Raw genomic sequence first — 56,560 nt, forward strand, 5'->3', positions numbered from 1 at the left:
GTCTCCGATTCGGCACCGGATTCGTTACGCGAACCGGGTATACCGAAATCACGGCCCACGAACGTGAGCTGGGATTTGCCAGCAAATGCAAGGAGACGTGTATGAACGTCATCGCAGCTACCGAATACCTGGCCCGGTCAACGACATTTACCAGCGTCGGTCTGATCGGTTACATCATCATCGGCGGCCTCGCGGGCTGGGCCGCCGGCAAGATCATCAAGGGCGGCGGATTCGGCATCCTGATGAACATCGTGATCGGCATCGTGGGTGCGTTGATCGGCGGCTTCATCCTGAGCTTCTTCGTCGACACTGCGGGCGGAGGCTGGATCTTCACCTTCTTCACCGCGCTGCTCGGCTCGGTGATCCTGCTGTGGCTCGTGGGCATGGTGAAAAAGACCTAGCCGGAACCAACCCGTTGCGGCCGTGGCGGACAGCGGCATGATGGACTGATGCCCTCAACCGCCACGGCCTCAACTATGCGCGCCTGGCGCGTGCGCCGGCCCGGCCCGATGGCCTCCGGGCCGCTCGAGCAAGTCAGCACCGAGGTGCCACGGCCGGCGCCGACGGAGCTGCTGGTCGCCGTCAAGGCCTGCGGCGTCTGCCGCACCGATCTGCACGTCACCGAAGGCGACCTCCCCGTCCACCGCGACCGGGTGATCCCCGGGCACGAGGTGGTAGGGGAGGTCATTCAAGTGGGCTCGGCGGCCGGTGACGGCTTCCGGGTGGGGGACCGGGTGGGCATAGCGTGGCTGCGCCACACGTGCGGCGCGTGCAAGTACTGCCGTCGCGGCAACGAGAACCTGTGCCCCGAGTCGCGCTACACCGGCTGGGACGCCGACGGCGGATACGCCGAATTCACCACGGTCCCAGCCGCTTTCGCACACCATCTACCGAGCGGGTACAGCGACAGCGAACTCGCGCCGTTGTTGTGCGCCGGGATCATCGGATACCGCTCCCTGCTGCGGGCCGAGCTGCCGCCGGGGGGACGGCTGGGGCTGTACGGGTTCGGCGGCAGCGCGCACATCACCGCGCAGGTCGCCCTGGCGCAGGGCGCCGAGGTGCACGTGATGACCCGCGGGGCCGACGCGCGGGAACTGGCGCTGCAGCTGGGCGCCGCGTCGGCTCAAGGCGCCGCCGATCCGCCGCCGGTGCCGCTGGACGCCGCAATCCTGTTCGCCCCGGTCGGTGATCTGGTGCTGCCCGCATTGGAGGCGCTGGACCGTGGCGGCACCCTGGCGGTCGCGGGCATCCACCTGTCCGACATCCCGGTGCTGAACTACCAGCGCCATCTGTTCCAGGAGCGCCAAGTCCGGTCGGTCACGTCGAACACCCGCGCCGACGCGCGCGCCTTCCTCGATTTCGCCGCGCACCACCACATCGAGGTGACCACGCCCGAATACCAGCTGGACCAGGCCGACCAGGCGTTGAGCGATCTCAGCGCCGGCCGCATCGCCGGCGCGGCGGTGCTGCTGGTGTAGCGGGCTCAGGCCGACAGATGCCAGACCAGCGCGGCGGCCAGGGCGCCGAGCCCGTTCAGCGACCAGTGCAGCGCGATCGGCGCGATCAGGCTGCCGCTGCGCCGGCGCAGCCAGCTGAACACGAACCCGGCCGCCGCGGTGGCCGCCACCGCCAAGCCCACCCCGGCCAGCATGCCGGCGATCCCGCCGCCGAACACCCGGGTGAAGCCGACATTGGTGCTGGTCAACCCCAGTGACGTAGCGACGTGCCACAGACCGAACAGCAGCGAACCCCCCAGCGCGACCCCGCGAAACCCCCAGGCCCGGCTCAGCGCGCCGTGCAGCACCCCCCGGAAGGCCAGCTCCTCGGGAATCACGGTCTGCAGCGGGATGATGACCATCGAGGCGATTAGGGCGCCGGACACCGTGGCGTAGCGGTGGTTCATGAACATCGGCCGGGTCGCCGGTAACAGGACGCCGACGGCGATGACCGCGGCCACGACCGCGACGGCCGCCAGCGCGTAACCGAGCCCGGGCTTCCAGTGCTCGCGCCCCAGACCGAGCTCGGCCCAGTCCAGGCCCCGCGATCGCACCAACGCCACCAGCCCGACGGCGGCCGCCGGGACGGTCGCGATGCTGGCCCACGGCGTGGTGAAGTGGGCGACCAGATTGGTGAACACCAGCACCGCGACGACCACGGCGACGTCGAGATGAACCCTGAACCGATGCAGCGCCGCGAGCTGGGACAGCAACGGGTGCGCGTCGGCGCCGGCAGTGGAGTCTTGCATCGCACAATTTTACCGGCACTCCGCGGGTGCAGGGGTCCGGCGACGGCCGCAATGCGGCGGCCGCCGATTTGCCCCCGGCGCTTCCGTGCGGCGGCCCCGGACCGGACCGCGGGCGGACGCCGCCGGCGCCTACGGGCTTTTCCGTGCGCGGTCGGATCCGCCGCCGGGCCGGGATGCGCCGCGTCCGCGAAATCACTGCCGCCGGAACACGCAGGTCAATCGTTTTACCGTGACGTCAGGGGGAACGTTTAGAATCCGGGCTGGTTCTACCGCTGCCGCCGAGGCCGTGGCCAGTAGGCAATTAGGGGACGCAACGAGTTGGATTACGCAGCGTTGCCGCCGGAGGTCAATTCCGGGCGGATGTACGCCGGACCGGGACCGGGCTCGATGTTGGTGGCGGCTCAGGCCTGGGAGGGACTGGCCGGCGAACTGTACTCCACCGCACAGGGTTTCCGGTCGGTGACGCAGGGGCTGTCGTCGTCGTGGCAGGGCCCCTCGTCGGTGGCCATGGCGTCCGCGGCCGCGCCGTACGGCGCGTGGGTGAACGCGGCCGCCGGGCAGGCCCAGCAGACGGCCAGCCAGCTCAGGGCGGCGGTGGGCGCCTACGAGGCGGCGTTCGCCGCGGTGGTGCCACCGCCGGTGATCGCGGCGAACCGGGCGCAGCTGGCGACGCTGGTCGCCACCAACCTGTTGGGGCAGAACACGCCTGCGATCATGGCCAACGAGGCCCGCTATGCCCAGATGTGGGCGCAGGACGCCGCCGTCATGTACGGCTATGCGGCCCACTCCTCGAGCGCCGCCGCACTCAAATCGTTCACCTCGCCGCCGCGGAGCACGAACCCGGCGGGGCCGGCCAATCAGGCGGCGGCCGTGTCGCAGGCCGCGCGCACGCCCGCCGGCGCCACCGCGCAGGAGTTGTCCCGCCTGGTGGCGACGCTGCCCGGCACGCTGCAAAGCCTCGCGTCGGGGGGGCCGTCCGGGCTGGTGACCTCGGCGCAAGCCCTGAACCCGGCGCAGGTCGGCTTGGGCCCGACGCTCGGCACCGTCGGTGACTACCTCAGCTTTTTGAGCGGGTTGTCGTTCATCAGCAGCGGTGTCCTCTACATCGTCGGTCCGCTCACCTCGTGGACCAGATCGGGCGGCGGCGGGTCGTCGTCCTGCGGGCCCTCCTCGGGCGGCGGCTCGGGCAGCGCCGGCTCCTCGCCCGCCGGCACGGGAACCTCGGGCTCGGGCGTCGCCCCGAGCGGTCCGGGCGGCGGCGGGGTCGCGGCCGGGCTGGGCCAGTCGACACCGATCGGCCGCCTGTCGGCGCCACAGAGCTGGACCAAAGCGGCACCGGCGACCAGGACGGTGGCCCAGCGCATGCCCGGCGTCGCCCCCGCCGGCTTCCCGGAGGCCGGGAGCGAAGGGCCGGGCCTGATGCCCGGGGCGCTCGGGCCGGCGGGCCTCACGGCCGCCGCGGCCGGCGGCGGCGGCGCGGCGGGCAGCGGCTGGGCCAGCCAGCGCGGCGCCGCCCAACGCGACGGCGGCGCGGCCGCCCAGTACGGCAACCGCCCCGCGATGCTGCCGCCGCAGGTGGCTCGCCAGGCGGCCCCGCGCCCGGCCGACCAGCCTCAAGGGGTGCCGTACGGCCAACCCGCGGGCGCCGAGAGCCCGGTCACCGAGTCCCTGCGCGAAGAGCTCAGCGCGTTGCGCAAGCAGGTGGCCGACCTGGCGATGGAGCGCGACGTGCTGATGCGCTCGGCCGCGATGTGGGCCCAGCAGGCGGCCGACCTGCTGCCCGACGGGTGAGCGCCTGACGCCGAGGGCCTCCTAGGTCGGGGCCTGCCCGCTTCTGCGCCGCCTGGGCGGGCACCCGTTCCACCGGGTGTGCGCGCGGGTGAACGCGGCCGTTTCCGAGTACCCGAGCCGGCGCGCGGTCTCCTCGACGCTGAGACCGGAGTTCAGCAGTTCGGCGGCCAGGGTCGCGCGGACCTCGTCGAGCAGCGTGCTGTTCTACGCGTCGGCCAACCGCGACCCCGCCAAGTTCGCCGACCCCGACCGGTTCGACATCCACCGGGACACCACCGGGCACCTGGCCTTCGGCCACGGCCTGCACTTCTGCCTGGGGGCGCATCTGGCGCGCCTGGAGACGATCACCGCGGTCGACCACCTGCTCGACGAGGTCGACGGCCTGGAGCTGGCCGGGCCGGTGCGGTGGGGTACGACGCCGTCGCTGCAGGGCCCGGCCTCGGTGCCCGTGCGGCTCAGGCGGAACTAGCGGGCTGAGGCGCCGGCCGCGTTCCGCTCGCTCTACTCCCAGGCCCACCCGGCGATCTCCGGCACGTCCTCCCCGTGCTCGCGCGTGTAGGCGCGGGCGGCCAGACGTGCGTCGGCCATGCGCTGACGGAGCACCGCGGCCCGGCTGGCCAGCCCGTCCACCCGGTCGATGACGTCCATGACCAGATGGAAGCGGTCCAGGTCGTTGAGCATCACCATGTCGAACGGCGTGGTCGTGGTGCCGCGCTCCTTGAAGCCGCGCACATGCAGGTGCGGGTGCACGGCGCGCCGGTAGGTGAGCCGGTGGATCAGCCACGGGTAGCCGTGGTAGGCGAAGATCACCGGCTTGTCGCGGGTGAACAAGGCGTCGAACTCCTTGTCCGGCAACCCATGGGGATGCTCGGATTCCGGCTGCAGGCGCATCAGGTCGACGACGTTGACCACGCGGACCGCCAGGTCGGGCAGTTCCCGGCGCAGGATGTCGACGGCGGCGAGGGTCTCCAGCGTCGGGACGTCTCCGGCGCACGCCAGCACCACGTCGGGCTCGCCGTCCCCGTTGCTCGCCCACGGCCAGATGCCCAGCCCGCGGGTGCAGTGCGCGATCGCCTCGTCCATGCCCAGATAGGTCGGCTCGGGCTGCTTGCCGGCGACGATGACGTTGATGTAGTCGCGGCTGCGCAGGCAGTGGTCGGCCACCGAGAGCAACGTGTTGGCGTCCGGCGGCAGATACACGCGCACCACCTCGGGGCGCTTGTTGGCGACCAGGTCGATGAACCCGGGATCCTGATGCGAGGCGCCGTTGTGGTCCTGCCGCCACACGTGCGAGCTCAGCAGGTAGTTCAGCGACGCGATCGGCCGCCGCCACGGCAGGTCGCGGCTGGTGGACAACCATTTCGAGTGCTGGTTGAACATCGAGTCGACGATGTGCACGAACGCCTCGTAGCAGTTGAACAGCCCGTGTCGGCCGGTCAGCAGATAGCCTTCCAGCCAGCCCTGGCACAGGTGCTCGCTCAGCACCTCCATCACCCGGCCCTGCGGGGAGAGGTGGTCGTCGCCGGGCAGTGTCTCGGCCAGCCAGGCCCGCTCGGTCGTCTCGAACACGGCGCTGAGCCGATTGGACGCGGTCTCGTCCGGCCCCATCAGGCGGAAACGATCCGGGTTGCGACCGATGACGTCGCGCAGATACCCGCCCAGTATCCGGGTGGCCTCGTGACGTTCGGCGGCCGGTTGGGAAAACTCGACCGCGTAGTCGCGGAAGTCCGGCAGGTCGAGATCGCGCAGCAACAGGCCGCCGTTGGCGTGCGGATTGGCGCTCATCCGGCGGTCGCCCCGGGGCGCGAGCGCCCTGAGCTCGGGCCGCAACGCACCGTCGCCGTCGAACAGCTCCTCCGGCCGGTAGCCGCGGAGCCATTCTTCGAGTTGCGCCCGGTGCTCGGGATTGTCGTGGGTGTCGGCGAGCGGGACCTGATGCGAGCGCCAGGTGCCCTCGACCTTGTTGCCGTCGACCACCTTGGGCCCGGTCCAGCCCTTGGGGGTGCGCAGCACGATCATCGGCCACACGGGTCGCTCCAGCTGGTTGCCCCGGCGCGCCCCGGCCTGGATGTCGGCGATGTCGTCGAACGCGTCGTCCAGGGCGGCGGCCAGCTGCCGGTGCACGTCGGCGGGCTCGTCCCCGGCGACGATGATCGGCCGATAGCCGTAGCCGCTGAGCAGCGAAACCAGTTCCGGCGTGGGGATCCGGGCCAGCACGGTCGGATTGGCGATCTTGTAGCCGTTGAGGTGCAGGATCGGCAACACCGCCCCGTCGACCGCCGGGTTGAGGAACTTGTTCGAGTGCCAGCTGGTGGCCAGTGGCCCGGTCTCGGCCTCGCCGTCCCCGATCACGCAGGCGACCACCAGGTCGGGGTTGTCGAAGGCCGCACCGTAGGCGTGCACCAGGCCGTAGCCCAGTTCACCGCCCTCGTGGATGGAGCCCGGCGTCTGGGCGGCGACATGGCTGGGGATTCCGCCCGGAAAGGAGAACTGCCGGAACAGCTTTCGCAGACCTTCGGCGTTCTGGTCGATGCCCGTGTACACCTCGCTGTAGGTGCCTTCCAGGTAGGCGTTGGCCACCAGACCGGGGCCGCCGTGACCGGGCCCGGTGACATAGATGACGTTGGCGTCGCGGTTGCGGATGATCCGGTTCAGGTGCGCGTAGATCAGGTTCAGCCCGGGGGTGGTTCCCCAGTGGCCGAGCAGCCGGGGTTTGACGTGGTGGGCTTCCAGCGGTTCGGTCAGCAGCGGGTTGTCCAGCAGGTAGATCTGCCCGACCGACAGGTAGTTGGCGGCGTGCCAGTACTTGTCGATGAGGGTCAGTTCGTCGTCGGACAGCGATTCGGGTACGGCTGGGGTCATTGCTCCGGTTTCGAGACTCACCCGGCCGATTGTCCACGCCTCAGGTGAACAGTGCCTACTCGTCGCCGCGGGCCCGGGCCTCGTAGGCCCGGCGCCCGGCGACGTCGACGTCGTCGGTGAAGACGTGTTCGCCGCCGAGCACCCGGTTGATGCCCTCGGCCAGCGCGCGGGGCATGAACTTCTGCGACGCGATGATCGCCCCGGCCAGCCTGGTGACCCGCACCCGCGGTTTCGGTGCGGCCACCAGTTCGACGATCGCGTCGGCGATGTCGGCCGGCTCGGCGTTCTTGATCCCTTTGGCACCCGACGTTCCGGCGACGAGTTCGGTGTTGACGAACGTCGGCATCACGACCGAGAACTTCACCCCGGTCCCGCGGTGCTCGATCCGGGCCGCGTCGGTGAAGCCGATCACGGCATGCTTGCTGGCGCAGTAGGTGGCCGCCCCGGCCAGGTAGGTCTCCCCGGCCAGCGATGCGACGTTGATGACATGGCCGCAGCCCCGGGCGGCCATGCGCTGCGCCGCCAGCTTGCTGCCCAGGATCACCCCGTAGACGTTGATGTCGAGGATGCGCCGGGTGACGGCGTCGGGCTCGTCGACGATGCGGCCGAGCGGCATGATGCCGGCGTTGTTGACCAGCACGTCGACCGGGCCGAGCTGGCGCTCGACCTCGTCGAGGAAGTCAGCGAACGAGTGCGGGTCGGTGACGTCGAGCTTGCCGTAGACGTCGAGGCCGAGGTCGGCGCCCGACTCCTTGACCCGCACCTCGTCGACGTCGCCGATCGCCACCCGGGCGCCCAGCTTGTGCAGGGCCGTGGCGGTCGCCAGCCCGATGCCGCGGGCGCCGCCGGTGATCACGACGACCTTGCCGCGAACCTTGATGCCGACGGATGCCGTGTCTGCCATGTGATGAGCACAGCACTGTGGGCCCTTCGGCGCAATCGGCGCTCAGGACGGGGCGGTGGGCGGCCGTTGCCGCAGTATCTGTTCGGCCGTGCGCCGTCCGCTCACCAACGCGCCCTGGATGGAGGCGGTGTCGCGGTGGTCGCCACACCACCACAGCCCCTCGCGGACGCGCACGGGGCGGCGCACGCGCAGCGGCGGCGGCTGAGCCGGTAACGCTTCTTGGACGACGTGTCGTTTCAGCAGCCGCCAGTCGCGCCCGTCGGCGCCGAGGACGTCCGCGGCGTGCCGCCGTGTCGTGCTCTCCTCGGGCGCCGCACCGCCCGCCGTCAGCAGCGCCGACGCACTGATCAGATGGCGTCCGGGCGGGGCATAGCTGGGCGCGGCGGCGCTGATGACGGCGGTGTTGAGCACCGGCCCGGGGGGCCGGGGCCGCCCGTCGACCCAGAGCATCGACAGTGAGCTGGGCGCCTCGTCGGCGGCCCACCAGTCGGTCACCACGCCGTGCATGACCGGCGGCCGCGGGTGACCGGTCAGCGCCGCGGCCGCCACCGGATCGGTCGCCACCACGACGTCGCGGGCGCGTACGACCGCGTCGGGGCCCCGAACCGTCCACCGGCTCCCGTCGTGCTCGACGTGAGTCGCCTTCTGCCCCAGGGTGATCCGGCTCTGCAACGGCGCGGCGAGTTGTTGCGGCAGCGCGCGCATGCCGTCGGCCGGCAGGCCGGGCACCCCCAGCACGAACATGCGGGCCAGCAGCAGGCAGAACGCGTTGGAGGTGGCGCCGGTGTCCTCGAGCACGACACCGGCGAGGAAGCGGTCGACGACCCGGCGCAGTTCACCGCGCGCGCCGCAGCGGTCCAGCCGCTCGCGCACGGTGCCGTCGCCGTGCCCGGATTTGACGGTGTGCGGTCGCAACGCCCCGGCCGCCCAGCGCCCGAGCCCGAACGCTTCGCGGGGCCGGATCATGCCCGAGGCGAGCATCTTCGGTATCCGTGCCGGCTCGCGCAGCGGATGGGCCAGCACCACCGAGTCGCGCTCGCGGCGCACCGCCACCCCGGCGGCGAACGGTCGCAGGCGCAGGGCGTCGAGGTCGACGCAGGCTTGCAGTTCGGGATAGGCCGGGTTGAGCACCTGGAAGCCACGGTCGCACCGGAAGCCGTCGACCACATCGGTGCGGACGCGGCCGCCGACGTCGTCGCCGCCCTCCCACACCCGAACCTCGCGGCCCGCGGCGGCCAGCACGCCGGCACAACGCAACCCGGCCAGGCCCGCGCCGATGACCAGCACCTCGACGTCATCGTCGGTCACCACGTCACCAACCCATCGATCCGGGAACGCCTTTGAACGGACCGGTGATCCAGCTGGTGATCCAGCCCCCGTAGAAATCACCCGGTTGGGGCACGACGACCTCGCCGTTGACGGTGCACCGGTCGACCCGCGACGCCATCACCGCGACCATGCCGGCGATCGACGCGAACGCGGGTGTCGGGCTTGGATAGGTCCACGCCGCCTTCGGGGCGACGGCGTTGCCGCCGACGACGTCGTAGTAGGCGGCCTGGCCCTTCCATTCGCACCACGAGCTGCCCGACGCCAGGCGCAACGCCCCGGCGGTGAACGCGTCGCGGGGAAGGTAGTAGGTCGGCGGGTGGCTCGTTTCGAGCACCCGGAGGGCCCGCGAGGCCGACGCCACCACCTCACCGCCCAGCTCGACGGTGATGGCACCGCTGAAGGGTTCGATCCTGGGCGGCCGGGGGTAATCCCACACATTTTCCCGCTGCGGGGCGTCCCGTTCGCGTTGGCGACTCATGCCCGGCTCCCGGGGCGGGCGATCACGTCGCGGGCCGGCAACACGAACCCCACGGTACGCCGGGCGGACGCGTGCCCGGCTGGATCACCGCAGGCTCAGCCAGACCAGGCTGGCGCCGCCGACCACGGCGCAGTAGATGGCAAACGGCGTCAGCGTGCGGGTCTCGAAGTAGCTGGTGAGGTACCGCACGGCGAAGTAGGCGCTGACGAACGACGCGATGCTGCCGGCCACGACCTGGCCGAAGATGCCCTCGCCCAGGGGCCCGAACAACTCCGGGATCTTGTACAGCCCGGCGGCCAGGATGATCGGCGTCGCCAGCAGGAACGAGAAGCGGGCGGCGTCTTCGTGCGACAGGCCGCGCCACAGCCCGGCCACGATGGTGATGCCCGAGCGGCTGATGCCGGGGAACAGCGCGAGGATCTGGGCGCAGCCGATCAGCACACCGCGGCCCAGCGGCAGGCGACCGAGCCGGTCGTCGACGGCCTCGCCGCCGTGGGCCTGCTCCGCCTCGGCGGCCGGGCCCGCCGGTGCGGGCGCGACGCGGCGCCGCAGCACCTCGCCGGCATAGAGGGCGAAGCCGTTCAGCAGCAGGAACGCCGCCGCCGGGATGGGTTTGCCCAGTGTCGTGCGGAACGTCGATTCCAGCAGCAGCCCGGCCAGCCCCACCGGGATGGTGGCCGCCACCAGCAGCCAGGCCAACCGCTCGCCCGAGGTCTGGATGCGGCGATGCCGTAGCGACGACACCAGTCCGGCCACGATGCGCACCCAGTCCCGCCAGAAGAACACCAGCAGGGCGGCGGCGGTCGCGACGTGCAGACCGACGATGAAGGCCAGATACGGCGACTTCGGGGCGGAGACGTTGAGGTCCTGCGCCCATCGCCCCCCGATCAGGGCGGGGACCAGCACCGAGTGGCCGAGGCTGGATACCGGGAACAACTCGGTGACGCCCTGGAAAGCGCCGACCACCACGGCCTCGAGATAGCTCAAGTGCGCGCTCACGCCTGGGATGCCCCCCATCGGCTCCATCGGAATTGTGTCGACAGGTACGGACGCGCGCACCGGCCTGTGACGTTAGTCGACGCCGCCCGCACCCGGTCCATCGACCGGGGATCGCGACGGCGCATCGAAGCCGGCGACCGGCCCCGACTGTACGGTGTGCAGATGGCCGACGGGTTGCTCGACGCCGTGCGCGTCCTCGACTTGTCCACGGGAGACGCCGACGCGGTGACCCGCCTGTTCGCCGACCTGGGCGCCGACGTCCTCAAGGTCGAGACGCCCGGCGGGAGCCCGGCACGCGAGGCGCTGCCGACGCTGGGCGGTGCCGGCGTGTCGTTCGCGATGCACAACGCCAACAAACGCGGCACGGTGCTGGACCCGTACGACGACGGCGACTGCGACCGCTTCCACGAACTGGTCGCGGCCGCCGACATCGTCGTCGACAGCGGCCCGGAAGGGCTGGCCACCGCGTTCGGGACCTCCGCCGCGCAGTTGGCCGCCCACCACCAGCAGCTGGTCGTGGTCTCGATCACCGACTTCGGGGCCGCGGGCCCGCGGGCGTCGTGGCGGGCCACCGATCCGGTGCTGTACGCGATGGGCGGCTCGCTGTCGCGGTCGGGGCCTCCCACCGGCACCCCCGTGCTGCCGCCGGACGGCATCGCTTCGGCCACCGCCGCCGTGCAGGCCGCCTGGGCCACACTCGTCGCGTACTACAACCGGTTGCGTTGCGGCACAGGAGAATACATCGACTTCTCCCGGTTCGACGCCGTCGTCATGTCGTTGGATCCCCCGTTCGGGGCGCACGGGCAGGCCGCGGCCGGAATCCGTCGCGTGGGGCGCTGGCGCGGGCGTCCCAGGAACCAGGACGCCTACCCGATCCATGCCTGCAAGGACGGCTACGTCCGGTTGTGCGTGATGGCGCCGCGACAGTGGCGCGGCCTGCGGCGCTGGCTGGGGGAGCCGGAGGCCTTCCAGGACCCCCGGTACGACGTGATCGGCGAGCGGTTCGCGGCCTGGCCCCAGATCAGCGTGCTGATCGAGGCGTTGTTCGCCGATCAGACCATGGGAGAGCTGCTGGCCGCCGGCCAGGAGCACGGGGTGCCGATCGCCGCGGTGCTGACGCCGTCGCAGATCCTGGCCTCCGACCATTTCGAGGCGGTCGGCGCGATCACCGACGCCGAGCTGGCCCCCGGCGTGCGCGCCCGGGTGCCGAGCGGCTACTTCGTCGTCGACGGGCAGCGCGCCGGGTTCCGCACGCCCGCACCCGCGGCCGGGCAGGACGAACCGTACTGGCGCGCCAACCCGGCGGTGGTGACGTCGCCGTCCGGCCGGGTCGGCGACTATCCGTTCGCCGGGCTGCGCATCCTCGATCTGGGCGTCATCGTCGCCGGCGGCGAGCTGAGCCGGTTGTTCGGCGACCTGGGCGCCGAGATCGTCAAGATCGAAAGCGCCGACTATCCCGACGGGCTGCGCCAGGCCCGCGCCGGCGAGGCGATGAGCGAGTCGTTCGCCTGGACCCACCGCAACAACCTGGGTCTCGGCCTGGACCTGCGCAGCGCCGAGGGTAACCGGATCTTCCGCCGCCTCGTCGCCGAGGCGGACGCTGTCTTCGCCAACTTCAAGCCGGGAACCCTTGCCGCCCTTGGGTTTTCTTACGAGGAACTGCGCGCCGTGAACCCGCGTGTCATCCTCGCGGAGAGCAGCGCCTACGGCGACAGCGGGCCGTGGAGCGCCCGCCTGGGCTACGGCCCGCTGGTGCGGGCCACCACCGGCGTCACCCGGCTCTGGACACCGGCCGACCCCGACGAAGCGGACGGGACCGCCCGGCACGCCTTCTACGACGCGACGACGATCTTCCCCGACCACGTGGTCGGGCGCGTCACCGCCATCGCGGCGCTGGCGGCGCTGATCCACCGCGACCGGACCGGCGGCGGGGCACGCGTGCACATCTCCCAGGCCGAGGTCGTGGTGAACCAGCTCGACACCCTCTACGTCACCCGGGCCGCGCTGTCCGCGGGCCTGGCCCGAATCCGCGAGGACACCGCCCTGCACGCCGTCTACCCGTGTGCGGGTGACGACGAATGGTGCGTCATCTCGATCCGCGACGACGACGAATGGCGCTGCATAGCTTCGGCTTTCGACCGGCCGCAGTGGGCCGATGACGCGCGCTTCGCCACCGGCGAGGCGCGCCTGGCCAACCGGCGCGAGCTGGTGGAGCTGGTCTCCTCCTGGACCCGCACCCGCACCCCGGCGCGGGTCGCCCAACTGCTGCAGTCGGCCGGGGTCGCCGCCGGACCGATGAACCGCCCCCCGGACCTCCTCGAGGACCAGCAGCTGCGGGACCGGAAACTGTTCGCCGAGATGGTGCATCCGCTCATCGAACGTCGGCTGCCGGCCGAGACCGGCCCGGCCCCGTTCACCCACATTCCGCCGGCCCGCCAGCGCCCCGCGCCGCAGCCCGGGCAGGACACCCGCGCGATCTGCCGGGAGCTACTCGGCATGAGCGACGCGGAGATCGAGCGGCTGATCACCGACGGCGCGCTGTTCGGTCCGGCGTGACGCCGGGCGGGTCATCGGCGGCCGCGGGCGTTCGCCACGCTAGGCCGAAGTTACTGCGGGTTTTGAGGTGGTTTGGTGGCTTGACATGCGGTATTGGGCTGTTTGACATTTTGAATGTAGTCAAAATACTGGTGTGTCGCACCTGGTAAGTGGACCGTGATCAGCTATATTGCTGATTATGTCGCGCGGTCGTGGGAAAGTTCACGTAGTCAAAGTTCGGCGGTCTCATGTGAATAAGCAAGGCCAGCAGCGTGATTACGAATCGGTGTATCTACGCCGCACGTTCCGTGACGGCGCTAAGGTCCGCAACGAGACGGTGGCCAACCTGTCGATGTTGCCCGCAGAGACGATTGCCGCGATCGAGGCTACCTTGAAAGGCCAAACACTGGTGGCGGCGGGCTCGGAGTTCGACACCGTCCGTAGCTTGCCGCATGGGGATGTGGCGGCGGTGGCGGCGATGGCGGCCAAGGTGGGTATGTCCGCCCTGCTGGGTCCGGCATGCCGGTCACGGGATCTGGTGTTGGGGTTGATCATCTCCCGGGTGGTTCGGCCGGCGTCCAAGCTGGACACTGTGTCGTGGTGGGCTGACACCACCTTGGGTGCTGATCTGGGTATCGCTGGCGCGTCCACCGACGAGATCTACGCCGCGATGGACTGGCTGGTCGGGCGCCAAGACGGGATCGAAAAGAAATTGGCCGCCAAACACCTTGACCCGCGCGTCAACCCCTCGAAGATGGCGTTGTTCGACCTGTCGAGCACGTGGATGACCGGCAGCCACTGCGAGCTGGCGGCACGCGGGTATTCCCGGGACGGCAAAAAAGGGTTGCCGCAGATCAACTTCGGGGTGCTCGGTGACCGGGAGGGCCGTCCGGTGGCGGTGCGGGTGTTCCCCGGCAACACCGCTGACCCCACAGCGTTCACCAAGATCGTGGCCGATCTGCAAGACACGTTCAAACTCGATGATCTGGTGATGGTCGGTGATCGGGGCATGATCACCACCGCCCGCATCAACGCCCTGCGTGAACTCAACGAAGCGGGTGCGAGTTTCGGGTGGATCACCGCTTTGCGCAACCCGGCGATCGCCGCGCTGGCCGCCGACCAAGGACCCTTGCAGATGAGCCTGTTCGATCAGCAGGACCTGGTCGAGATCGCTCACCCCGACTATCCCGGTGAACGCCTGATCGCCTGCCGCAACCCGGCATTGGCTGACCAGCGTGCCCGCAAACGTACCCAGCTGTTGGCCGCGACCGAGAAACTGCTAGAACCCCTCACCAAGCGGGTGGCAGCCGGCCGGCTCGCCGGGGCCGCTGACATCGGCAAGGCGGTGGGCAAGGTGTTGGGAAAATACAAGATGGCCAAGCATTTCCACACCACCATCACCGACAGCGGTTTCACCTACCACCGCAACCAACACAACATCGATGCTGAAGCCGCCCTCGATGGCATCTACGTGATCCGCACCAGCGTCGACGCCACGGAACTGACCCCAGCCCAGGTGGTGGAATCCTACAAAAACCTGGCCAACATCGAACGTGACTTCCGCAGCATCAAAACCGACGACCTGCAAGTGCGCCCCATCCGCCACCGGCTGCAAGACCGCGTCAAAGCCCATCTGCTGATCTGCATGCTGGCCCGCTACCTGCTCTGGCACCTGCGTAAAGCCTGGGCGCCACTAACATTCACCGACGAAAACCCGCCGGTCCGGGACAATCCCGTAGCCCCCGCACAGCGCAGCACCGACGCCGCGGCTAAAGCCGCCACCAAACAAGACGCCCACGGCCACCCCTTACGGAGTTTCGCTGGCTTACTCCAACACCTCAAGACTTTGACCCGCAACAGGATCCGCTACCACAACACCGACATCGAGATCGACAAACTCGCCGACCCCACCCCCGAACAACGCCGCGCATTCGACCTCATCGAAGCCACCATCCCCCTCACCATCGCCGCATAGCCAGGTAGACAAACACCACACCACCAAACCCGCCAAAACCCCAGCTCAAACCAGGAAAACCCCTACCAAAGCAGCAGTAACTTCGGGCTAGCCTCGATTTTTCGTGCGGGTGGGGTTCGGGGGTGCTGAGCCATGAAGATCGCTGAGCGATAGCGATTTTGGGCTTGGGGTGTGTTTGGCCGTCCCGTGTCGCCGGGGTGGGCGGGCTTTCCTATGGCCGGTGGGTCTTTCGGGTCGTCGGGGCGGGTTTGCGGTGGTCAGGGGAAGGCGGCGCGGATGCGCTGCCAGGCGGTTGCGATGGCACCGGCCCAGCGCCAGGTGGCGTCGATGCGCAGCCGTAGTTGGCGGGCGCTGCGGGTGATGCGGGCCGCGACGTGTAGGACCCGGTAGCGGAAGGCGGTGATCTCGCAGCGGGCCAGCTGCGGGGCGTCGGTGAATCCGATCAGTTGGGCCCAGGCGACCAGATCGGCGGCGGCCAGGACGATTTCGAGCCAGGCGGCGTTGGACTGGAAATCATGACAGGGCAGGTTGGCCAGGCCGGCGGCTTTGGCTTCGCGGATGCGGTCCTCGACGCGGGCGTGTTGGCGGTGGCGCAGTTCCAGACCGGCCAGCTGCCCGGGAACCATCCCCGGTGGGGTGTCGGTGATGAAGGCGGTCACCCGCATGCCGTCGATGTCGGTGAAGCGCAGCTGCGCCCCGGGGTGTGGGCGTTCTTTGCGCAGCACCAGCCGGGTCCCGGCAGGCCAGGCCGACAGGTTGACCAGGCCGGTGGCCTCGGCCACCCACGCCCCGTCCCGGATCTGCCCATCGGAGTCGATCCCCGGATACCAGCCATCGCCGAGGTTGAGGGTGTCCACGGCGTCCTGGACCCGGGCATCGACGGGAAACCCGAAGGAGAACCCGACCCCGTGATCGCGGCAGGCCTGGGCAAACTTGTGGGTGGCTCCGGCGGAATCTGAGCGCACCACCACCGCCGGCGCGGCCGGGTTCTGCGGGCCGGGACGCCAATCTGCCGGCAGCGAATCCAAAGCCTGCTGAAGGACCGTGATGTGATCGGCGGCGGTGTTGGATCCGGCGTTGCCTTTGCGCAGCAGCCCGGCCAGGGCCTCACCGCCGGCGATCTGCGGGCGGTCCAGAAACGCCAGCAGCGGGTGATGGCCGAACGACTTCTTCCACGTCGGGGCCGCCTGCGCCTTGTTGTCGGAATGGTCGATGACCAGCGTGGCGTCGATGTCGATGTACAGCGGCACACCCGCCGGGGGCGCGGCCCCGGCCGCCCAGGCCGCCGCCCGCGCCGATGCCCGCGCGGTGCGAACCTTCGGCAGGTGCGCGGCATCGATGCGATGGTCAACGAGCCGCCACATCGTCGTTGTCGAGGCCTTGGCCCCGAACGCATGCTCGCGATCTCCACACAACTGGCCGACCCCGTCGATGCAGTCCGCCCCGTCGGCTACCGCCGCGGCAAGATCGGCGAACACCGCACCCGGGGCATAGGTCCACGGCCCCTTGTAAGTATCGGCCAACACCGCCGTGACCTGCGCGGATAACCCGGTCAGATCGGCCAGTTCCCGCAACAGCCCCATCCCGGCGTGCGACACCACCCCGCGACCGTCCGCCGATACTTTCACCCGCCGCGCCACCGCGATACTCTTCACGTGCGAAGTGCCTTCCGCTCGCCATATGGAAACCTAGAGAATTCCCATTATGCGTTGCAGGACAGGCACTTTCGCGCATCAACACCCAGCTACTTCGGCATTCCGCGAAAAATCCGGGCTAGGTTCGGTCTATGACCGTCGACCCCAGGACACCGGTGTTGGTCGGCTACGGCCAGGTCAACCACCGCGACGAGATCGACCCGCAGCGGCGGTCCGTCGAACCGGTGGACCTGATGGCCGCCGCGGCCGGGCAGGCCGCCGAGGCCCGGGTGATCGAGGCGGTGGACTCCATCCGCGTGGTCAACGTGCTGTCGGCCCGCTATCGCGATCCCGGCCTGCTGCTCGGGCAGCGGATCGGCGCCGCGAACTTCACCACCCTGTACAGCCCGATCGGCGGCAACGTACCGCAGACGCTGGTCAACCAGGCCTGCCGGGACATTCAGCGGGGCAGCGCCGGGGTGGTGCTGCTCGCCGGCGCCGAGACCTGGCGCACCAGAACCGGGCTGAAGTCGCAGGGCGGCAGGCTGGTGTGGACGGTGCAGGACGAATCCGTGCCGATGGCGGAGGTCAGCGGCGAGGACGTCCCCATGGCCGGCGAGGCCGAGCTCAGGATCCGGCTCGATCGCCCGTCGTACGTCTACCCGCTGTTCGAGCAGTCGCTGCGCATCGCGGGCGGCGAGTCGATCGAGGACCACGCCGAGCGGATCGGGCGGCTGTGGGCCCGGTTCAACGCCGTCGCGGTCGACAATCCGCACGCCTGGATCCGCACGCCGATGACCGGCGAGGAGATCCGGCAACCCGGCCCGCGGAACCGCATGGTCAGCTGGCCGTACACGAAGCTGCTCAACTCGAACAACATGGTCGACCAGGGGGCCGCGCTGGTGCTGACCTCGGTGGAACAGGCAAGGCGCCTGCAGATCCCCGCCGAACGGTGGGTGTACCCGCACGCCGGCACCGACGCCCACGACACCCCGGCCATCGCCGAGCGCGACGAGCTGCACCGGTCGCCGGCCATCCGGATCGCCGGGGCCCGGGCGCTCGAACTGGCCGGGCTCGGCATCGACGACGTCGACTACGTCGACCTGTACTCGTGTTTCCCCTCGGCGGTCCAGGTCGCGGCGGGCGAACTGGGGTTGAGCATCGACGATCCGTCCCGCCCGCTCACCGTGACCGGCGGGCTGACCTTCGCCGGTGGCCCGTGGAGCAACTACGTCATGCACTCCATCGCCACCGCGGCCGAGCTGCTGGTGGCAAACCCCGGCCGGCGGGCACTGATCACCGCCAACGGCGGCTACCTGACCAAGCACAGCATCGGTGTGTACGGCACCGAACCGCCGGACGAATTTCGTTGGGAGGACGTCCAGGCGGCGGTGGATCGGGAACCGACCCGCAAGGGGTTGGTGGAGTGGGACGGCGTCGGGACCGTCGAGGCGTGGACGACACCGTTCGACCGGGAGGGACGGCCGGAGAAGGCCTTCGTGGCCGTGCGCACACCGGACGGGGCGCGCAGCCTGGCGGTGATCGCCGATCCCGACGCCGCGGCGGCGACCGTGCGTGAGGACATCGGCGGCGCCGAGGTCGCCGTCGCCGCGGACGGCAGCGCCACGCTGCGGTAATTGTCAACAGCATCGCAGCAGGCCAGGGCGCCGCGGATGCGGTAACGGTCGCGTAAGTGACGGCGACGTGCCTATTGTCGAATGTGACGTTGGGAGGGGTGAGCCCGGTGCAGATCCTGGTTACCGACGCCACCGGCGCAGTCGGGCGGCTGGTCGCGCGCCAGCTGCTCGCTGCCGGGCACAGCGTCACCGGTATCGCCGAGCGCCGGCACGCCGCCCTGGACCCGGGGGTGGAGTTCGTGCGAGCCCCGCTGAGCGACCCGGTGTTGCAGGATCTGACCGACGAGGCCGACGCCGTGATCCACCTGGCCCCGGTCGATCCCACCGCACCCGGGAACGCGGACATCGACGGGCTCGCCCGGGTGACCGACGCGGCGGCCCGCTCCGGGGCCCGCCTGCTGTTCGTGTCCCAGGCCGCGGGCCGGCCCGACCTGTACGAGCCGGCCGAGGCGCTGGTGGCCACGAGCTGGGGCCCGACGTTGGTGGTCCGCGCCGCCCCGCCCGTCGGCCGCCAACTCGACTGGACGGTGTGCCGCACCGTGGCCACGCTGCTGCGCGCCAAGGTCTCCACCCAGCCGATCCGGGTGCTGCACATCGAGGATCTGGTGCGTTTCCTGGTGTCGGCGCTGAACACCGACCGGACCGGTGTGGTGGACCTGGCCACCCCGGACACCATCAACGTGGTCACCGCGTGGCGGCTGCTGCGGTCGGTGACCTCGCGGTCGCGTCTGCATCGGCTCCGCGGCTGGCCGCAGCTGGCTCCTGAACTGGATATCTCCGCGGCGCAAGAGGATTGGATGTTCGAGTGCGGCTGGCAGGCGTTCGACACGATCGCCGACACCGCGCGCGGGCTCGTCGGCCGCCGGCTCGACGCCACCGGTGCGCCCGACCACGGGAGCCAATTGCCGCTGCCCGTCGAGGTTTTGCCGCGCCCGCCGGCCGACGAGTTGCCCAGCGCCGCACCGGAGGGCATCGAGGGCGAGTTCGACGACCGGATCGACCTGCGGTTCCCGGTCTTCAGCGCGAGCACTCTCGCCGAGGCACTGCCCGGGCCGCTGACGCCGATCACCTTGGACGTCCAGATGAGCGGCCTGCGCACGGCCGGCCGGGTGCTGGGACAGGTGCTCGCGCTCGGCGGCGTGGTCGGCGACGAGTGGGGGAGCCGGGCCGTCGCGGTGTTCGGTCACCGGCCCTACGTCGGGGTATCGGCCAACGCGCTTGCCGCCGAACAACTTCCGGGCTGGGACCGGGAGGCGGTCGTGCGGCGCACGCTGGCCGGCCGGACCCGGGTGCGCAACCTGCTGCCATTCGGCGAGCCGCAGTTGGCCCGCGGGGCGCTGGGCTCGGTCGCCAAAGCGGTCGTCGCGGCGCGGTCGCTGGCCCTGTTGCGCCACCTCAAGACCGACACGCAGGCCTACAGCGCGGCCGCCGGGGCGGAGCACCTGGACGCGGCGCAGCTGGCCGCACTGCCGGATTCCGCTGTGGTCGTTCGGGTTCCGCTGTTGCGGGACCGCATTCACCAGGGCTGGACCCTGACGGCGCTCTGGCTCATCGACACCGGCGTCACGGCGGCGGCGCTGGAACACACCCAGGCGGGCAGCAGTGTGTCCGGCATAGGCATGATCATGGAAAGCAACCGCATCGCAGCCGAAACCGCCGAACTGGCCGCGGTGCTGCGCGCCGACCCGCCGTTGTGCGCCCTGGCCCGGGAGGGCAACGTCGGCAGCATCCGCGCGTTGTCTCCTTCCACCGCAGCCAAATTCGATGCCGCCCTCGCGCGGATCGGGCACCGCGGGCCCGGCGATGCCGAACTGGCCGGGCGGGTCTTCGGCGACGATCCGGAGATGCTGCTGCGCACCGCCGCCCAGTTCGCCGCCGCCGCGCCGCACGACCCGACGGCATCCTCGGCGACCCTCGCGCAACGCCTCGCCGATGCCGCCCGCGGCTCGCGGGAACTGGCCCACGACACCACGCTGCGATTCACCCACCAGCTTCGGCTGACGTTGCGGGAGTTGGGATCTCGGCGTGTCAACGCCGACCTGCTCGACGTCGCCGACGACGTGTTCTACCTGACCTGCGACGAACTGGTCAGCGTCCCGGCCGACGCCCGGTTGCGGGTCAAACGCCGCCGGGCCGAACGGGACCGGTTGCAGGCCCAGCGCCCGCCGGAGGTCATCGACGGAAAGTGGGCGCCCGTCGATCAGGGCTCGGACTGCACCGACGCCCCGGCGGAGAACGACTGATCGCCTCCCGCTCAGCTCAGACGTCCGCGCAGGGTGAGCGCGTTGCGCACGGCGTGGCCGCCCAGGTCGTTGTTGAAGTACATCCACACGTCGCGGCCGTCGTCGTCCCATTCTGTTAGCTGCGCCGCCCACCGCCGCAACTCCGCTTCCGGATACGAGCCCGCATACATCGCGTCCGGGCTCGGCCCGTGCATCCGCACGTACACCAGATCCGCGGTGGCCCGAGGGATACACGGCAGACCGGCCCCGCTCATCACCACGTAGGCGGCCCGACGGCTTTCCAGCAGCGCGAACACCGCCGGGTCGTTCCAGGTGGGGTGCCGCAACTCGACGGCCACCCGGATCGACGCCGGCATGCCGCGCAGGAAGGCGTCCAGGCGCGCGTCATCGCGCTGCTGTCCGGGATGCAGTTGGACCAGCAGCACGCCGTGGCGGTCACCGAGCAGGTTCCAGCAGCGTTCGAACCGTTCGATCCAGGGTTCCGGCGAGGCCAGCCGGCGGTAGTGAGTGAGCCCGCGGTGCGCCTTGACCGACATGGCGAAGCCCGCGGGCAACTGATCGCGCCACGCCGCGAACGTCGAATCCTTCGGCCACCGATAGAAACTCGCGTTCAGCTCGACGGTGTCGAATACCTCGGCGTAGCGCGTCAACCGGCGTGCGGCCGGCAGGCCGGGAGGGTAGAGCACGTCCACCCAGTGGTTGTAGGACCATCCGGACGTGCCGATCCGAACGGTCACCGCCGGGTCAACCGGTCACCTGCCGGCGCACGTCGTCATCCAGCGACACCCTGACGAGCGCCGCCGCCAGCCGCGAACTGCTCCGCGGCGCAAGGCCTTTGAGCTTGCCGGGCGTGGCGGGCAAACCGAGCCTCTTTGCCGCACCGGTGGCGCGGTCGTCGTAATACGGCTGCACCCACGGCCAGACGTCTTGCACCTCGCGCAGGTAGATGTCGGCGCCGGTGTCGCCGATCCCCTTGAACTTCTTGAGCAGACGCTTTGCCGCGGCGGCGTCGTGCTCGCTGCGCTCGGCGAGCTCGCGCAGGTCACCGGAATAGTCGTCGCGCACCTTCTCGGCCATCTCGGTCAGCCGGGTGGCCGAGCTTTCGTCGTAGCGGGCGTAACTCGCTCTGCCGAACGCGTCGATCATGGTCTGGCGATCCGATGCCAGCACGGCCCGGGGCGTGCGCAGGCCGGCCTTGAACAGTTCCCGTGCGGCGCCCATGGCGATGGACGCATCGATCGGCTTGCTGGCGAGCATGCACAGCACCAAGAGCTGGAACAGCGGCATCGGCTTGTCTTCGAGCTTGATGTCGGCCTCGGCCGCATAGGTGGTCCCGGCGACCCTGAGCAGCCGGCGCGACACTTTCTTCGGCTCGTCCATACCGCGTCGCGTACCCGCACCGTGCCCGGGCAAACGACGCCGGTCATTTGGGCGGCAGGCCGCGCGCGGTCCGCACGCCGGCGCCCTCGACGCGCAGCCAGCCGCGAGTTTCCCGCCCGGCCATCACCATGGGGCCGACATGTGCGCGCCCCGCCAGTTGGTCGGTGTCGCCCGGCGGCACCCGCACCAGCAGCCCACCCTGGCCGCTGACGGCCACGCACATGTTTCCGTCGATCAGGAACGCCAGACCGCCGAACATCCGTTTCTCCTCGATACCGCGCTCGGCGCCGAGGAGTTCGCGGATCCTGTCGGCCAGGTCCTCGTCGTAGGGCATGGGCGGGTCTCAGTCCAGATCGACCCGGATGGTCAGCAGGTCGCTGCCCATCAGGCGCACGACCGCGCTGTTGAGGCGGGGCAGGTTCCCCAGCCGCTGCACCGGGTCGTCGTCGGGTAACAGGTGAGCCGTTCCGTTGCGCCATTCACCGCCGAGGCGCACCCGGACGGCCGGGTTGGCCGTGATGTTGCGGACGTAGTCCGAATGCTCGCCGTGTTCGGAGACCATCCAGAAGCGGTCGTCCTCGACGCGCCCGCCGACGGCGGTGCGCCGGGGCTTTCCCGGTGTGCGGCCGGTCGTCTCGATCATGGTCACCGGCAGCTGCCGGCCCACCGGGTTGACCACCAGCCGCTGCACGCGATGCACGATCTGCCGTTTGAGGTTCACGGCATCATTGAACGCCGGGCGTGACGCTGATGTCACGCCCGGCGGTCGGATCAGGCCGCCTGCGCCGCGATCCCGGTCACCGGTTCGAGCGCCTGCGCGACGATCTCGGCGACGTCGACCATCGGCCGCACGTCCAGGGTTTCGAGCACCTCGGCGGGCACGTCATCGAGGTCCGGCTCGTTGCGCGCCGGGATGAAAACAGTTGACAGGCCGGCGCGTTGGGCGGCGAGCAGCTTCTGCTTCACCCCGCCGATCGGCAGCACCCGTCCGTTCAGGGTGACCTCGCCGGTCATGCCGACGTCGGAGCGGACCTGACGTCCGGTGGCCATCGACACCAGCGCGGTCACCATCGTGACGCCGGCCGACGGGCCGTCCTTGGGCACCGCGCCGGCGGGCACGTGCACGTGGATGCGCCGGTCCAGCGCCGACGGGTCGACGCCCAGCTCGGCGGCGTGCGATCGCACGTAGGACAGCGCGATCTGTGCCGACTCCTTCATCACGTCGCCCAACTGGCCCGTCAGAACCAGCGCGGACTCGCCGGCCTTCTCCGATCCAGTGGCGCCGGCTTCGATGTAGAGGACGTCGCCGCCCAGGCCGGTGACGGCCAGGCCGGTGGCCACACCGGGCACCGCGGTCCGTTCGGCCGACTCGGGGGTGAACCGCGGGCGGCCCAGGTAGTCGACGAGATCCGGCTCGTCCAGGATTTTCCGGTCCTCGGGCCCGCCGTCGGCGATCTTCGTCGCCACCTTGCGCAGCGCCTTGGCCAGCAGCCGCTCGAACTGCCGCACCCCCGGTTCGCGGGTGTAGTCGGCGGCGATCTTGCGCAGCGCGGCGTCGGTGACGGTCACCTCGTCGTCGCTCAGCGCCGCCCGGTCCCGCTGCCGGGGCAGCAGGTAGTCGCGCGCGATGGCCACCTTGTCGTCCTCGGTGTAGCCGTCGATCTCCACCAGCTCCATGCGGTCCAGCAGCGCCGACGGGATGTTCTCGATCACGTTGGCGGTGGCCAGGAACACGACGTCGGATAGGTCCAGGTCCAGGTCCAGGTAGTGGTCGCGGAAGGTGTGGTTCTGCGCCGGGTCGAGGACCTCGAGCAGCGCCGCGCTCGGGTCACCGCGGTAGTCGGAGCCGGCCTTGTCGATCTCGTCCAGCAGCACAACGGGATTCATCGAACCCGCCTCGCCGATCGCGCGCACGATGCGGCCCGGCAAGGCACCCACGTAGGTGCGCCGGTGCCCGCGGATCTCCGCCTCGTCGCGCACCCCGCCCAGGGCGACGCGCACGAACTTGCGGCCCAGCGCCCGCGCGACGCTCTCGCCCAGCGACGTCTTGCCGACGCCGGGCGGACCGGCCAGCACCATCACCGCGCCCGAGCCACGCCCGCCGACGACCTGCAGCCCGCGCTGGGCCCGGCGCGCACGCACGGCCAGGTATTCCACGATGCGGTCCTTGACGTCGTCCAGCCCGTGGTGGTCGGCGTCCAAAACCTCCCGCGCGGCCTTCAGGTCGGTGGAGTCGTCGGTCTTGACGTTCCACGGCAGGTCCAGCACGGTGTCCAGCCAGGTGCGGATCCAGCCGCTCTCCGGGCTCTGGTCGCTGGAGCGTTCCAGCTTGCCGACCTCGCGCAGCGCGGCCTCGCGCACCGTGTCGGGCAGGTCGGCGGCCTCCACCCGGGCCCGGTAGTCGTCCGAAGCGTCCGCCTCGTCCTCGCCCAACTCCTTGCGGATGGCCGCGAGCTGCTGGCGCAGCAGGAACTCCTTCTGCGTCTTCTCCATGCCCTCGCGCACGTCCTCGGCGATCTTGTCGTTGACCTCGACCTCCGCCAGGTGCGTGCTCGTCCAGTCGATCAGGACGCGCAACCGCTCGGCAACGTCCACGGTTTCCAGCAGCTGCCGCTTCTGCGCGGCGCTCAGGTAGGACGCGTAGCCGGAGGTGTCGGCCAGGGCCGAGGGGTCGGTCAGGCCGTTGACGTAGTCGACGATCTCCCAGGCCCCGCGCCGCTGCAGCATGGCCAGCAGCAGCTTGCGATACTCCGCCGCCAGGGCCTTGACCTCGTCGGTGGGCTCAGCCGGGGCGACCTCGGTCACCTCGACCCATACCGCCGGGCCCGGCCCGGAGGCCCCCGCCCCGATCTGGGCGCGGCGCTCACCGCGCACGACGGCGGCGGTGCCGCCGCCGGCGACGCGGCCGACCTGCAGAATCTTGGCGATCACCCCGTACGAGGGGTACCGGTCCTGCAGCCGGGGCGCGATCAGCAGCTGCCCCGACTCGCTGGCCTGGGCGGCGTCGATCGCCGCGCGTGCGGCCTCGTCGAGCGCGATCGGCACCGCCATTCCGGGCAGCACGATCGTGTCGGTGACGAACAGCACCGGAACGGACATGGCGTCGGCCATCGAATCCTCCAAAAGTTGAGTCTGTTACGCTCAACCCCGGTCGGCCGCCGGTTTGTTCCCGGCACGGCCCACTTCGCTCGGCGTGATGCCGCACACCGCAACGTCGAGCAGGGGTGTATACGAGAGGACCGCTGAGCCGCATAATCGGCCTGTGGCACTGTCACGCCCCGCCCTGTCGTCGCTCGATCCGCAAATCCTCGAGTCCGCGGCCAGGGACCTCGCAACCACCGGCGCGATCTCGTTCCTCGTCGGCGAGGACGCCGTCACGTACGCCGTCGACGGGCCGACGATCCGTGTCGACGACGGGCAGCCCACCGGCGACACCGTCGTGCGCCTGTCGCGGCAAGCCTGGGACGACATGGCCGGCCAGGTCCGCACGATCATGAACCTGTTGCTCAGCGACGACCTGGCCTTCGACCGGGGCGGGTTCGAGCAGCTGGCCGACTGGGACCCGGTGCTGCGCTACCTGCACGCCGGCATCCCGCCCTACGATCCGGCGCGAACCGACCTCCAAGGGCGTGACCCGTTCGCCGCTTACACCCTGGACGCCGAGGACGCCGAACTGGCCGCGCAGCTGCGCACGATGGGTTACCTGCACGTCAAGGGCGTCTTCACCGGCGCGGAGATGGAGGCCGCCGACCGCGAGGTCGACCGCCTCGCCGCGGCCGCCCGCCCCGGGGACGACCTGTCGTGGTGGGTCACCGGCGAGGACGGCGACGGCGTCCTGTGCCGCCTGGTGTACGCGACGCTGCGCTCGCCGGTTCTCGCGGCCCTCGAGGGCGACCCGCGGGTGCGCAGGCTGGGCACCCTCCTCGACCCCGCGCTGCGCGCCGCGCCCGACCGGATGGAGGGCAGCGCGGTGCTGCTCAAGGTGCCGGGCAACACCAGCGGGCTGTCCAACATCCCGTGGCACCAGGACTGCGGGATGGGCGGGCACGCCATCATGTGTCCCACGCTCAGCGTCGGAATCCAGCTCACGGGTTCGGATTCCTCGACCGGCAACCTTCAGGTCGTTCCCGGCAGTCACGGTCAGGCGATCCACTACCGGTGGCAGCAGCGGCTCCCGGGGGTGCCGGTCGTGAGCATCGACACCGCCCCCGGCGACGTCACCGTGCACGTCCAGGACCTGATGCACGCCTCGCCGCGGCCGACCGGCGCCGGCGGGCGCCGCACCATGTACGTCGCGCACTACCCGCCGGCGCTGTGGGAGCACGTCGGGCCGGGCCAGGCCTACAACGACCTGGTGCGCAACCGCACCGAACAGGTCGCGCGCCTGCGGTAGCCCTCACGACGCGACGGGCCCCAGCCGCCGCAGTTGCGTCACGTGCCGGGGCGAAAGCTCCTCGAGGCAGGTGACTCCGAGCAGGCGCATCGTGCGCAGCACCCCTTCTTCGAGGATCTGTATCGCGCGGGCCACGCCGGCCTCGCCGCCGGCCATCAGGCCGTAGAGGTAGGCCCGCCCGACCAGGGTGCACCGCGCGCCCAGCGCGATCGCGGCCACGATGTCGGCGCCGGCCATGATGCCGGTGTCCATCAGGATCTCGGTGTCCTTGCCGAATTCGCGTGCCACCGCGGGCAGCAGGTGGAAGGGCACCGGCGCGCGATCCAGTTGCCGGCCACCGTGATTGGACAACACCATGCCGTCGACGCCGCGCTCGACCACGGCGCGCGCGTCGTCGAGCGTCTGGATCCCCTTGACGACGAGCTTGCCCGGCCACCGCGCCTTGATCCACTCCAGGTCGTCGAAGGTGAGGCTGGGGTCGAACATCGTGCTCAGGTACTCACCGACGGTGCCCGGCCAGCGATCCAGCGACGCGAACGCCAGCGGCTCGGTGGTCAACAGGTCGAACCACCATTTCGGGTGCGGCACCGCGTCGAGCACGGTCCGCAGCGTCAGGGTCGGCGGGATCGTCATCCCGTTGCGGTTGTCGCGCAGCCGTGCGCCCGCGGCCGGGACGTCCACGGTGACCAGCAGCGTGTCGAAACCGGCGTCGGCCGCGCGCTGCACCAGCGCCATCGAGCGGTCGCGGTCGCGCCACATGTAGAGCTGAAACCACTTGCGGCCCTGCGGTGCGGCGGCCACCAGATCTTCGATCGCGCAGGTGCCCAGGGTGGACAGCGAAAACGGGATCCCGGCCTCCGCGGCCGCCCGCGCGCCGGCGATCTCGCCCTCGGTGTGCATCAATCGGGTGAACCCCGTCGGCGCGATCCCGAACGGCAGGGCCGCCGGCCGGCCAAGGACATCCCGGGCCGCCGTCACGTTGCTGACGTCCCGCAGGATGGTCGGGTGAAACTCGATGTCGCGGAACGCTTGTCGCGCCCGCTGAATCGACAGCTCCTCCTCGGCGGCGCCGTCGGTGTAGTCGAACGCCGCCTTCGGGGTGCGGCGCGCGGCGAGGCGGCGCAGGTCTTCGATGGTGTAGGCGGCGTCGAGGCGGCGCCTGGTGCGGTCGAACTCGGGCCGCTTGAACTTGATCAGCGGCGCCAGGTCGCGGACCCTGGGCACCCGTCGCTTGACCGCCATGCCTACCAGTGTGCAACCGGCCGCCCGGGCGTGGCGCCGCCCACCCCGACCACCGCGACTACCATGCGCGTCATGAGTGCTACGACCGCGCGGATCGGCACGATGGCGAGCGAGGCGATCGACCTGCTGATCGGCGCGGTCGACCGGATCCCGCCCGAAAGCTGGGACCGGCCGTCCAACATGGCGGGCTGGAGCCTGCGGGAACTGGTCGGCCACGCCACCGGCAGCGCGGCGAAGATCGTCGCCCACCTCGAGGGCGGGGAAGTGAGCCGCGTCCCCTCGGAGCCGGCCGACTGGCTCTGCGAGGACCCGCCGGCGCGGCTGCGCGAGCTGGCGGCCCGGATGCGCGACGCACTGCCGCGCGCCGACTGGGACGCGCCGCGGCCCTCGCCCGAAGGGCAGGTTCCGCTGCACCGGGCGCTGGTCTACCCCGTCTCCGACCTGGCGCTGCACAGCTGGGACGTGGACCGCTCCCAGGGCCGACTCGTGGAATTGCCCGACGACCTGCTGGCCCTGTGCCGCGAGCTGGCCGAGGCGCTGCCCGAGCAGGCGCTGCGCCGCCCGGGCGGGTTCGGCCCGGCCCAGTCGGCGCCGCCGGACGCCACGCCGACCGCGCGGCTCATGGCCTTTCTCGGGCGTTCGGTCGACTGAGAGGGCAGTCTGGCAGCCATGGAATCAGCACCCGACCCCTACAACCTCAAACGCTTCGTTCAGGCGCAAGCACCGGTCTACCGCAGCGTCGTCGAGGAATTGCGCGGTGGGCGCAAACGCACGCACTGGATGTGGTTCGTCTTCCCGCAACTGCGCGGCCTGGGCTCCAGCGAGATGGCGCAGCGCTACGGGATCTCCTCGCTGGGGGAGGCCCGCGCTTACCTGCGGCGCAACCCGCTGGGGGCACGCTTGCGCGAGTGCGCACGACTGGTCAACGGGATCCAGGGCCGTTCGGCCACCGAAATATTCGGTTCGCCCGACGACCTCAAGCTGTGTTCGTCGATGACGCTGTTCGCCGCCGCCACCGACGACAACGAGGAGTTCGTCGCGCTGCTCGACAAGTACTACGACGGCCGGCGGGATCGATCGACGCTGGAACGGCTGGGGTCCGGCTAGGCGCGGCTCAGGATCCGCCACCCGTGTGGCTCGACCACCACCTCGTCGACGACCTCCAGCGGCGGCGCCGACGAGCCCGCCTCCACACGCGCGCGCCCGCCGCCCAGTTCGTCCGCCGCCAGGCTCAGCGGCTCGTCGTCGAGGTTGAGCACGACCAGCAAAGCGTCGTCGCCGCTTCGCGTCTCGTAGATGTAGTGCAGATTGGACAGCCGCACCGCGCTCGTCGATGCCGCGTGCAGCCACGGGTGGCGGCGGCGCAGACCGAGCAGATATTGGTGCAAGCCCCACACCTCGGCGCCGAAGGCATCCAACGGCAATGGGGGAGAGCCGAACTCGGGACGCACCGCGTCGTCCCCGCCGAACCGCTCCTCCTTGACGCCGCGGAAACCCAGCTCGTCGCCGGCGTACACGCTGGGCACGCCGCCGATGGTGAGCAGGACCACCAGCGCGTGGGCCAGGTGCTCGCGCCGCTCGATTTGGCTGGCGATGCGCGTGACGTCGTGGTTGCCGACGAACGTCAGCGGGGCGAAGCGGGCCAGGAACTCGTTGTGCCGCTGCAACGCCCAGTCCAGCTCGAAGAAGTTGCCGTCGTTGAGGCTGCTCCAGATCGCCTTCCACAGCTCGTACTGGGTGGCCGAGTCGAACCCGGCCTCCTCGACCACCGCGGCGTAGTCGCCGTGGATGAGCTCGCCGACGAACCACGCGTCGGGGTAGCGTTCGCGCACGCGTGGCAGCGTTGTGGCCCAGAAGCGTTGTGGCACGGCGTAAGCCGCGTCGAGCCGCCAGCCGTCCGCGCCCCGGCCCAGCCAGTGGGCCATCACGCCGACGGTGTAGTCGACCACCTCGGGGTTGTCGTGGTTGAGGGTGACGAGCCCGGAGTGGCCCTCGAAGGTGTGGAAACGGCCCGGACGGCCGCGGAACCAGCGGGCCGCGGCCTCGTCGTTCTGGGCCTCGCGATACTTCGGGAAGTCCACGCCCACATGGTTGAACACGCCGTCGAGCAGCACCCGCAGCCCACGGCGATGTGCTTCGGCGACAACGTAGTCGAAGTCGGCGTCGTCCCCGAGCCGGGGATCTATGCGGTAATGGTCGGTGGTGTCGTACCCGTGGGTGCGCGAGGCGAAGATCGGCCCCAGCGCCACCCCCGATGCCCCCAGCGCGATGGCGTGGTCGAACCAGTCGACGAGCCGCCGCAGCCGGTGTTGAGCCGGCTGCGGCGGCTCACCTGACGTGGGGTACGCACCGACGAAACCCAGCGGGTAGACCTGCCACCAGATCGCGTGGCCCACCCAGGCGGGTCCCGTCACGAGACCACGATCAGCCGACACCGGCCAGCGTCTCGGTGGCGATGATCGCCTGCGCCACACCGGAGATGATCGCGGCCACCTTCAACGCCTCCTGGATGGCCTCCCGGCCCATTCCCGCCTCACGCAGCGTGTGCTCGTGGGAGGCAACACAGTCCGGGCAGCCGTTGATCGTCGACACCGCGAAGCACCACAGCTCGAAGTTCGCCTTCGCCACGCCGGGATTGGCGATGATGTTCATTCGCAATCCCGCACGCAGGTCGTCGTACTTGCCCTCGAGGAAGCCCCGACCACGGTAGAACACGTTGTTCATGCCCATGATCGAGGCCGCCCCGAGTGCCGCATGGTATGCCTCGGCGGACAAGGTGTCGGCCGCTTCGGCACCGATCTCGGCCAACACCTGGGTGTTCCGGGTCGCCGCGGCGCTGGCCAGCAGCGTGCCCCACAGCTGTTCCTCGTTGAGCTCCGTGCTGCGCGCGATGGAGCCGAGGTTGAGCTTGAGGTCCTTGGCGTACTCGGGCAGCGCGTTCTTGAGGTTTTCGACGCTCATGTCGTCTCCTGACAGACTGTTCGGGGCGGAATCGGGCACCGATCAGGCGGATGCCTTGAGCAGCTCGGCGGCGTTCAGCGTCGGGTCGCCCTTGCGCCAGTTGCAGGCGCACAGCTCGTCGGACTGCAGCGCGTCCAGGACCCGCAGCACTTCCTCGACGTTGCGGCCCACGGATCCCGCGGTCACGGAGACGAACTGGATCTCGTTGTTGGGGTCGACGAGGAACGTGGCCCGGTCGGCCACACCGTCGGCGTTGAGCACTCCGGTCGCCAGGCACAGCTCCCGCTTGATGTCCGAGAGCATCGGGAAGGGCAGCTGCTTGAGGTCCTCGTGCTGCGCGCGCCAGTTGAAGTGCACGAACTCGCTGTCGATCGAGGCCCCGAGCACCTGGGCGTCGCGGTCCGCGAATTCGTCGTTCAGCTTGCCGAACGCCGCGATCTCGGTGGGGCACACGAAGGTGAAGTCCTTCGGCCAGAAGAAGACCACACGCCACTTGCCGGGGTGGTCGTCGCTGCTGATGGTGGTGAAGTAGTCGCCGGGATCCTGGGCATCCACCTTCGACAGGTCACCGGGAATCAGCGCGGTGAGCTGGTAGGTGGGGAACTGGTCGCCGATCGTCAGCAATGACATAACGCTCCTTTGGCTGGGTGTCGCAATGGGGTTTGGGGGTTTTCTGTCTCCATGTTGCCGTCACAGGACTGTGAAGTAAAGGTGATTTTTCACACTATACTGATAAGCATGACCGATAAGAATTATCAGCCGACGATCGCCGGGTTGCGCGCGTTCGTCGCGGTGGCCGAGAAGCGGCACTTCAGCAGCGCCGCGCCCGCGCTGGGCGTGAGCCAGTCGACGTTGTCGCAGGCGCTGGCGGCCCTGGAGAAGGGGCTGGGCACCCAGCTGATCGAACGGTCGACGCGGCGCGTCTTCCTGACCCCGGAGGGCGCGCAGCTGCTCCCGCACGCCCAGTCCGTGGTGCATGCGGTGGACGCGTTCACCGCCGCCGCGGCGGGCACCGCCGACCCCCTGCAGGCCAGTCTGCGCCTGGGGCTGATCCCGACGGTGGCGCCCTACGTGCTGCCGACGGTGCTGGCCGGGGTCGCCGAGCGGCTTCCCGACCTGACCTTGCGGGTGATCGAGGACCAGACCGAGCGGCTGCTCGCGGCCCTGCGCGAAGGCGCGCTGGACGCGGCGCTGATCGCACTGCCCGCCGATGCCGCCGGCATCACCGCGATCCCGATCTACGACGAGGACTTCGTGCTCGCGCTGCCCCCCGGGCACCCGTTGTCGGGCCGGCGGCGGGTCCCGACGACGGCGCTGGCACAGCTGCCGCTGCTGTTGCTCGACGAGGGTCACTGCCTGCGGGATCAGGCGCTGGACGTCTGCCGGATGGCGGGTGTGCGGCCCGAGTTGGCCAACACGCGGGCGGCGTCGCTGTCGACCGCGGTGCAGTGCGCGACCGGCGGGCTGGGCGTGACCCTGATCCCGCAGACGGCCGTCCCGGTCGAGGCGGCGAGAAGCCGGCTGGGACTCGCCGAGTTCGCCACGCCCCGCCCCGGCCGGCGGATCGGCCTGGTGTTCCGCGCCTCTAGCGGACGCCACGAGTCCTACCGGCGGCTGGCCGGGATCATCGGCGGCCTGATCGGCGCCGAACACCGGGTGCGCCTCGTCAAAGGCGAACCCACCGAGTGACCCGGACGACTGTAGGTTCTGCGTATGGAGAAGGTAATCGCGGTACTGATGCGTGCCGACCCGGACGACGAATGGTGCGCCCGCCAGCGGGGCCCGGTCGCCGACGAGTTGCTGGGTCTGGGCGTGGCGGGGCTGGCCGTCAACGTCCGTGACGGCGCGGTGCGCCACTCGCTGATGACGCTGACGACGCTGGACCCGCCGGTGGCCGCGGTGGTGAGCCTGTGGACCCAGCAGTGCTACGGCGACCAGCTCCAGGCGGCGCTGCGACTGCTCGGCCGCGAATGCGACCGGCTCGCCGCCTACCTGGTGACCGAGTCCGTCCCCCTGCCCTCGCCGAGCCAACTCGGTTCTCGCACAACGGGACTGGCGAACATCGCGTTGTTGCGCAGACCCGCGCACCTGGACAAGGCGACCTGGCTGGACCGTTGGCAGGGCAACCACACGTCGGTGGCCATCGAGACGCAGTCGACGTTCGGCTACACCCAGAACTGGGTGGTGCGCGCCCTCACCCCGGACGCCCCGGAGATCGAGGCCGTCGTCGAGGAGTTGTTTCCCGCCGAGGCGATCACCGACCTGCAGGCGTTCTTCGGCGCCGCCGACGACGCGGACCTGCAGGACCGCCTGGGCCGGATGGTCGCCAGCACCAGCGCATTCGGCGCCAACGAGAACATCGACACGGTGCCGACCAGCCGGTACGTCCTCACCACCCCGTTCAAGGAGTAAGGAGCGCGCATGACGACATTGCGCGACGCCGTGGCGCTGGCGGCGGGGGAGAGCGGCCTGGCGGTGGTCTCCACCGTCCGCGCCGACGCCACCGTGCAGGCGTCGCTGGTCAACGTGGGCCTGTTGGCGCACCCGGCAACCGGTGAACCCGCGCTGGGTTTTGCGACGTACGGCAGGGTCAAGCTCACGAACCTGCGGGCACGTCCGCAACTGGCCGTCACGTTCCGCAACGGATGGCGGTGGGCGACGGTCGAGGGCCGCGCCGAGCTGGCCGGCCCGGACGACCCGGCGCCCTGGCCGGCCGACGCCGACCGGCTGCGGCTGCTGCTGCGCGAGGTGTTCACCGCCGCGGGCGGCACCCACGACGACTGGGACGAATACGACCGCGTGATGGCCGCGGAGCGCCGCGCCGTGGTGCTCATCGCACCGACCCGCGTCTACGGCAACGCCTGAACGGCAAACGTTAGGCTGCAGCGGTGATGCTGCAGATCGACGACGACCAGCGGGTGCGCACACTCACCCTCAACCGGCCCGAGGCGCTCAACGCCTTCAACGAGGCCCTCTACGACGCCACGGCCGAGGCGCTGCTGGCCGCCGCCGACGACCCCGAGGTCGCCGTGGTTTTGCTGACCGGCACGGGCCGCGGCTTTTCCGCCGGCACGGATCTCGCCGAGATGCAGGCCCGTATCACCGACCCGGGTTTCACTCCCGGAAAGCACGGCTTCACCGGGCTGATCGACGCGCTCAGCGCGTTCCCCAAGCCCCTGATCTGCGCCGTCAACGGGGTCGGGGTGGGCATCGGCGCCACGATCCTGGGTTATGCCGATCTGGTGTTCATGTCGTCGACCGCCCGGCTGAAATGCCCGTTCACCAGCCTGGGCGTGGCCCCCGAGGCGGCGTCGTCATACCTGCTGCCGCAGCTGGTCGGCAGGCAGAACGCCGCCTGGCTGCTGATGTCCTCGGAATGGGTCGACGCAGACGAGGCGTTGCGCATGGGCCTGGCCTGGCGGGTCTGCGAGCCGGAGCAGCTGTTGCCCGAAGCGCGCCGGCACGCCGAAATCCTTGCCTCCCGGCCGATTTCGAGCCTGATGGCCGTCAAGCACACGATGGTCGAGCCGATGCGCCCGGAGATCGCGGCGGCCAGTGCGCGCGAGAACGCCCACTTCGCCGAGCTGATGGGGGCGCAGGCCAACGCCGCGGCACTGGCCGACTTCAACAAGGGTCGCTAACGCGCCGAAGCGGACTCCAGTTCGGCTTCCCGGTCGCCGTCCCGTTGGGCCGACGCGGCGATGATCGCCCGCAGCGTGCGCCTGCACCGCCCGCAGTCGACGCCGGCGCCGCACGCGGCGGCAACCTCTTTCGACGTCGACGCCCCGCGCGCGACGCACTCCGACACGGTGTGGTTGGTGACCCCGACACACAGGCATACGTACATCAGCACACCCTCCGCACGCCCGCTGCGTCTCCTTCGTGACAAGCTCCGAAAGCCAGCCCGCGCGACCGCGATTCGGCCTCACCCAGGCCGTCCCGCAGCAGCGGGGGCCGAGGCGGAGGTGCCGAGCGCATAGGTCGCATATTAGTGGAGTCTAACCTAAGTGGATTAGTTGAGTCTAACCTAACCCAGGTGTTACATGGGTCACTCTCAGCAACGGCGGCCACGCACTGAGCGCAGCCATACCTTCCTGGAAGATTGCTCCGCGGCATGGCAAAGTGCGAGCACAGGCGGCATTTGGGGGGCCACAGCCCTGCCTTCCTTGCCCCGATCAGAACATGTTGGCTTTCACACCCTAAGGAGTGACCGTGCAAGGTGATCCGGACGTTTTGCGCCTGCTCAACGAGCAGTTGACCAGCGAGCTCACCGCCATCAACCAGTACTTCCTGCATTCCAAGATGCAGGACAACTGGGGTTTGACCGAGGTGGCCAAGCACACCCGCGAGGAGTCGTTCGACGAGATGCGGCACGCGGAGGCGATCACCGACCGCATCCTGCTGCTCGACGGCCTGCCCAACTACCAGCGCCTCTTCTCGCTGCGCGTCGGGCAGACGCTGCGCGAGCAGTTCGAGGCCGACCTGGCGATCGAGCACGAGGTGCTGGACCGCCTCAAGCCGGGCATCATCATGTGCCGCGAGAAGCAGGACACCACCACCGCCAACCTCTTCGAGCAGATCGTGGCCGACGAGGAACTGCATGTCGACTACCTCGAGACACAACTCGAGTTGATGGACAAGCTCGGCGAGGAGCTCTACCTCGCGCAGTGCGTGTCCCGCCCGCCGGGCTCGCAACAAAACGGGGGCTGAACGCGGGCCTCCGGGGTCCGGTCGGGCACGCGCTTGACCAGCCTGACGGGCCCCGGGGTCACCGCCGCCCGGCGTTAGAACGTGTTCCAGAAATGGGCGGCGCGGGCGTACGATCCTGCCATGAGCCGAATCGGAACGTACGCCGACGACGACATAGCCGGCTGGTTCGCCAAGTCCCCGGACCTCGGTGGCGCCCTCGGCGGGTTCAGCCAGGCGGTCTACACCAAGAACCGGCTGCCGCTGCGCACCCGTGAGCTCGCCCGCGCGGTGATCGCCCACAACAACGAATGCGTCGTCTGCGTCAACACCCGCGACGCCGACGGCCCCACCGCCGGCGTCGACGAGGAGCTCTACGACCACGCCCCCGAATGGCGCACGTGGCCCGGCTACAGCGAGCAGGAGCGGCTGGCGGCCGAGTTCGCGCACCGGTTCGCCACCGAGCACACGGCGCTGCGCGACGACGAGGACTTCTGGAGCCGCTGCTCGCAGCACTTCTCCGACGAGTTGCTGGCCGACCTGGCCATCTCATGCGCGCTGTGGGTCGGCATGGGACGGGTGTTGCGCACCCTGGACATCGGCCAGGCCTGCATGCTGACGCTGCCCAGCCGCGCCTAGGAGCGTGGGTCAGTAATCCCAATCGCGGGTTCCGCAGGTGAAACTTCGGAATCCGCGCTGGCTAGATTTGGTGGACCGGCCTGTTTTCGTTCGTCAGCGGCGATCTCAGGCCCTCGCGATTTTGCGGGTTTCTTCAAATCCCAATACTGACCCACGCTCCTAGGCCGCTTGGGCGTTGACGCCGGGCCGCCGGTGAAGATCCGCTTCGGCGTCGGGCTGGGCGCGACCACCGCGCCCGGCGAGCTCGCCGGCATCGTCGACCGTCTGGAGAGCGGCGGCGTGGACTCACTGTGGTTCTCCGAGCTGGTGTACTCCCCGGCGGTGGACCCGGTGGTCGGGATGGCCTACGCGCTGGCCCGCACGTCCCGGCTGAAGGTCGGCACGTCGGTGGCCGTGCTGCCGGGGCGGCATCCGGTGCTGGTCGCCAAGCAGCTGGCCTCCCTGGCGGCCGTCGGGCCCGGGCGAGTCCTGCCCGTCTTCGGCCTGCGTTCGGCCATACCGGCCGAGCGCGAGTTGTTCGTGGTTCCCGAGGGCAAGCGGGCGGCGGTGTTCGACGAGTCGCTGCGGGTGCTGCGCGCGGCCCTGCTCGACGGGTCGGCCGGCCACGCCGGTGAGTACTTCACCGTGAGCGCCGTCGCGGTCGCGCCGCGGCCGTCGCCCCCGCTGGACATCTGGCTGGGCGGCTCGGCGCCGGCAGCGTTCCGGCGCATCGGCGCGCTGGCCGACGGCTGGCTGGGCAGCTTCCTGACTCCGGCCGAGGCCCGGGCCGGGCGCGAGGCCATCGAGGCGGCCGCGGCGCAGGCGGGACGCCGGATCGACCCGGACCACTTCGGCATCTCGTTGGCGGTGGCCGACGGGGAGTTGTCCCCGGGGATCGTCGCGATGGCGCGGCGCCGCCGTCCCGACGTCGACCCCGCCGAGCTGATCGCCGCCGACTGGGACGGGCTGCACCGCCGGCTCGACGGCTACATCGACGCGGGATTGTCGAAATTCGTCATCCGGCCGGCGGGCGTCGCCCCGCTGGACGCGTTCGTCGACCGCTTCGTCGCCGAGTTGCTCGACCGCCAGAACTGATCCGGCGCCCCGGGCTGCACAATGACTGCCATGACCGGCACCCCGCTCGCCGCCGCGGCGATCGCCCAGCTCGAGGCCGAAGGCGTCGACACCGTCATCGGCACCGTCGTCAACGCGGCGGGACTGACGTTGGCCAAGACGGTGCCCATCCGGCGCACGAACACCTTCGCCGACCCCGGGCTGGGCGCCAGTCCCTCCTGGCACGGCTTCGCGATCGACCAGACCGGCATCGCCTTCACCGACGACATCGGCGTCATCGGCGATCAGCGGCTGCGCCTCGACCTGTCGGGCCTGCGCATCGCCGGCCACGGGCTGGCCTGGGCGCCCGCCGCCTTCTACGAGCAGGACGGCACGCCCGTGCCCGCGTGCGGCCGCGGCACTCTCCGCCGGGTCGAGGCCGCGCTCACCGAGGCCGGCATCGAGGCGCTGATCGGCCACGAGATCGAGTTCCTGCTGGTCGATCCCGCCGGGGACAAGCTGCCGTCGGCGCTGTGGGCGCAGTACGGCCTGGCCGGCGTCCTCGAGCACGAGGCGTTCGTCCGCGACGTCAACTCCTCGGCCACGGCCGCCGGGATCGCGATCGAGCAGTTCCACCCCGAGTACGGGGCCAACCAGTTCGAGATCTCGCTGGGCCCGCATCCGCCGGTGGCCGCCGCCGACCAACTGGTGCTGATGCGGCTGATCATCGCCCGCGCCGCCCGCCGCCACGGACTGCGGATCAGCCTGTCCCCGACACCGTTTGCGGGCAGTGTCGGATCGGGCGCGCACCAACACTTTTCGCTCACCATGCCGGAGGGGCCGCTGTTCTCCGACGGGTCGGGCACCGAGGGGATGACGGCGGCCGGGGAGAGCGCACTGGCGGGAGTGGTGCGCGGCCTGCGCGAGGCGCAAGGCGTGCTGTGCGGGTCGATCGTGTCCGGTCTGCGGATGCTGCCCGGCAACTGGGCCGGCGCCTACACGTGTTGGGGCACCGAGAACCGGGAGGCCGCGGTGCGCTTCGTCAGGGGAGGCCCCGGCGCCGCGTACGGGGGCAACGCCGAGGTGAAGATCGTCGACCCGTCGGCGAACCCCTATCTGGCGTCCGCGGCGATCCTGGGCCTGGCACTCGACGGCATCAAGAGCCAGGCGGCGTTGCCGCCGCAGGCCACCGTCGACCCGGCGACGCTGTCGGACTCCGACCGCGACCGCGACAGCATCGCGGCGCTGCCCACCGACCAGGCGAAGGTGATTGGCGCACTGGACGATTCGGCGCTGCTGCGGGGGATTCTCGGCGACGCCGCGGTGGACGCCGTCGTCGCGGTGCGCCGCCTGGAGCACGACCGCTACGGCGACCTGGGCCCCGAGCAACTCGCGGACAAGTTCCGGATGGCCTGGAGCCTGTGACCGAGTTGGCGCGGCGCATCGACGACGTGACGTTGATCGATCAGCACGTCCACGGGTGCTGGTTGGCGGCGGGGGACCGGGCTCGGTTCGAGAATGCGCTCAACGAGGCCAACACCGAGCCGCTCGCCGCGTTCGACTCCGGGTTCGACTCCCAACTGGGCTTCGCGGTGCGCGCCCACTGTGCACCGCTCCTCGGCCTGCCCGCACATGCCGCGGCGGAAGAGTATTGGGAGCGTCGCAGCCGCCACAGCGAGATCGAACTGGCCCGGCTGTTCCTGTCATCCGCCGGGGTGGGCGACTGGCTGGTGGACACCGGGGCCGGCGGTGAGGTCGCCGACGTCGCGGAACTGGAAGCGTTGTCGGGCAACCGCGCCCGCGAGATCGTCCGCCTCGAGGAGGTGGCCGAGCAGGCCGCGCAGGCCCCCGGCGACTACGCGGGCGCGTTCGGCGAGATCCTGCACCGGCGCGCGGCCTCGGCGGCCGGCACCAAGTCGATCCTGGCGTATCGGGGTGGGTTCGACGGCGACCTGACCGAGCCGTCGGCCGCGGAGGTCGCCCGCGCCGCGAGCCGCTGGCGCGACCGGGGCGGGGTGCGGGCGGACGACCGCGTGCTGCTGCGCTTCGGGCTGCACCAGGGACTGCGCCTCGGCCTGCCGCTGCAGCTGCACGTCGGCTTCGGTGACCGGGACTGCGATCTGCACAAGGCCAATCCGCTGCTGCTGCTGGACTTTCTGCGACAGAGTGGCGACACCCCGGTCGTGTTGCTGCACTGCTACCCCTACGAGCGCGAGGCCGGCTATCTGGCGCAGGCGTTCAACCACGTCTACGTCGACGGCGGCCTGAGCATCAACCATCTGGGGGCGCGCGGGCCGGCGTTCATCGCCCGGCTGCTGGAGATGGCGCCCTTCCGCAAGATCCTGTACTCCTCGGACGGGTTCGGGCCGGCGGAGCTGCACTTCCTCGGGGCGAGGCTGTGGCGCAACGGCATTCACCGGGTGCTGCGCGGCTTCGTCGACACCGGCGACTGGAGCGAGCCGGACGCGGTGCGGGTGGTCGATCTGATCGCCCGCGGCAACGCCGCGCGCGTCTACCGCCTGGGCGCGCGTTAATCGAGGCGCGTCGCCGCGACCACCCAGATCGGCATGTGCACCCGGAAGTCGTGCAGCAGCGGCCCGATGACGGCGAGTTGGTCGCGCAGCGGCTGCATCCGCCGCTCCCAGGCCGGATCGGAGCCCACGTTCTCCATGCGGGTCAGGGTTTCGGGCCCGAAACGGGCCACGTAGGTGGAGGTTCCGAGGTGGTCGAGGCGCCAGCGCCCGGCGCCGAGCACGCGCTCGAAGTTGTCGGGCGCCAGCCCGTCCCACTGGATGCCGTTGACGTTGTGGCGGCCGAACTCGAACATGAACAGCCGCGCCCCCGGCCGGGTGGCGCGGTGCAGGGCCTGCACGTAGCGGGTCTGGGTGTCCTCGTCGTCGAGGAAGACGTGGTAGAAGGCGCTGTCGACCACGGTGTCGAAGCGGCCCTCGAAGCCGTCCAGCACCGTCGCGTCGGCGACCTGGAAGTCGACCGCGACCCCGGCCTCGGTGGCCCTGCGCTTGGCCTGCTCGATCGCCGACGCCGACCCGTCGACCCCGGTGGTGGAGTAGCCCTGCGACGCGAAGTAGATGGCGTGATAACCCGGACCGGTGCCCGGGTCGAGCACCTCACCGCGCAGTCCGCCGAAGGCCACCAACTGCTGCACCACCGGCTGCGGCCCGCCGATGTCCCACGGGACGCGGCTGGGCTCGGACTGCTCGTAGAGCGCTTCGAAATCCATGTGGGACCGATCGCTCATCAGCTTCCCCTTTTGTAGACAGACTCGTTCTCTAATACGGCCGAGCCTAATGCGCTCCGCCGGGGCCCGCCAGCAGAAGAGTCAACTTGTCGGTCCCCGCGCGCACAATCGGAGCATGAGCCGGGACGACGACACCGCCGAGGTTGTGGAGGCCACAGAAGCGATCGACCCTCCACCGACGTCAGTGGTGTACGCCTGGGGTGACGAGCCCGACCAGGCGTGGCGGCACGACGCGTGGTCCCTGCCGCGCAGGCTCGCCGACGGCCGGGTCGTCGCCGCCGTGATCGTGGCGGTGGCCGTCGCGGCGGTGTCCGTCGCGGCGACGCTGGTGCTGACCGCACCGCACGGGCAGCGCTTCAGCATCCGGCCGCCCGTCGAGGTGCTGCCGCCGCCCCCGCCCACGGCAGCCCCACCAGCCCCGCCACCGGCGCGACCGGCGCCGCAGGTCCAGTCGGCACCGCCGGTCCGGCAGTTCCCACCCGGGGCCGAGCGCAGGTTCGCCGATGCATTGCACGGCGACGACGGCATGTGGCTGCGAAATCCCGCCCACGCCAACGCGCAGGCGGAACAGCTCTGCAGCGACCTGGCCGACGGCGGTACCCGAGTTGATCAGCGGTTCGGACAGACGTCCGAGCAAGTACAGGATTCACCACGCCGCTTCCCGCCGGCGGACGCGGTGCCGACTGGCTGGCGTTCTTCAATTCGCAGCTGAGCCGACCGCCGGTGTCCGGGTACCACGACGGCAGCAGCCTCGTCGTCGAATGCGGCGCCGACGACGAGACCCCGGTTGGCCGGGGCCATCGAGTGCGCCAACAAGAGACTCAAGGCGCTCTACGGGATCGGCTGAACGCGACGAGGCCGCGACTGGCCGCGTGGCGACGGCGGCTTGGTTGGCGCCGGCGGCTTGGTCGGCGCCGGACCGCCTGCCTGTCCCGGAAGCTGACGACGGCGTGGGACCCGCCGGCAGTCGGCGAACTCACCGGGCTTCGGCGCGGCGCTCGGCGGCGGCGATGCCGCCTTTGAGGAGTTCGTCGATGACCTTCTTGAACACCGGCAGCATCAGCCGGTCGGCGCCGGGAATCTTCAGCGTTGAGCGCAGGTGCCAGCTGACCTCGGTCCCCGCCCCCGTCTCACGCAGCTGGACCGTGCCGACGTGATCCCGCGTCGGCGCGCCCGAGAGCATCTTGTACGCGTAGCGGGTGGGCCGCTCGTACTCGATGATCTCCTCGACGAACGGGGGTCCGACCACCACCAGACGCCTGATCGCGCCGACACCGTTGGGTGCGGGGGTTCCCTCGCGATCGAGGGTGCTGCGCCGGCATGCCCACAGGTAGTCCGCGATCCCGCGGTGGTCGGTCAGGGCGTCGAACACGGTCTCGATCGGCGCCGTCGAGGTCCGGGTCAGGGTGAACTCGATCATCCGCGCTTAACCCCGCCGCTGCTCGCCGCCGATATCCGGTTGTCGGCCGTCATGAGTCGTCCCCTTTCGCTACAGAGAACATAGCCTCACGGCGTGCGGCTCACCGAAGCCGTATGAGTCCGCCGAAACTCCGCCGGCCCGGGAGTGGTCGCCGCCCTGAAACTCTTCGGGCAGGCTGTCGATGGAAAAGCGTCGCCGCAGGCAAAGGCCCCTGACTTCGGGCGGCATGCAAACCCCGGGCGGCCAGGAGGTGAGACCGAGCCACCGGGCGACCGGATCGCCTTGCGCCATAAGGGAAGAAGTCGTATCCGGTCCCCAACCAGTATGACTGCGCGGCCCCGTCGATGACGGCGGGAGTGCCCGGCGGAACCCGTCAGGGCGGGAGCACATCACGACCCGAGGCTGGGATTACTCGCACGCCACACCGTCGCCGTCGCGGTCAAGCCCACGTCGATATCCGGGCTGGCCGGCATAGATCGGCGCCGCGCCGGCGGCCCTTGCTGCCCTGCAGTTCGGGTAGTACACCGACAACCCGTTATCGGCTACCGGCGCCGGCGGGGACGGAACATCGTCGGAGCTGGGGTCCACCGGCGGCTGCCCGGCAGCCGCGGCGGGCGCCCCACAATTCGTCAGGATTCGAGCGATCGCATCGTGTTCGGCCTGAGTCACCCACAACCCGTAGGCGACCTTGACGTCGACGATGCGGGTGACATACGTGCAGCGGTAGGACTTGTTGGGCGGCAACCACGTCGCAGCGTCGCCGGCACCCTTCTGCTCGTTCATCGCCCGCGTGGTGGCCTGCAGATTGATCGGGTCGTTGGCGAAGTTGCGCCGCTTGACGGCATCCCACTGCTGCGCCCCCTTCTGCCACGCGTCCAACAACGCGACCACGTGGTCGACCGGCACCAGCGACGAGGTGCCCCGGCCGCGGCGAAACTCGACCGTGGTGCCGCTGTACGGGTCGTGCAGCACACCGGAAATCACCGTGCAGTCGCCATTGCGGACGATGTCGGCGAGGTCGCGCGCGAGGATGTCGTCGCGGGTGTCGCAGCCGTTGTGTCCGTCGGCCACCGTCACGTCGTCAGTCCAGGCGTCGCCGAACAGGCCGCGGTCATACCCGGTCTTCGGCGCGCGGCCCTTGATCGGCAAGGTGGCGAGTTCTGCCGCCAATGTCGCGGCGTCCGCCCCCTGCTCCGGCGCCGCCGGGGCGAAAGACAACGGCGAGCCGGGGGACGACGAAGGCCCGGCGAGGCCAGCCGACGACGGCGGTGTGGTCGCCTCGACCTTCCCGGGGTGGGGCGCCCCTTCGCGGGCACCGCCGTCGCCTGCCAAGCCCAGACCGGCGATGAGGACCGCGGCCACCACCGCACACACCACGCCGACACCGGCCAGAGTCCAGACCGAACGCCACGGGGGGTTCAGCGGCTCCGTCTCGGGGTCTTCCTGCGACCACGCCAAATCCGAGGCAGCCTGGCCGGCTGCGGGCACGCTCGTGGTCGCATCGTCGCATGGCCCTGCGGCCGTCGCGGGCTGATCGTCGTCATCGTTGGTGATCATCGTCTTCTCCTGTTCGCACACCCTGTGCGGCGAGGGTCTGACTAGCGTATTTCTTCGCAACGGTGAAAAGGGTGGAGGCGCTACCGCGGCGTTGCGCACCGCTTCAGGCGTGGAATCGCTACGGCCGCCCGGATGCAGCGCGGTGGCAAAGAAGGCAGTTCTCCACGCTCGACAACTCGGTGTCTTTGGAGTGCGCGTGCGCCACTGGCGCGGCGGCGTCCGGCGGCCTAGAGAACAACCACCGGACACGGGCCCGTTATCAATAGTGTTCGCACGCAAGTCCGTCGTCGTCGCGGTCAAGCTTCGGAGCGTAGGCCGGATCGCCCCTCGGGATGTTGTAGCGCCCGTCCGCGTGCGCCTGCGAACAATTCCTATACGGCGGATCGGCCTGGGCTGCGGGTGCCGCAGACACTCCGGTGCCGAGGATTGCGGCAACTGCGCCCACTGTGGCCATGAGATGGCGAAATATCAACGCTCCGTGTCCCTTCCGTTGGCGGTCGGAAAGGATCGTAAGAAGACGCCGGTGTCAGCGCGGTGGAATGCCGGACCTCATATGGGCTCATAGGAAGTCCTGCCCGCGCCGCTCGCAGCGTCGTTGGTGGTGCACGACCGGGACGCACTCGGCGTTCAAGAGTCGCGCAGCTGTCAGGTCACACGAGCGCCGACGCGTCGAAAATCCAGCTGGTGTCCGCACTCGCCAGGTTCTCGAAGTGGTTCGGGGGAGCGAAGGCCACCAGGGAATTCATGTCCCAATAGTCTTTCCAGACCGTGATCTTGCCGTCCTCGACCTTGTGCACCGTGACGAACCGCAGCACGCCCTGCTCTCCCGTCGCGAAAGTCCAAGTCTCCGAATGCTCGTAGAGGACGTCGCAACCGTCGGACACCAGCACGCCGTCGTGGTTCTCGTAGCCGGCCAACGGCTCGAGCCCCATCTTCAACCGCTTCACGATGTCGTCGGGACCGCGGGCGGCCAGCGCGGGCACCGGCATGTCGACATAGAGGCAGTCGTCGGACAAAAAGGTCTTTACCGCGTCCCAGTCCCGCCGCGAAAGCGCCTGCCACAGCCCAAGGACAACGTCGCGGACCGTGCTCGTGGATTCGATTGTCACAGCCGTCATCACACCCGCCCGCGGAGCGGGTGTCAACGATTAGTTGGCGACCCGGCCATCGAGTGTGCCGGGCCCAGGACCACCGGCAGCGTCGACCAGCCCCGCAGCACCCGCGTGTCGCGCCTGCTGCCGGCGCCCGCGGCCCGCACCTCGGGAAAGCGCTCGAAGAACGTGCGCAACCCGACCTCGCCCTCGGCGCGCGCCAGGGCGGCGCCCAGGCAGAAGTGCCGGCCCCCGGAGAACGCGAGATGCTTTCCGGCGTTGGGCCGCTGGATGTCGAAGCGGTGCGGGTCGGTGAAGACCGCGGGATCGCGGTTGGCCGCGGCCAGGTAGACGACGACCAGCCCACCGCGGGGGATCGGCGTTCCCGCCGCCTCGACGTCGTCGAGCGCCACCCGCGCGGTGAGCTGCACCGGGGAGTCCAGTCGCAGAATCTCCTCGACGGCGTTGGGCCACAGCTCCGGGTGCTGCCGCAGCGTGTCCAGGTGCTGCGGCGCGTCCAGCAGCATGCGGATGCCGTTGCCCAGCAGGTTGACCGTCGTCTCGAATCCGGCCGCCAGCACCAGACCGGCGATCGCCTGAAGCTCGATTTCACTCAAATATGTTTCGGAAGAACCACTTTCGGCCATCTGGATCAGCTGGCTCATCAAGTTGTCGTTCGGCGCCCGCCGCAACTGCCGCAGGTGGTCGGCGAGCCAGGAGTGGAATCCGGCGATGCCGTCCTGCACGCTGCGGTACTGCCGCCACGGCAAGCCGATGTCCAGGCTCGGCGCCGCCAGCTCACCGAATTCCAGGACGCGGCGCCGGTCCCGCTCGGGCACTCCCAGGATGTCGCTGATGATGGCGACCGGAAGCTGCGAGCAATACCGTCCGACGACGTCGATCACCCCGGAGGTTCCCGATCCGGGGTCCAACTGGTCCAGCAGGCCGGCGGCGGTCTGCTCGACCCGATCGCGCAAGGCCGCGACCGCCCTGGCCGTGAACACCGCCGACACCGTCTTGCGGTAACGGGTGTGGTCCGGCGGCTCGACGGCCAGCAACGACGGCGCGCGCAGCGGGTGCAACCGGTCGTCGCGGGTGCGGCGCTCCAACCACCGCAGCGGCCCCGGCAGATTCGACCCCATGTTGACCACCCGGAAGTCGTCGGAGCGCAGCAACTCCTGGGCCAGCGAGTAATCGGTGGTCAGATAGTTGACTTGGCCTTTCACCAAGGGCCCCAAAGCACGCAGTTCGTCGTAGAACGCCACCGGGTCCGCGGCCACCGACGGATCGGCGATCAGCCTGGCCTGCAGGTCGCCCCGCCGGGCCCCGATCGCCGCGACGCCCCGGACGAACCCGTGCATCGCGAGCCAGTGCAGTCTTTCCTTCACCGGACCAGCCTAAGCCGAATCCGCCGCGGGCCTCAGCACTCGGCGGCGATCTTGAAGTCGGTGGTCACCACCTTGTTGGGGTTGCTGCTGCTGATGCCGTAGGCGCTGCCGCTGATGGTGTACGCGTCGTTGGTGGCCTCGGCGTGCACCTCGCCCACGCCGCCTTCCCAGTAGCTGCCGGTGAAGCCGTCGACGTCGCGGATCTTCACCCACTGCGGGATCGCCCGCGCCCCGCTGAGCAGCACCACCGCCTCGACGCGGCCGCCGCGGTCGCGGATGTCGATGGTGCGGTACGCCTGCTCCTGGCTGCACGCCGCGGGGCGGGTCGCATGGGTGGCGCCGTCGATGGTCAGATGGGCCGCCTTGCGCGGCATGGTCTGGGGCTGGGCGCACCCCGCGACACCGGTCGCCACCACCACACCAGCGACCGCTAGCAACCGGTTCCGCACGGCTTGACCTCCGTTACTGCCGCTCGGGCATCAGCGCGGGTAGGGATTTGAGGATACGGCCCCGCACGAATTCCGGGCTCAGGCCCTTGAGCAGGTCGATCATCCGGATGCTCTTGGGCACGTACCAGTGCAATCGGGTCGGGTGCCGGTAGGCCTGCCAGGCCACCTGCGCGACACTGCTCGCCGGCATCAGCCGGAACATGCCCTTCTTGGGCGCGCGGGCGCGCACGTCCTCGGCCGACGTCGCACCGGCGCCGGCGGAGTGGTCGGTGGTCGTGGTGAGGATGGCCGTGTCGATCAGGCCGGGCAGCACGTCGGCGACCCGCACCCCGTGCCGCTGCCATTCGACGCTGAGCGCCTCGGTGAGCCCCTTGACCGCGTGTTTGGTCGAGGAGTACACGGCCAGCCGCGGCATGCCGTAGGTGGCCGAGGACGACGACGTCGAGAACATCAGGCTGCCCGGGGTCTTCTTCAGGTAGGGCAGTGCGGCGTAGGCGCCGGTCAGCACGGCCTTGAAGTTCACCTCGACGACGCGCATCGCCGCGTCGTAGGGCACGTCCTCGAACCAGCCGGTTTCGCCGATGCCGGCGTTGTTCCACATCATGTCCAGGCCGGCGCCGGTGTTGCCGGCGCAGAAGTCGGCCAGGGCCCCCTCCAGCGCCGCCCCGTCCGTCACGTCGACGGCGCGAGTCCACAGCCGATCACCGCCCAGTTCGCGCTCCAGGGTCGTCAGGCCCTCGGCGTCGCGGTCCACGGCGCCGACCCGCCAGCCGTTGGCGTGGAACAGCCTGGCCCCCTCGCGGCCCATGCCGCTGCCCGCGCCGGTGATGAGAATCGATTTCAAGTCAGCCTGCCTCGACCACATCTTTGATGCGGTTGAGGGTCTTGGTCATGTCTCGGATGTTGCGCCGCTTGCGCAGGAAGCCGCCGAACAGCCAGTAGACGGCCAGCAAGGGGGAGGAGTTCAGCCGAAAGGACTCGGTGACGTCGGTGCCGCCTTCGCTGGGCGCCAGCCGGTAATGCCAGTTGTTCACCGCCCGGTCGCCGACGAGCACCGCGAACCCGAACTCGCGGCCGGGGTCGCAGGCGGTGACTTTGCACGTCGTCCAATACACCGGACCGATTTCGTTGCGCCGGACGTGGCCACGGAATTTGGCGCCGAGCGCGGGGCCGGTGGCACCGCTTAGCCATTCGGCCTCGAAGACTTCCGGGGAGAACCGTCCGATGTTGCGCACGTCTGCGATCACGTCCCAGACCTTGTTCGCGGGCGCACTCATGTGAACCGTCGCAGAACCTTCCATGGCCCGATCAAAACACAGCTTCGCGCCCGCTCCTAGGCCCCGCTCGCGAAGCGTCGCGTGCTAGTGCGGCGCGGCCAGCTGGATCAGCCCGTTGATGATCTGCTTGATGCCCTGGGCCGGGTGCGAATACCACCCGATCGGCAGGCCCGACTCGGCGCCGCACTTCGGCCAGGGCTCCACGCCTTCCTCGGCGAAGAGCCGGTCGGCGACCGCGATCTGCTGTTCCCGTGATGCGGCCGCGGGGTTGCCCACGCCGCCGTAGCGGGCCCACGTGCTCGGCTTGAACTGCAGCCCGCCGTATTCGCCGTTTCCGGTGTCGGCGTGCCAGTTGCCGCCGGACTCGCACTGCGCGATCGCGTCCCAGTTGGGCTCGGGGGGCGCGGCGTCGGCCACACCGGGGGGAGAAGTCAGCGACGCTGCAACGAACCCGCCGACCACCATGGTCTTGACGAGAGGTTTGCAGGGAATTTTCATGCCCACCATTTCGGCGGGCGTGTCCAAAGCGTTACCCATTTGAAAATGACGCGAGATATGCCGTCTATCTGCTGAAATCGCCCTACCGACAAGCCAAATCGGAGTTTTAGAATTCCGTGAGAAAAAACTAAACTATCGCTGGCAATACGATCGGGTTGCCGACGAGAGGGCTTGCCGGCAGAGGCTGTCGAGCGGCCGCGCGACGTCGGTCCTGGCGGCGTCGAGCTGCCCGGCACAGGCCGGCGAATGTAGCAGGTCCCAGTCTGCACTGCGCGAGGCGGCTGTATTCGATCGCCTCGGTCGCGTTGATCTGATCGCCGAAGATGCGGGCGACGTAACCGGCGTCGACGTGCCGGGCGGTCGCCTGCGCGCCCAGCGCGTCGAGTTCCTGCCGGACCCGGGCGGGGTCCTCGACGGCGCCGCGCCGGTCTTCCACTTGAAGGCCGCCACCGGCTCGGCGAGATCCGGCCGCCGCGCGGCGGCACCGACCAGCTCGACGAGCGGGTCGTCGCCGTCGGCGCCCGCGTGCGGCGCAAACGACGTGCCGACCAGCGTGACGAGCACGGCGCAGAGCCGGCGACCGCGGGGTTGTCCGCCGACAACGGTCATGACCACGATTGTGGACCGACACCGGACCGCATCGGTCGAAGTTGGCTAGCCTGGCCCCAGACGAACTCAGACACCCCCGATGAGCCAGACCGCCCACGACCGTCGCCCCACAAGTCAGGGGACACCAGCGCGATGGCTGCGCCCGACGCAGGTTCGCGCATTGACCGCTGCCGTGCTCACCACCTCGCTAACGCTGGGCGGGGTCTTCTTGGCGGTGGACCGGCTGCATTCCACACCCGCCGACTTCCTCGACCATCCGACCGACCCGATCGGCGACGAGCAGGCCGAAGCCCAGGCGATCGGCGCGGCCAGGGAGATCGTCGGCGCCGCCCAGCTGGACACCTCGTCGGCCGGCTACGCCCTGATGTCCTGCAAGAACCGGTACGATCCCCCGTATCAGGGCGCCGTCTACCTGACCTTCGCGTTGCCGGCCGGTGCCCGGAGTTTCAGCTACTTCCCGGCGATCGTGCGCGCACTCGCCGCCCGCGGCTGGGCCGAGGGCCAACCGGCCAACGATCACGCCCTGGGCACGACGCTCTCCAAGGACGCCGTCACGGCGGTCATCTACCGCCAGGACGAGAACCCGGGGCTGGGCATCGTCCGTGTCTACGGTCAATGCCGCAACATGAACGATCACACCAGCGACACGACGGCATGGACCGACGTCACCGACCGGTTCGCGAAGACGGGCTGACAGCCGGCCGAGGGCCCTCGACGCGCTACTGCGCCCGACGGAATCGTCGGGCGCAGTAGCGGAACGTCAGCAGCGCGGATTTACTCGCCGCCCCCGGGGGTGGCGCCCAGGGTGCTCTGCAGGTCGGGCTTCATCGCGTTGAGCTGGGCACCCCAGTACTCCCAGCTGTGGGTGCCGTTCTGGTCGAAGTTGAACACGGCGTTGTGGCCGCCGGCCGCGTTGTAGGCGTCCTGGAACTTCAGGTTGCTGCTGCGCACGAAGTTCTCCAGGAACTCGGCGGGCATGTTGGCCCCGCCCAGCTCCGACGGCGTGCCGTTGCCGCAGTAGACCCACAGGCGGGTGTTGTTGGCGACCAGCGTCGGGATCTGCACGGTGGGGTCGTTGCGCTGCCAGGCCGGGTCGCTCGACGGTCCCCACATGGCGTCGGCCTTGTAACCGCCGGCGTCACCCATGGCCAGGCCGATCAGGCTCGGGCCCATCCCGCTGGAGGGATCCAGCAGCGCCGACAGCGAGCCGGCGTAGATGAACTGCTGCGGATGGTAGACCGCCAGGATCATCGCCGAAGAACCCGACATCGAGATGCCGACCGCGGCGCTGCCGGTGGACTTGACGCTCCGGTTGGAGGCCAGCCACTGCGGCAGTTCGCTGGTCAGGAAGGTCTCCCACTTGTAGGTCTTGCAGCCGTCGTGACCGCAGGCCGGCTGGTACCAGTTGGCGTAGAAGCTGGACTGCCCACCGACGGGCATGATCACCGAGAGACCGGACTTGTAGTACCACTCGAACGCCGGGGTGTTGATGTCCCAGCCGTTGTAGTCGTCCTGGGCCCGCAGCCCGTCGAGCAGGTAGACGGCCGGGGAGCCGTTTCCGCCGCTCTGGAACTGGACCTTGATGTCGCGGCCCATCGATGGCGACGGCACCTGGAGATACTCGACGGGCAGACCGGGGCGCGAGAACGCCCCCGCGGTCGCCGCGCCCCCGGCAAGACCGATCAGGCCGGGCAGCACGGTGGCCGCCGCCGCACCGACCAGTAGCCGGCGTCCCCACGCCCGGATCTTGTCGCTCACGTCTGTCATACCTGCCCCTTAGTCGTATGTCGTCGCGTGTCTTCGCTGGAATTTACCGTGGTTAGAGGCCGAATGTCGATCAGGACGCGGGCTCGTCTCGATTGTGTTTCGCTATTCGCTGCGGATTTCGCGCGCCAAAGCGGCGCGCGCCGGTCTCACGCCGGTTCCCCATGCGGCGATCGACACGGCAACAGCGCAGGTAGGCGCGGCGTCGCACGCGATTCACCGGACCGTTCCCGACGCGATCACGACATCCATATTTCATGTCCCGATTCGCACGGCGGGGAAAGCCGGCGATGAGACGGCGCGGCCGGGTTCGGGGCGAACAACGCCGTGCGGGTGCCGCTCCGCGGCGCCGGGTGTGGCATGATTCGGCGGCCCGCTGGCTGTCGTCTGTGAATTGGGCGCGGGATTGCGGACCGGAGCACTCCACGGTGGACTGCAAGCGTAGGCTCTCACGGAGCACGCCGATGGAGACCACGCTTCCCGGTCCGTTCCGGCTCTGACGATCTACCGCACCAGCGGTTTCAGGGTGCGCGACGGCGAGACCGAGGGCGTCGGCGGTCGAATGATTGAGGTGCAAATTTGGACACGGTACTGGGTCTGTCGGTGACGTCGACCGCCGTCGGGTGGGTTCTCGCCGAGGGGCACGACGCCGACGGCACCATCCTGGACCACCGCGAGATGCCGCTGCATGCCGGCGGCGGGGTGCCCGCAGTGGGCACCGCCGAGCAGGTGACCGATGAGGTGCTGCGGGTGGAGGCCATGGCGGCCGTAAACGATCAGCGGGTGCGGGTCGTCGGCGTGACGTGGACCGACGAGGCCGCCGCGCAGGCCGCTCTGCTCATGGAGGCGCTGACCGACGCGGGTTTCGACAACATCGTGCCGGTCCGATTGCTCGAGGCGGTCGAGACGCTGGCCCGGGCCATCGCACCCGTCATCGGTTTCGAGCAGACCGCGGTCTGCATCCTCGAGCACGAGTTCGCCACCGTCGTGATGGTTCACACCCACAACGGCGCGACGCAGACTGCCGTCAAGCACGTGAGCGGCGGCTTCGACGGCCTGACGTCGTGGCTGACCGGGATGTTCGAGCGCAACGGCTGGCGTCCCGGGGGAGTGGTCGTCGTCGGCGCGGACAGCGACATCCATGATTTCTCGTGGGAGCTCGAAAAGGCACTGCCGGTCCCGGTGTTCGCCCAGAACATGGTCCAGGTGACGGTGGCCCGGGGCGCGGCGCTGACCGCGGCGCGAAGCACCGAGTTCACCGATGAGCAACTGGTGGTGCGCACGCCCGAGCCGGCCCCGGCGCCCCCGCGGCCCCGGCGCCTGTCCTACGCCGGTGCGGTGACCGCGCTGGCCGCCGGGGCGGTCACCTTCGTCGCCTCACTGTCGCTGGCCGTGGGCATCGAGATCTCCCCGAAGGGCGACGCCACCTCGGCGAAGCACGCGGTGCACTCCCGGGCACCGCAGCTGGCCCGGGCCGTCGCACCGGCGGTCGCACCGCCGCGGCAGGCCACAGTGTCGCCCGCGCCGGCCCCCGAGGCCACGCCGCCGGCGCCCGCTGACGAAGCACCCGCCGCGGAAGCGGTGCGGCCGCGTACCCCCGAGGAAGAGCCACCGGCCCCCGACACCCGCCAGCCCTACCTCGCCAGGGTGCTCGAGCACATCCCCGGCGACGCGGGCGACTCGGCGCCGGGCGCGCCCGAGCAACCGTGATCCGGAACTAACCGCGCCGAGTCGCCGTGCAGTAGTAGTTGTCCAGGAACGCCGCGTTGGCCGGCGTGTCCGGGATCTCGGGCAGTCCGTTGGCGGCCAGCAGTTGGTTCAGCGTCGTCGAGTCGGTCTCCCAGCCGTGGGCGCCGAGGTAGGCCGCGACGTCGTTGCGCTCGACGTCATACCGCAGATCGGCGAGCTCGATGTCGAACCCGTGTGCCCGCCACCGCTCGCTCGCCGTTTGCAGCGGGTCCACGGCGGGACCGTCGACCTCGCCCGGCGGGCTGGCGAAAATCTCGGCGGCCAGCCGGCTGTCCGGGGCGCTGAGCTCGGTGATGTTGTCCAGCAGGCGATCCTGGGCCTCCGGCGGCAGGAAGGCCAGCAGCCCCTCCGCGATCCACGCGCTGGGCCGGCCCGCGTCAAAGCCCGCCTCCCGCAACGCCTTCGGCCAGTCCTGCCGCAAGTCGATCGGCACGGCGCGCACGCCGACGCCGGGATGACGGCCTGCCGGATGCCCGCCGCCATCGCGTCGCGAAAGAACGCGTCGAAGTACCGCGTTCGCGCACTCATCAGGTCCGCCATCCGCTGCAGGCCCCAGGCGTCCCCGGGGACGTCCACGTCGGCCGCGTCGATGTCCCCGTTGACCCAACGGGCGAAGAAGTCGATCCCCACCGCCCGCACCAGCGGTTCGGCGAACGGATCGTCGATCAGCGCGTCGTCGCCCTTGGAGGCCACCGCCCGGGCGGCGGCCACCATGGTCGCGGTCGCGCCGACGCTGGTCGCCAGGTCCCACGAATCGTTGTCTGTGCGCGGCATCGAGCCCCTTCCGGTGAATTGGGGGATACGCGCGGTAGCCGTCAGTCGTCTTTGTCGTGCACCGCGGTGAACGACAACCTCACCTCGTCGGCGACCTGCACCGAGCCCATCAGCAGCGAATAGGGCTTGACGCCGTAGTCGGACTGGCGAACGGCGGTTTCCGCCGACATCCGCCAGGTGTCGCCGAGATCCTCTGTTTGCAAGTCGACCGTGTGCTCCCGCGATTTCCCCCGAATGTGCAACTGCCCCCTGATCCGATACCCGCCCTCGGTCTCGTTAATCGTGTCGGCGACGAACCGGATGTCGGGGAAGCGGCCGGCGTCCAACGACTTCAACGCATTAGACCGCGCCAGGGCTTTCTCCGGCGCGGACAACCCCTTGACGCCGCCCTCGCCACGCAGCACCTCGAGGGAATCCGTCTCGACCACCAACTCCAGGCCCGCCGGTTCGGTCCCGGCCCAGCTCACCGTTGCGTGCCATCGCGTCATCGCGATCGTGAGGCGGTGGCCCATGCGCGCGGCCCGGCCGGTGACCCCGGTGCGGATGAGCAACTCACCGCCGGAGGCGTCCAGGGTCCAGGTGTCGGTCACAGACGGCGCCCAGTCACATGGTGAGGACGGTGCGGTAGTGCGCGCGGCCTTCCTCGAGCGCCGCGTAGCCCTCCGCGGCCTGCGCCAGCGGCAGCTCCTCGACCCACGCGCGCACGCCCGCCATCACCGCGAAATGCATTGTGTCCTCGACGTCCTTGGCCGTGCCCGAGGGATGCCCGACGATGCTGAGCCCCGGGTTGATCAGCTGGACGGGACTGATAGGCAAGGGGTCGGGGGTCACGCCGAGCGTGACCAGTTCCCCCTGGGGCGACAGCCCGCCGACGGTGTCGGCCATGGCCTGCGAGTTGCCGGCGGTGGCCAGGACGACCGCCGCCCCGCCCAGGGCCCGCATCGCCGCGGCGACGTCGCCGCTCGTCGAGTCGATGTAGTGGTGGGCCCCCAGCTTCCGGGCATCCTCGGCCTTGGCGGTGCCGCGGTTGATCGCGATGGTCTCGAAGCCCATCGCCCGGGCGAACTGGATCCCCAGGTGGCCGAGACCGCCGACGCCCAGGACCGCGACCCGGTCACCCGGCAACGCCTTGGTGTGGCGCAGCGCGTTGTAGGTGGTCACACCGGCGCAACCCATCGGGGCGGCCTCCACGTCGGTGAGCCCGTCCGGGATCCGGGCCAGCGCGCTGGCCGGCACCGTCGCCGACTCCGCGTAGCCGCCGGGATAGTGCCAGCTGGGGACCTTGCCGTTCTCGCAGTGGATGAACAGACCTTTCCGACACTGGTCGCACCGGTAGCAGCAGCCGCCGAACCAACCGACCGCGACCCGGTCGCCCACCGCGAAATCCTCGACGCCCGCGCCGAGTTCGGCGATGTTCCCGGCGAGCTCATGACCGGGGGTCAGGGGCCACGAAATGTTCGGGAAGCCGCCGTGGACGAAGGCCCGGTCGGTGCCGCAGATGCCGCACGCGGTGACCGCTATGCGCACCTCGCCGCGGCCGGGCGGCCGGGTTTCGACGTCGGCGAGTTCCAGGGCGGCGCCGGCAGACTGGATTTGGACGGCTTGGTGAGTGGGCACCCACTTACCCTAATGCGCCACAGATGATTTCGTCGCCCCGTCGGTGTGGTAGTCGACCTGCCAGTGCTTGATGCCGTTGAGCCAGCCCGACCGCAGCCGTTCGGGTCTGCCGATCGACTCCAGGTTCGGGATGCCGTCGGCGATCGCGTTGAACATCAGGTCGATCGTCATGCGTGCCAGGTTCGCCCCGATGCAGTAGTGCGCGCCCGTGCCACCGAATCCCACGTGCGGGTTGGGGTCGCGCAGGATGTTGAAGCTGAACGGGTCCTCGAAGACGTCCTCGTCGAAATTGGCCGAGCGGTAGACCATCACCACCCGCTGGCCCTTCTTGATCTGCACGCCGGACAGCTCGTAGTCCTGCAGGGCGGTGCGCTGGAACGACGTGACCGGGGTGGCCCACCGGACGATCTCGTCGGCGGCGGTGGCCGGACGCTCGCGCTTGTACAGCTCCCACTGGTCGGGGAAGTCGGTGAAGGCCATCATGCCCTGGGTGATGGAGTTGCGGGTGGTCTCGTTTCCGGCGACCGCGAGCAGGATGACGAAGAAGCCGAACTCGTCGTCGGAGAGCTTGTGGCCGTCGACGTCGGCCTGGACCAGCTTGGTGACGAGGTCCTCGCCCGGGTTCTTCGCCCGGTCGGCGGCCATCTGCATGCCGTACATGATGAGCTCGACGGACGCGGTGATCGCGTCGTTGTTGGCGAACTCGGGGTCCTGGTCGCCGACCATCTCGTTGGACCAGTGGAAGAGCTTCTTGCGTTCTTCCTGTGGCACGCCCATCAGCCCGGCGATGGCCTGCAACGGCAGCTCGCACGAGACCTGTTCGACGAAGTCACCGCGGCCCTGGGCGGCCGCTTCCTCGACGATGCGCCGGGCGCGCTCGGCGAGGTCGCCGCGCAGGCGCTCGATGGCCCGGGGGGTGAAGGCCCGCGAGATGATCTTGCGCAGCCGGGTGTGCTGCGGCGCGTCCATGTTGAGCAGGACGAACTTGCCGCGTTCGACCTGCTCGTCGACCGTGCCGTCCTTGTAGCGCGGCAGGGCCGTCTTCTGCAGGCTGGAGAAGACGTCGCTGCGCAGCGAGATCTCCTTGACGTCCTTGTGTTTGGAGACCACCCAGAAGCCGCCGTCGTCGAAACCGCCCGCCCCGATGGGCTGCTCGTTCCACCAGATCGGCGCGGTCCGCCGCAACTCGGCCAGTTCTTCCACGGGCAGCCGTTCCGCGTGGACGTCGGGATCGGTGAAGTCGAAGCCGGGCGGCAGGTCGGGGACCGGGGTGGCGGCTGGCTCGGCGGTTGGCATGGGCCCACTCCTCGAAACGAAGTCGTCTAGTCGTGCTTCAGTGCAAATAAACCATTGCCATCCCCCGTTGTGAAGCATCATCGCGATATCTCCGAGAAGAACTGCAACGTGTTCAGCGCCGCGAAATCGTGGGCGGACGGCGTTGCCCTCCCCTCCCACCGCGCGCATGCGGCCGGGGCGCCGAACCCGAAACACCTTGAGACCCGCGGCGCAGTGGATATGCTTTGTGCAGGTCACCGGCGGATCGCCGGGAGCGGCTGAGACGAAGGCTTACAGAAGCTAAGGGTGGAGCATGATTCGCGAACTACTCACCGTCGTTGCGGTCGCCGGCGGCGCGGTCGTTCTGGCGCCGTGCGCGGCCGCCGACCAGCATTACGATGGCGACGTGCCGGGGATGAACTACGACGCTTCCCTCGGCGCGCCCTGCGACAACTACGAGCGCTTCATCTTCGGGCGCGGCCCCAGCGGGCAGGCCGAGGCGTGCCATTTCCCCCCGCCCAACCAGTTCCCGGCCGCGACCACCGGCTACTGGGTGATGTCCTACCCGCTGTACGGCGTTCAGCAGGCCGGAGCCAAGTGTCCGGGCCCGCAGTCGGCGGCACAGTCGCAGGCGGGGCTTCCCATGTTGTGTCTGGGTGCGCAGGGATGGCAGGAAGGATGGTTCACCGGCGCAGGGTTCTTCCCGCCCGAACCGTGACCGGCTGACTCATGGACCGCACCCGGCCGGCCGAACCGCCGATCCCGCGCTGGCTGCGCGTCGTCCTGGCCTCCGATCGCGCGGGCTCGGCCTGGTAAGTCGGGACCGGCTTCTTCTTCGCGCCCGCGCTCGCCCTGGTGTCCCCGTGGC

General features: G+C 70.0%; 56 protein-coding genes and 3 pseudogenes (1 of these 59 running past the window's edge). 25 read left to right on the top strand and 34 right to left on the bottom strand.

Translation table 11 applies throughout. The features are described from left to right. The first annotated feature begins 101 nt into the window (after window positions 1-101). A complete protein-coding gene (locus ACJ512_RS14910; protein ID WP_407689680.1) occupies window positions 102-401 on the top strand; it encodes a GlsB/YeaQ/YmgE family stress response membrane protein in 300 nt (99 codons plus the stop codon). Between the two features lie 48 nt (window positions 402-449). Then, window positions 450-1,478 carry a zinc-binding alcohol dehydrogenase family protein gene (locus tag ACJ512_RS14915; protein WP_407689681.1) on the top strand — a complete coding sequence of 343 codons (1,029 nt, stop codon included), beginning with the start codon at window positions 450-452 and terminating at the stop codon, window positions 1,476-1,478. Between the two features lie 5 nt (window positions 1,479-1,483). Here the strand turns inward: ACJ512_RS14915 and ACJ512_RS14920 are convergent, their stop codons facing one another. Beyond that, on the bottom strand, window positions 1,484-2,245 hold the full coding sequence (locus ACJ512_RS14920; protein WP_407689682.1) for a CPBP family intramembrane glutamic endopeptidase: 762 nt from the start codon (window positions 2,243-2,245) through the stop codon (window positions 1,484-1,486). Window positions 2,246-2,563: 318 nt separating this feature from the next. Here ACJ512_RS14920 and ACJ512_RS14925 point away from each other — a divergent pair, with 318 nt between their 5' ends. After that, a complete protein-coding gene (locus ACJ512_RS14925) occupies window positions 2,564-4,036 on the top strand; it encodes a PPE family protein, SVP subgroup (protein ID WP_461479745.1) in 1,473 nt (490 codons plus the stop codon). A 21-nt stretch (window positions 4,037-4,057) separates the two neighbouring features. On the opposite strand, the gene ACJ512_RS14930 is transcribed toward ACJ512_RS14925, so the two are convergent. After that, complete coding sequence (locus ACJ512_RS14930) at window positions 4,058-4,231, bottom strand: helix-turn-helix domain-containing protein (RefSeq protein ID WP_407689310.1); 174 nt, start codon at window positions 4,229-4,231, stop codon at window positions 4,058-4,060. 1 nt (window position 4,232) lies between these two features. On the opposite strand from ACJ512_RS14930, the gene ACJ512_RS14935 reads away from it, so the two are divergent. Continuing rightward, window positions 4,233-4,505 (top strand): cytochrome P450, encoded by a 273-nt coding sequence (locus ACJ512_RS14935; RefSeq protein ID WP_407689311.1) that lies wholly within the window; start codon window positions 4,233-4,235, stop codon window positions 4,503-4,505. A 32-nt stretch (window positions 4,506-4,537) separates the two neighbouring features. On the opposite strand, the gene ACJ512_RS14940 is transcribed toward ACJ512_RS14935, so the two are convergent. The 5 genes from ACJ512_RS14940 to ACJ512_RS14960 form a co-directional block, all read right to left on the bottom strand. Next, window positions 4,538-6,919: a phosphoketolase family protein gene (locus ACJ512_RS14940; protein ID WP_407689305.1), complete on the bottom strand. Its 2,382-nt coding sequence runs from the start codon at window positions 6,917-6,919 to the stop codon at window positions 4,538-4,540. Window positions 6,920-6,953: 34 nt separating this feature from the next. Further along, window positions 6,954-7,802, bottom strand: coding sequence for an SDR family oxidoreductase (locus ACJ512_RS14945; RefSeq protein WP_407689306.1), 849 nt, complete (start codon window positions 7,800-7,802; stop codon window positions 6,954-6,956). A gap of 42 nt (window positions 7,803-7,844) precedes the next feature. Continuing rightward, window positions 7,845-9,110 (bottom strand): FAD-dependent oxidoreductase, encoded by a 1,266-nt coding sequence (locus tag ACJ512_RS14950; protein WP_407689307.1) that lies wholly within the window; start codon window positions 9,108-9,110, stop codon window positions 7,845-7,847. A gap of 4 nt (window positions 9,111-9,114) precedes the next feature. Further along, window positions 9,115-9,609 (bottom strand): DUF427 domain-containing protein, encoded by a 495-nt coding sequence (locus ACJ512_RS14955; RefSeq protein ID WP_407689308.1) that lies wholly within the window; start codon window positions 9,607-9,609, stop codon window positions 9,115-9,117. A gap of 84 nt (window positions 9,610-9,693) precedes the next feature. Further along, the gene (locus ACJ512_RS14960) at window positions 9,694-10,608 is read right to left on the bottom strand and encodes an undecaprenyl-diphosphate phosphatase (protein WP_407689309.1); all 915 of its coding nucleotides are present in this window, start codon (window positions 10,606-10,608) and stop codon (window positions 9,694-9,696) included. A 156-nt stretch (window positions 10,609-10,764) separates the two neighbouring features. On the opposite strand from ACJ512_RS14960, the gene ACJ512_RS14965 reads away from it, so the two are divergent. Both ACJ512_RS14965 and ACJ512_RS14970 read left to right on the top strand, forming a co-directional pair. Continuing rightward, window positions 10,765-13,164 carry a CoA transferase gene (locus tag ACJ512_RS14965; protein WP_407689312.1) on the top strand — a complete coding sequence of 800 codons (2,400 nt, stop codon included), beginning with the start codon at window positions 10,765-10,767 and terminating at the stop codon, window positions 13,162-13,164. 178 nt (window positions 13,165-13,342) lie between these two features. After that, on the top strand, window positions 13,343-15,118 hold the full coding sequence (locus tag ACJ512_RS14970) for an IS1634 family transposase (RefSeq protein WP_461479746.1): 1,776 nt from the start codon (window positions 13,343-13,345) through the stop codon (window positions 15,116-15,118). Window positions 15,119-15,375: 257 nt separating this feature from the next. On the opposite strand, the gene ACJ512_RS14975 is transcribed toward ACJ512_RS14970, so the two are convergent. Beyond that, entirely contained in the window at window positions 15,376-16,773 is a 1,398-nt protein-coding gene (locus ACJ512_RS14975; protein ID WP_461479747.1) for an IS1380 family transposase, read from the bottom strand. A 131-nt stretch (window positions 16,774-16,904) separates the two neighbouring features. Between ACJ512_RS14975 and ACJ512_RS14980 the strand changes: the two genes are divergently transcribed. Then, complete coding sequence (locus ACJ512_RS14980) at window positions 16,905-18,389, top strand: acetyl-CoA acetyltransferase (protein WP_407688653.1); 1,485 nt, start codon at window positions 16,905-16,907, stop codon at window positions 18,387-18,389. A 107-nt stretch (window positions 18,390-18,496) separates the two neighbouring features. Continuing rightward, complete coding sequence (locus tag ACJ512_RS14985; RefSeq protein ID WP_407688634.1) at window positions 18,497-20,632, top strand: NAD-dependent epimerase/dehydratase family protein; 2,136 nt, start codon at window positions 18,497-18,499, stop codon at window positions 20,630-20,632. Window positions 20,633-20,643: 11 nt separating this feature from the next. Here ACJ512_RS14985 and ACJ512_RS14990 read toward each other — a convergent pair whose 3' ends face one another. The 5 genes from ACJ512_RS14990 to lon are packed head-to-tail and all read right to left on the bottom strand — an operon-like array spanning window position 20,644 to window position 25,123. Continuing rightward, window positions 20,644-21,369, bottom strand: a complete 726-nt coding sequence (locus tag ACJ512_RS14990) for a DUF72 domain-containing protein (protein WP_407688635.1) — start codon at window positions 21,367-21,369, stop codon at window positions 20,644-20,646. Window positions 21,370-21,376: 7 nt separating this feature from the next. Next, window positions 21,377-22,012, bottom strand: coding sequence for an HhH-GDP family DNA glycosylase (locus ACJ512_RS14995; RefSeq protein ID WP_407688636.1), 636 nt, complete (start codon window positions 22,010-22,012; stop codon window positions 21,377-21,379). A gap of 43 nt (window positions 22,013-22,055) precedes the next feature. Next, window positions 22,056-22,346 (bottom strand): TfoX/Sxy family protein, encoded by a 291-nt coding sequence (locus tag ACJ512_RS15000; protein WP_407688637.1) that lies wholly within the window; start codon window positions 22,344-22,346, stop codon window positions 22,056-22,058. A gap of 9 nt (window positions 22,347-22,355) precedes the next feature. Beyond that, complete coding sequence (locus ACJ512_RS15005) at window positions 22,356-22,769, bottom strand: nitroreductase/quinone reductase family protein (protein ID WP_407688638.1); 414 nt, start codon at window positions 22,767-22,769, stop codon at window positions 22,356-22,358. 14 nt (window positions 22,770-22,783) lie between these two features. After that, a complete protein-coding gene (gene lon, locus ACJ512_RS15010) occupies window positions 22,784-25,123 on the bottom strand; it encodes an endopeptidase La (protein WP_407688639.1) in 2,340 nt (779 codons plus the stop codon). A gap of 151 nt (window positions 25,124-25,274) precedes the next feature. Between lon and ACJ512_RS15015 the strand changes: the two genes are divergently transcribed. Next, on the top strand, window positions 25,275-26,405 hold the full coding sequence (locus tag ACJ512_RS15015; RefSeq protein WP_407688640.1) for a phytanoyl-CoA dioxygenase family protein: 1,131 nt from the start codon (window positions 25,275-25,277) through the stop codon (window positions 26,403-26,405). A 3-nt stretch (window positions 26,406-26,408) separates the two neighbouring features. Here ACJ512_RS15015 and ACJ512_RS15020 read toward each other — a convergent pair whose 3' ends face one another. Next, window positions 26,409-27,647: an alpha-hydroxy acid oxidase gene (locus ACJ512_RS15020; protein WP_407688641.1), complete on the bottom strand. Its 1,239-nt coding sequence runs from the start codon at window positions 27,645-27,647 to the stop codon at window positions 26,409-26,411. A 72-nt stretch (window positions 27,648-27,719) separates the two neighbouring features. Between ACJ512_RS15020 and ACJ512_RS15025 the strand changes: the two genes are divergently transcribed. Both ACJ512_RS15025 and ACJ512_RS15030 read left to right on the top strand, forming a co-directional pair. Continuing rightward, the gene (locus tag ACJ512_RS15025; protein WP_407688642.1) at window positions 27,720-28,298 is read left to right on the top strand and encodes a TIGR03086 family metal-binding protein; all 579 of its coding nucleotides are present in this window, start codon (window positions 27,720-27,722) and stop codon (window positions 28,296-28,298) included. An 18-nt stretch (window positions 28,299-28,316) separates the two neighbouring features. Further along, window positions 28,317-28,754 carry a DUF1810 domain-containing protein gene (locus ACJ512_RS15030; protein WP_407688643.1) on the top strand — a complete coding sequence of 146 codons (438 nt, stop codon included), beginning with the start codon at window positions 28,317-28,319 and terminating at the stop codon, window positions 28,752-28,754. On the opposite strand, the gene ACJ512_RS15035 is transcribed toward ACJ512_RS15030, so the two are convergent. Genes ACJ512_RS15035 through ACJ512_RS15045 form a run of 3 tightly spaced genes read right to left on the bottom strand, consistent with a single transcriptional unit; the run spans window position 28,751 to window position 31,238 of the window. After that, window positions 28,751-30,061 (bottom strand): alpha-amylase family protein, encoded by a 1,311-nt coding sequence (locus ACJ512_RS15035; protein WP_407688644.1) that lies wholly within the window; start codon window positions 30,059-30,061, stop codon window positions 28,751-28,753. The two genes, ACJ512_RS15030 and ACJ512_RS15035, sit on opposite strands and share 4 nt — an antisense overlap. Window positions 30,062-30,071: 10 nt before the next feature. Continuing rightward, a complete protein-coding gene (locus ACJ512_RS15040) occupies window positions 30,072-30,608 on the bottom strand; it encodes an alkyl hydroperoxide reductase (protein ID WP_407688645.1) in 537 nt (178 codons plus the stop codon). Between the two features lie 42 nt (window positions 30,609-30,650). Further along, window positions 30,651-31,238, bottom strand: coding sequence for a peroxiredoxin (locus ACJ512_RS15045; protein WP_407688646.1), 588 nt, complete (start codon window positions 31,236-31,238; stop codon window positions 30,651-30,653). Window positions 31,239-31,346: 108 nt separating this feature from the next. Here ACJ512_RS15045 and ACJ512_RS15050 point away from each other — a divergent pair, with 108 nt between their 5' ends. The 4 genes from ACJ512_RS15050 to ACJ512_RS15065 are packed head-to-tail and all read left to right on the top strand — an operon-like array spanning window position 31,347 to window position 34,249. Then, window positions 31,347-32,297: a hydrogen peroxide-inducible genes activator gene (locus ACJ512_RS15050; protein ID WP_407688647.1), complete on the top strand. Its 951-nt coding sequence runs from the start codon at window positions 31,347-31,349 to the stop codon at window positions 32,295-32,297. Window positions 32,298-32,321: 24 nt separating this feature from the next. Next, entirely contained in the window at window positions 32,322-33,020 is a 699-nt protein-coding gene (locus ACJ512_RS15055; RefSeq protein ID WP_407688648.1) for a hypothetical protein, read from the top strand. 9 nt (window positions 33,021-33,029) lie between these two features. After that, window positions 33,030-33,473, top strand: a complete 444-nt coding sequence (locus ACJ512_RS15060) for a TIGR03618 family F420-dependent PPOX class oxidoreductase (RefSeq protein ID WP_407688649.1) — start codon at window positions 33,030-33,032, stop codon at window positions 33,471-33,473. Window positions 33,474-33,496: 23 nt separating this feature from the next. Then, entirely contained in the window at window positions 33,497-34,249 is a 753-nt protein-coding gene (locus tag ACJ512_RS15065; protein ID WP_407688650.1) for an enoyl-CoA hydratase/isomerase family protein, read from the top strand. Here ACJ512_RS15065 and ACJ512_RS15070 read toward each other — a convergent pair. Next, window positions 34,246-34,455, bottom strand: a complete 210-nt coding sequence (locus ACJ512_RS15070; protein WP_369738579.1) for a (2Fe-2S)-binding protein — start codon at window positions 34,453-34,455, stop codon at window positions 34,246-34,248. The genes ACJ512_RS15065 and ACJ512_RS15070 overlap by 4 nt on opposite strands. A gap of 365 nt (window positions 34,456-34,820) precedes the next feature. On the opposite strand from ACJ512_RS15070, the gene bfr reads away from it, so the two are divergent. The 5 genes from bfr (at window position 34,821) to ACJ512_RS15095 (ending at window position 39,499) form a co-directional block, all read left to right on the top strand. Further along, window positions 34,821-35,318, top strand: coding sequence for a bacterioferritin (gene bfr, locus ACJ512_RS15075; protein WP_407688651.1), 498 nt, complete (start codon window positions 34,821-34,823; stop codon window positions 35,316-35,318). Between the two features lie 120 nt (window positions 35,319-35,438). Then, window positions 35,439-35,933 carry a carboxymuconolactone decarboxylase family protein gene (locus ACJ512_RS15080; protein WP_461479748.1) on the top strand — a complete coding sequence of 165 codons (495 nt, stop codon included), beginning with the start codon at window positions 35,439-35,441 and terminating at the stop codon, window positions 35,931-35,933. A 192-nt stretch (window positions 35,934-36,125) separates the two neighbouring features. Beyond that, the gene (locus tag ACJ512_RS15085) at window positions 36,126-37,007 is read left to right on the top strand and encodes a TIGR03854 family LLM class F420-dependent oxidoreductase (protein ID WP_407687159.1); all 882 of its coding nucleotides are present in this window, start codon (window positions 36,126-36,128) and stop codon (window positions 37,005-37,007) included. Between the two features lie 30 nt (window positions 37,008-37,037). Continuing rightward, the gene (locus ACJ512_RS15090; RefSeq protein ID WP_407687154.1) at window positions 37,038-38,390 is read left to right on the top strand and encodes a type I glutamate--ammonia ligase; all 1,353 of its coding nucleotides are present in this window, start codon (window positions 37,038-37,040) and stop codon (window positions 38,388-38,390) included. After that, complete coding sequence (locus ACJ512_RS15095; RefSeq protein WP_407687153.1) at window positions 38,387-39,499, top strand: amidohydrolase family protein; 1,113 nt, start codon at window positions 38,387-38,389, stop codon at window positions 39,497-39,499. Before ACJ512_RS15090 ends, ACJ512_RS15095 begins: the two co-directional genes overlap by 4 nt. Here the strand turns inward: ACJ512_RS15095 and ACJ512_RS15100 are convergent. Next, entirely contained in the window at window positions 39,496-40,224 is a 729-nt protein-coding gene (locus ACJ512_RS15100) for a class I SAM-dependent methyltransferase (RefSeq protein WP_407687152.1), read from the bottom strand. The two genes, ACJ512_RS15095 and ACJ512_RS15100, sit on opposite strands and share 4 nt — an antisense overlap. A gap of 115 nt (window positions 40,225-40,339) precedes the next feature. Here ACJ512_RS15100 and ACJ512_RS15105 point away from each other — a divergent pair, with 115 nt between their 5' ends. Beyond that, entirely contained in the window at window positions 40,340-40,936 is a 597-nt protein-coding gene (locus ACJ512_RS15105; RefSeq protein WP_407687151.1) for a hypothetical protein, read from the top strand. 264 nt (window positions 40,937-41,200) lie between these two features. On the opposite strand, the gene ACJ512_RS15110 is transcribed toward ACJ512_RS15105, so the two are convergent. The 10 genes and pseudogenes from ACJ512_RS15110 to ACJ512_RS15155 all read right to left on the bottom strand — a co-directional run bounded on the left by ACJ512_RS15110 (window position 41,201) and on the right by ACJ512_RS15155 (window position 48,513). Then, complete coding sequence (locus ACJ512_RS15110; RefSeq protein WP_407687150.1) at window positions 41,201-41,644, bottom strand: SRPBCC family protein; 444 nt, start codon at window positions 41,642-41,644, stop codon at window positions 41,201-41,203. A 408-nt stretch (window positions 41,645-42,052) separates the two neighbouring features. Further along, window positions 42,053-43,201 (bottom strand): GmrSD restriction endonuclease domain-containing protein, encoded by a 1,149-nt coding sequence (locus tag ACJ512_RS15115; protein ID WP_407687149.1) that lies wholly within the window; start codon window positions 43,199-43,201, stop codon window positions 42,053-42,055. 259 nt (window positions 43,202-43,460) lie between these two features. Then, on the bottom strand, window positions 43,461-43,655 hold the full coding sequence (locus ACJ512_RS15120) for an excalibur calcium-binding domain-containing protein (protein ID WP_407687148.1): 195 nt from the start codon (window positions 43,653-43,655) through the stop codon (window positions 43,461-43,463). A gap of 196 nt (window positions 43,656-43,851) precedes the next feature. Continuing rightward, on the bottom strand, window positions 43,852-44,304 hold the full coding sequence (locus ACJ512_RS15125) for a nuclear transport factor 2 family protein (protein ID WP_407687158.1): 453 nt from the start codon (window positions 44,302-44,304) through the stop codon (window positions 43,852-43,854). 38 nt (window positions 44,305-44,342) lie between these two features. Next, window positions 44,343-45,680, bottom strand: coding sequence for a cytochrome P450 (locus ACJ512_RS15130; protein ID WP_407687147.1), 1,338 nt, complete (start codon window positions 45,678-45,680; stop codon window positions 44,343-44,345). A 32-nt stretch (window positions 45,681-45,712) separates the two neighbouring features. After that, on the bottom strand, window positions 45,713-46,129 hold the full coding sequence (locus tag ACJ512_RS15135) for a lipoprotein LpqH (RefSeq protein ID WP_407687146.1): 417 nt from the start codon (window positions 46,127-46,129) through the stop codon (window positions 45,713-45,715). 13 nt (window positions 46,130-46,142) lie between these two features. Continuing rightward, window positions 46,143-46,973, bottom strand: coding sequence for an SDR family oxidoreductase (locus ACJ512_RS15140; protein WP_407687145.1), 831 nt, complete (start codon window positions 46,971-46,973; stop codon window positions 46,143-46,145). A 1-nt stretch (window position 46,974) separates the two neighbouring features. Next, window positions 46,975-47,448: an SRPBCC family protein gene (locus tag ACJ512_RS15145; protein WP_407687157.1), complete on the bottom strand. Its 474-nt coding sequence runs from the start codon at window positions 47,446-47,448 to the stop codon at window positions 46,975-46,977. 42 nt (window positions 47,449-47,490) lie between these two features. After that, complete coding sequence (gene rpfC / locus ACJ512_RS15150; protein ID WP_407687144.1) at window positions 47,491-47,943, bottom strand: resuscitation-promoting factor RpfC; 453 nt, start codon at window positions 47,941-47,943, stop codon at window positions 47,491-47,493. A 93-nt stretch (window positions 47,944-48,036) separates the two neighbouring features. Then, window positions 48,037-48,513 (bottom strand): annotated as a pseudogene (locus ACJ512_RS15155) (chorismate mutase). A 160-nt stretch (window positions 48,514-48,673) separates the two neighbouring features. Here ACJ512_RS15155 and ACJ512_RS15160 point away from each other — a divergent pair. Then, complete coding sequence (locus ACJ512_RS15160; protein WP_407687143.1) at window positions 48,674-49,207, top strand: hypothetical protein; 534 nt, start codon at window positions 48,674-48,676, stop codon at window positions 49,205-49,207. Between the two features lie 80 nt (window positions 49,208-49,287). On the opposite strand, the gene ag85B is transcribed toward ACJ512_RS15160, so the two are convergent. Further along, window positions 49,288-50,280 (bottom strand): diacylglycerol acyltransferase/mycolyltransferase Ag85B, encoded by a 993-nt coding sequence (ag85B, locus tag ACJ512_RS15165; RefSeq protein WP_407687142.1) that lies wholly within the window; start codon window positions 50,278-50,280, stop codon window positions 49,288-49,290. A 576-nt stretch (window positions 50,281-50,856) separates the two neighbouring features. Between ag85B and ACJ512_RS15170 the strand changes: the two genes are divergently transcribed. Continuing rightward, the gene (locus ACJ512_RS15170; RefSeq protein WP_407687141.1) at window positions 50,857-51,987 is read left to right on the top strand and encodes a DUF7159 family protein; all 1,131 of its coding nucleotides are present in this window, start codon (window positions 50,857-50,859) and stop codon (window positions 51,985-51,987) included. 7 nt (window positions 51,988-51,994) lie between these two features. On the opposite strand, the pseudogene ACJ512_RS15175 reads toward ACJ512_RS15170, so the two are convergent. The 4 genes and pseudogenes from ACJ512_RS15175 to ACJ512_RS15190 all read right to left on the bottom strand — a co-directional run bounded on the left by ACJ512_RS15175 (window position 51,995) and on the right by ACJ512_RS15190 (window position 55,713). Further along, window positions 51,995-52,800: pseudogene (locus ACJ512_RS15175) on the bottom strand (SAM-dependent methyltransferase). Window positions 52,801-52,841: 41 nt separating this feature from the next. After that, on the bottom strand, window positions 52,842-53,390 hold the full coding sequence (locus tag ACJ512_RS15180; protein WP_407687140.1) for a YceI family protein: 549 nt from the start codon (window positions 53,388-53,390) through the stop codon (window positions 52,842-52,844). 13 nt (window positions 53,391-53,403) lie between these two features. Further along, window positions 53,404-54,417 carry an alcohol dehydrogenase catalytic domain-containing protein gene (locus ACJ512_RS15185; RefSeq protein ID WP_407687139.1) on the bottom strand — a complete coding sequence of 338 codons (1,014 nt, stop codon included), beginning with the start codon at window positions 54,415-54,417 and terminating at the stop codon, window positions 53,404-53,406. A gap of 9 nt (window positions 54,418-54,426) precedes the next feature. Beyond that, window positions 54,427-55,713 (bottom strand): cytochrome P450, encoded by a 1,287-nt coding sequence (locus tag ACJ512_RS15190; protein ID WP_407687138.1) that lies wholly within the window; start codon window positions 55,711-55,713, stop codon window positions 54,427-54,429. A 292-nt stretch (window positions 55,714-56,005) separates the two neighbouring features. Between ACJ512_RS15190 and ACJ512_RS15195 the strand changes: the two genes are divergently transcribed. After that, complete coding sequence (locus ACJ512_RS15195; RefSeq protein ID WP_407687137.1) at window positions 56,006-56,410, top strand: hypothetical protein; 405 nt, start codon at window positions 56,006-56,008, stop codon at window positions 56,408-56,410. A gap of 11 nt (window positions 56,411-56,421) precedes the next feature. Further along, window positions 56,422-56,560, top strand: a pseudogene (locus tag ACJ512_RS15200) (hypothetical protein) (it continues 173 nt past the right edge of the window).

It is taken from the genome of Mycobacterium cajalii, assembly GCF_045809005.2.
Classification (GTDB): Bacteria; Actinomycetota; Actinomycetes; order Mycobacteriales; family Mycobacteriaceae; genus Mycobacterium.

Bases quoted from the DNA above. Each gene is read 5' to 3' on its own strand.
- ACJ512_RS15080 (WP_461479748.1), top strand. From the start codon at position 35,439: ATGAGCCGAATCGGAACGTACGCCGACGACGACATAGCCGGCTGGTTC.
- ACJ512_RS15070 (WP_369738579.1), bottom strand. From the start codon at position 34,455: ATGTACGTATGCCTGTGTGTCGGGGTCACCAACCACACCGTGTCGGAG.
- ACJ512_RS15090 (WP_407687154.1), top strand. From the start codon at position 37,038: ATGACCGGCACCCCGCTCGCCGCCGCGGCGATCGCCCAGCTCGAGGCC.
- ACJ512_RS15115 (WP_407687149.1), bottom strand. From the start codon at position 43,201: ATGATCACCAACGATGACGACGATCAGCCCGCGACGGCCGCAGGGCCA.
- ACJ512_RS15055 (WP_407688648.1), top strand. From the start codon at position 32,322: ATGGAGAAGGTAATCGCGGTACTGATGCGTGCCGACCCGGACGACGAA.
- ACJ512_RS15050 (WP_407688647.1), top strand. From the start codon at position 31,347: ATGACCGATAAGAATTATCAGCCGACGATCGCCGGGTTGCGCGCGTTC.
- ACJ512_RS15190 (WP_407687138.1), bottom strand. From the start codon at position 55,713: ATGCCAACCGCCGAGCCAGCCGCCACCCCGGTCCCCGACCTGCCGCCC.
- ACJ512_RS14995 (WP_407688636.1), bottom strand. From the start codon at position 22,012: ATGGACGAGCCGAAGAAAGTGTCGCGCCGGCTGCTCAGGGTCGCCGGG.
- ACJ512_RS15020 (WP_407688641.1), bottom strand. From the start codon at position 27,647: ATGGCGGTCAAGCGACGGGTGCCCAGGGTCCGCGACCTGGCGCCGCTG.
- ACJ512_RS15195 (WP_407687137.1), top strand. From the start codon at position 56,006: ATGATTCGCGAACTACTCACCGTCGTTGCGGTCGCCGGCGGCGCGGTC.
- ACJ512_RS14970 (WP_461479746.1), top strand. From the start codon at position 13,343: ATGTCGCGCGGTCGTGGGAAAGTTCACGTAGTCAAAGTTCGGCGGTCT.
- ACJ512_RS15110 (WP_407687150.1), bottom strand. From the start codon at position 41,644: ATGATCGAGTTCACCCTGACCCGGACCTCGACGGCGCCGATCGAGACC.
- lon (WP_407688639.1), bottom strand. From the start codon at position 25,123: ATGGCCGACGCCATGTCCGTTCCGGTGCTGTTCGTCACCGACACGATC.
- rpfC (WP_407687144.1), bottom strand. From the start codon at position 47,943: ATGGGTAACGCTTTGGACACGCCCGCCGAAATGGTGGGCATGAAAATT.
- ACJ512_RS14915 (WP_407689681.1), top strand. From the start codon at position 450: ATGCCCTCAACCGCCACGGCCTCAACTATGCGCGCCTGGCGCGTGCGC.
- ag85B (WP_407687142.1), bottom strand. From the start codon at position 50,280: ATGACAGACGTGAGCGACAAGATCCGGGCGTGGGGACGCCGGCTACTG.
- ACJ512_RS14920 (WP_407689682.1), bottom strand. From the start codon at position 2,245: ATGCAAGACTCCACTGCCGGCGCCGACGCGCACCCGTTGCTGTCCCAG.
- ACJ512_RS15045 (WP_407688646.1), bottom strand. From the start codon at position 31,238: ATGTCATTGCTGACGATCGGCGACCAGTTCCCCACCTACCAGCTCACC.
- ACJ512_RS15000 (WP_407688637.1), bottom strand. From the start codon at position 22,346: ATGCCCTACGACGAGGACCTGGCCGACAGGATCCGCGAACTCCTCGGC.
- ACJ512_RS14910 (WP_407689680.1), top strand. From the start codon at position 102: ATGAACGTCATCGCAGCTACCGAATACCTGGCCCGGTCAACGACATTT.
- ACJ512_RS15060 (WP_407688649.1), top strand. From the start codon at position 33,030: ATGACGACATTGCGCGACGCCGTGGCGCTGGCGGCGGGGGAGAGCGGC.
- ACJ512_RS15120 (WP_407687148.1), bottom strand. From the start codon at position 43,655: ATGGCCACAGTGGGCGCAGTTGCCGCAATCCTCGGCACCGGAGTGTCT.
- ACJ512_RS14945 (WP_407689306.1), bottom strand. From the start codon at position 7,802: ATGGCAGACACGGCATCCGTCGGCATCAAGGTTCGCGGCAAGGTCGTC.
- ACJ512_RS14980 (WP_407688653.1), top strand. From the start codon at position 16,905: ATGACCGTCGACCCCAGGACACCGGTGTTGGTCGGCTACGGCCAGGTC.
- ACJ512_RS15105 (WP_407687151.1), top strand. From the start codon at position 40,340: ATGAGCCGGGACGACGACACCGCCGAGGTTGTGGAGGCCACAGAAGCG.
- ACJ512_RS15100 (WP_407687152.1), bottom strand. From the start codon at position 40,224: ATGAGCGATCGGTCCCACATGGATTTCGAAGCGCTCTACGAGCAGTCC.
- ACJ512_RS15025 (WP_407688642.1), top strand. From the start codon at position 27,720: ATGAGTGCTACGACCGCGCGGATCGGCACGATGGCGAGCGAGGCGATC.
- ACJ512_RS14955 (WP_407689308.1), bottom strand. From the start codon at position 9,609: ATGAGTCGCCAACGCGAACGGGACGCCCCGCAGCGGGAAAATGTGTGG.
- ACJ512_RS15040 (WP_407688645.1), bottom strand. From the start codon at position 30,608: ATGAGCGTCGAAAACCTCAAGAACGCGCTGCCCGAGTACGCCAAGGAC.
- ACJ512_RS15030 (WP_407688643.1), top strand. From the start codon at position 28,317: ATGGAATCAGCACCCGACCCCTACAACCTCAAACGCTTCGTTCAGGCG.